The following is a 57,671-nucleotide window of genomic DNA, read 5'->3' on the forward strand; positions in this document are numbered from 1 at the left end:
GCGAGAAGGAGGACGGCACCTACGAGGGCGGCAAGGTCAACCACACCGGCCAGCTGTTCTTCGACGACACGATCGCCGAGGAGATCTTCGCGCTGGAGCCCTACTCCCGGCACTCCGGCAGCTACACCACCCTCGACAACGACATGGTCTACGACGGCGGCGGGGCCTCCAGCGGCCTGCTCACCCTCAAGGCCGTGCACAAGGCCGACCCGTCCAAGGGCTACAAGGGCTCCCTGACTCTGGCGATAGACCCCGACGCGGAGAACACGGGCGCGGGCAGCGGCGGTGGCGGCGCGGGAGGCACGCCCCCGAGCGGCGCCCCGACGGGCGCACCGCCGAGCGACGCTCCGTCCGAAAGTGCCGCTCCCTCGGCCTCCGCGGCCTCGTAGGGTACGGCCATGAGCAGCCCCGAGGACGAGGCACTGGCTCTGGCCGCCGTGGACGCGCTGACCGGTCAACTGGCCCTGGCCCCCAAGCCGGGCCTGCCCGACCCGCGCGACCTCGGGGCCCGTGCCACGCGCAAGGACCACTGCTCCCTGCGCTGGTCGGCCAAGGCGCTCGCGCCCGGCCTCGCGGCGATGGCCGCGGCGGCCCGCCGTACCGGCGAGCCCAGTCCCCAGCTGCGTGCGGAGCTGGGCGCGATCGGCCGGTGCACCGAGCACTCGGTGGGCCTGGCGGGTGGCGGCCACCGCGGTGCCCTGTGGGCCCTCGGCCTGCTCGTCGCCGCGGCCGCGCTGGACCCGGCGGCGCGGTCCGAGGACGTGACCGCGACCGCCAAGAAGATCGCCGCGCACCGCGACAGGCGGGTCCCGCGCCGGCCCTCCCGGGGCTCCTCGGTGTCCGCGAAGTACGGCGCGGCGGGCGCCCGGGGCGAGGCGCGAGCCGGATTCCCGCACGTACGGCGGGCGTTGGCCGCGCTGGCCGAGTCCCGCACGGCGGGCGCCGCCGAGGTGGAGGCCCGCCTGGACGCCCTGCTCACCGTGATGTCCACCCTGCAGGACACCGAACTCCTCTACACGGCGGGCCCCTTGGGTCTGCGGCACGTCCAGGCGGGTGCCCGGGGCGTCCTGGAGGCGGGCGGCACCGCGACCGACGCGGGCCGCGAGGCCCTGCTCGCCCTCGACGCCGACCTGCACGCACGCGCGTGGAGCCCCCGCGGCAGCGCCGGGCTGCTGGCGGGGGCCCTGTTCGTGGACGCCCTTGCGTCGTCGGTCAGTTCACGAGCGCGGGCCGCCTGACGTCCGTCTCCACCCGGCCGGCGGCCCGACGGGTCGCCGGCCCCATCGCGTACGACGCCCCCAGCGTCACCGCTCCCAGCAGCAGCCACCCGGGCGTGCCCCACTCCACCAGCAGCGTCGTGAGGACCAGCGGCCCGAGCGTCCGCGCCACGGTCACCCCGGTCCCGAAGAACCCCTGGTACTCGCCGACCCGCTCGGCCGGAGCCAGGTCGAAGGAGAGCTGCCAGGACCCGGCCGACTGCCCCATCTCGGCCACTACCTGAAGTACCGCACCGACGACCAGCGCACCCACGGCCACCCACGGCGAGGCCCCCGCCGACAGCGCGAACACCGCGCACGCGGCCAGCATGACCCACCCCGACCGCCGCACCGCGCGGGTGGCCGACGCGAGCCCGGTCACCCCGCGGGCCATCCGCACCTGGAACACCATCACGGCCCCGGTGTTGAGCACGAACAGCGCGGAGACCAGCCAGGTCGGCGCCGCGGTCCGCTCGGCGATCCACAGCGGAATCCCCAGGCTCAGCAGGGGCATCCGCAGCAGCAGGACGGTGTTCAGCAGGGTGATCACGGCGTACGGCCGGTCGCGCAGCACACCCGGGCCGTGACGTTTCGCCTCGGGCACGCGGGGCGCCACCGACGGCAGTCGCAGCAACAGCAGCGCACACCCCACGAAGCTCACCGCGTCCACCGCGAACACGCCGAGATACGCCGCCCGTGTCCCGGCGTGCAGCGCCAGCCCGCCCAGCCCCGCGCCCACGGCCAGCCCGGCGTTCAGCGTCGCCTGGAGGTGGGCCAGCAGCCCGGTCCGCTCCCCGGCGGACACCAGCCCCGCGAGCAGCGCCTGCCGGGCCGCGGCGAGCCCCGACTGCGCGGAGGCGTAGGCACAGGCCGCCAGCACGAACGGCACGAAGTCCCGCACCACCAGGAAGGACGCCACCGCCAGCCCCGTCGCCAGCGCCAGCAGCACCGCCGTGCCACGCGCCCCGCGCCGGTCCGCGAGCCGGCCGAGCGGCACCCCCACCACCGACCCGACCGCCCAGCCGACGGTGAGCCCGAGCCCCACGCGCGCGGGGTCGAGACCGACGACGTGGGTGAAGTAGAGCGCCGACGTCACGTAATAGGCGCCGTCCCCGACGGAGTTGCTCAACTGGGCGAGCGCCAGGACGCGTTGCGGCCCCGCGGGCGGGACGAGTGAGTTCGTCATGGAACCGACACTAGAAGTGCGGTGGACCGCTCGACAGACCCAATGGAGGCCGCTGGGAGTGGCCCAATTCCAGGACCCGGACCAGGACGTCCAGCGCCTCGGGATACGCCCCCTCCCGAGGAGTCCCGTATCCCACGACGAGCCCCTCGCGAGTCCCCGCCGCGTGCCAGTGCTCCCGCAGGGACCCCACCGCGAGCCCCGCGGCCGCGGCCCGCGCCAGCACCGCCGCCTCGTCCTCGACCTCCACCAGGGCGTGCAGCCCGGCCGCGATCCCCTGGACACGCCATCGCGCCCCCAGCCGCTCCACGAGCCGGTCCCTGCGTCGCCGGTATCCGAGCCGGCACGCGCGCACGTGACGGTCGTAGGCGTGACTGCGGATCAGCTCGGCGAGCGCCAGCTGCCCGATGGTCTCGGTGCTGTGGTCGCTGTGCAGCTTGGCGTCGGCGACGGGTGCGACGAGGTGCGGTGGCAGCACCATCCAGCCGAGCCGGAGCGCGGGTCCGAGCGTCTTGGACGCCGTCCCCAGGTAGACGACCCGGCCCGGCGCCATCCCCTGGAGCGCCCCGACGGGCTGGCGGTCGTAGCGGAACTCCCCGTCGTAGTCGTCCTCGACGACCAGCGCCTCACGCGCGCGTGCCCAGTCGGTCAGCGCCCGCCGCCGCGCGGGGTGCAGGGTCACGGCGGTCGGGTACTGGTGGGCGGGAGTGACGACGACGGCCGCGGGGTCCCCGAGAGCGTCGACCTCGACGCCCCGCTCGTCGACCGGCACCGGCACCACCCGTCCGCCACCGCGCCGTACGACCTCCCGGTGGAAGGGCAGGCCGGGGTCCTCCATGGCGATGTCCCCGCCCTCCAGAACCCGCGTGAGCAGCGCGAGCCCCTGCACGGCCCCGGAGGTGACGACGATCTGCTCGGGAGAGGCGACGACTCCACGGGCCCGCCCGAGATACTCCGCGAGCGCGACGCGCAGCTCGATACGGCCCAGGGGATCGCCGTAGTCGTACGCGGAGACGGGAGCGGTGGCGACGGCCCGCCGCAGGGCCTTGAGCCAGGCGGCGGCGGGGAAGGCGCCGACGTCCGGACTGCCGGGCCGCAGATCGAAGAGCGGCGCACGCGCGTGTGTACCGCTCTTGGACGGTTGGGCCTCAGCGGCGGGCAGAGGGGCGACGACCGTCCCTGATCCCTGCCGAGCGGTCAGATACCCCTCGGCGATCAACTGGTCGTAGGCCGCCTTCACGGTCCCCCGCGAAACCCCCAGCTCCTCGGCGAGCCGCCGAGTGGCGGGAAGCCGGGCGCCAGGAGCGAGTCGCCCTCCGCGAACGGCGTCGCGCAGGGCCCTCTCGAGCCCGGCACGACGCCCGTCAACGGGGTCGGCTTCCAGATGCAGGTCCACTGCGACTCCCTAGGGGCGCGGGGAACTGCGCGACCAGCCACGACTCACCCGCAGCCGAAACTCAACCCTTGAGCTGAGCCATCCAGGCCTCGACCTCGTCGGACCGCCGAGGAAGGCCGTCCGACAGGTTCCGATTCCCGCTGTCCGTCACCAGGATGTCGTCCTCGATCCGCACCCCGATGCCCCGGTACTCCTCGGGCACGGTCAGATCATCGGCCTGGAAGTACAGACCGGGCTCGACGGTCAGCACCATCCCCGCCTCGAGGACGCCGTCCACATACGACTCGACCCGCGCGGCAGCGCAGTCGTGGACGTCCATGCCCAGCATGTGCCCGGTCCCGTGCAGCGTCCAGCGCCGCTGGAGCCCCAGCTCCAGCACCCGCTCCACCGGCCCCTCGACCAGGCCCCACTCCACGATCCGCTCGGCGAGCACGCGCTGCGACGCGTCATGGAAGTCCCGGTACTTGGCACCCGGCTGCACGGCCGCGATCCCGGCCTCCTGGGCGTCGTACACGGCGTCGTAGATCTTCTTCTGGATCTCGCTGAAGCGGCCGTTGACCGGCAGCGTCCGCGTCACGTCGGCGGTGTAGTAGGTGTGCGTCTCGACGCCCGCGTCGAGGAGCAGGAGGTCACCGGAGCGCACCGGCCCGTCGTTGCGCACCCAGTGCAGCGTGCACGCGTGCGGGCCCGCCGCGGCGATCGTGCCGTAGCCGACGTCGTTGCCCTCGACACGCGCGCGGAGGAAGAAGGTGCCCTCGATGTAGCGCTCGGAGGTGGCCTCGGCCTTGTCGAGGACCTTCACCACGTCCTCGAAGCCCCGCACCGTCGAGTCGACGGCCTTCTGGAGCTCCCCGATCTCGAACTCGTCCTTGACCAGCCGCGCCTCGGACAGGAAGACCCGCAGCTCCTCGTCCCGCTCGGCGGTGACCTTGTCGGTGAGCGCGGCCTCGACGCCGGCGTCGTAGCCCCGTACGACCCGCACCGGGCCGGTGGCCTCGCGCAGCTTGTCGGCGATCTCCCGCACGTCGGAGACGGGGACGCCGTACAGCGTCTCGGCCTCGGTCAGCGAGTGCCGCCGACCGACCCACAGCTCACCCTGCCCCGACAGCCAGAACTCACCGTTCTCGCGGTCGGAACGCGGCAGCAGGTACAGCGTGGCGGTGTGGCCGCCGGAGACGGGCTCCAGGACGAGCACGCCGTCCTCGGTCTGGTTGCCCGTGAGGTACGCGTACTCGACGGAGGCCCGGAAGGGGTACTCGGTGTCGTTGGAGCGGGTCTTCAGGTTGCCCGCCGGGATCACCAGCCGCTCACCGGGGAAGCGCGCCGACAGCGCGGCACGGCGGCCCGCGGTCTCGGCGGCCTGCGCGATCGGCTCCAGGTCGTGCAGCTCGGTGTCGGCCCAGCCGGACTTCATGCTCTCGGCCAGCTCGTCGGAGACGCCCGGGTACAGGCCGTTCTTCCGCTTCTTGATCGGCTCTTCGGACTCATCTTCCGGGGTCGCCGGGGTGAGCTCTTCGGCCACGGTCATCCTCCTACGAAACGGCACTGGACCCCCTCCATCGTACGGTCGTACGGAAGGGGGCCCAGGGGCCTTGGGCCTGTTACACCCTGCTACACCGTGCTACACCGTGCTACTCGAAGTGTGCGGCGAGCAACACGACGTCCTCCTCGGAGTCCGCCTCGTCCAGGCCCTCGGGCAGCACGGTCCGCAGCACGTGGTCGGCGACCGCGCCGGGGTCACCGCGCAGCGCCTTCGGCACCCCGGCGGCCGCCGCGTGCAGACGGGCGAAGGCACGGTCGGTGGGGTCGCCGGTGCGGTGCAGCAACCCGTCGGTGTACAGCAGAACCGTCTCTCCGGGCTCGGCGCTCAGCTCCACGCTCGGCGCCTCCCAGCAGGCGAGCATCCCGAGCGGCGCGGACACGGACGTCTCCACGAACTCGGTGCGCCGCTCGCCGATCAGCAGCGGCGGACAGTGGCCGGCACCGGCCAGCGTGATCTTGCGCAGCGCGGGCTCGCAGTAGGCGAACAGAGCGGTGGCGGAGCGGGCCGGCTCGGTCAGCCGGAGCAGCAGCTCCAGGTCGGACAGGACCGCGACCGGGTCCTCGCCCTCCATCACGGCGTACGCCCTGAGGGAGGCTCTGAGGCGCCCCATCGCGGCGATCGCGCTCGGGCCGCTGCCGGTCACCGAACCGACCGCGAGGCCCAGCGCCGCGTCCGGCAGCGGCAGCGCGTCGTACCAGTCGCCGCCGCCGCGCGGACCGGTGCGGTGCCGGGCGGCGAGCCTGACGCCGGCGACCCGGGGGAGCCGGGACGGCAGCAGCTCCTCGGCCATCGTCGCCATGCAGGCGCGGGTGCGCTCGACCTCGAGGAGCCGGGCCAGGTGCTCGGTGGCGTAGCGGACGTACAGGCCGACGAGGTGCCGCTGGCGCTCGGACGGTTCGGCGGGCTCGTCGTAGAGCCACACCGCGGCACCGAGGCGGCCGGCGTCGTCGGTGGACAGGGGGAGCGCGTAGCAGGCCGCGTAACCGAGGCGGGCGGCCACCTCGCGGTGGCGCGGGTCGAGGCCGTCCTCGGCGAGCAGGTCGGGCTGGGCGATCTCGCCGTCGGCGCCCGGCAGCCCGTCGAGAATGCGGCCGTACGACATCGCGCTGCGCGGCACGGTCTCGATGTGCCCGAGGTCGGCGCGGGCGAGTCCGAGGCCGATGGTGGTGTCGGGGCCGAGGCCGTCGCCCGGTTCGAGGACGACCAGTCCGCGCCGGGCTCCCACCAGGGCGGCTCCGGCCTGCAGGAACTCCTGGAGGGCTGCGGACAGGGTGTCCGTGCGGGCGAGGCGTTCGGTGAGTTCGTGCAGGGTGGTCAGGTCGGAGACCCAGCCGGCGAGACGGTCCTGGAGCAGGGCGCCGGGTGCGTTCGGCGTGGGGACCGGAGAGGTGCCCGGGGCGGCAGGCGCGGGCGCGACAGTGTGTGCGGGTGCGGGAACCGTTGAATCGATTCCGGCCACTTTCGGAGGGTGAGGGGCGTTCATGGCGTCCGGCTTTCCGACCGGTGCGTATTGCTCAAAAGCATCGCAAACCCCCATGTCATTCTGCGCCGCTAGCAGTGTCTCCACATGTACACGCACTCGTGAGGGGATGTCCAGCATTGTCCTGCCGGGATTCCTGGTGTCCGTGGGTAACCGGTGGAGAGTGGATCGGTGGGCAAAGTTGGCTAAAAACCGCCTCGGGTTAAGGTGTATTGAGGTCGACTGGCCTTGCTCCACAGAGCGTCACAGCGGTCGTGATGGGTACGTACTCGGTAAGGACCAGGGGTGGTTGGACTGTCACCCGGAACCTGGTGACCGACCCGGGCGTCTTAGCCACCGACGATCGTGCCCCATCCTCCCGTGGCGGAGGCGGAGAGAAATAGCGGGACGGCAAAACGCCAGACTTCGCCACCCCCCGCCATGCCCGCGCTTTTGATAGACGCAGTATGGGGTTCCCCTTGTCTCGGACAAGGGTGTGATGCGCCAACAGGTACGCACAGTGAAGTGATCGACACATGGTGTGATGTGGTCCACGGTGTTGCCAGCGGTGCAACGGAAAGGAACGAGCGCTCATGCGCGAGATCCTCGGAAAGCGACGCAGGCTCCTGTCCCAGCGCAGCGACGGAAGGCCTGAATTGTTCAGCGCGGCCCTGACCTTCGCGAAGGAATGGCAGTGGCCCGTACTCCCGGGTGTGGCACCGGACCCGGAGGGCCGGGACCGGTGCGGATGCCCCGACCCGGAGTGCACGGTCCCCGGCGCCCACCCCTTCGACCCGGGTCTGCTCGCGGCCACCACGGACGAGCGCATGGTCCGCTGGTGGTGGACCAACCGCCCGGCCGCGCCGATCATCCTGGCCACCGGCGGCAGCGCCCCCTGCGCGGTCAGCCTGCCGGCCCTCCCGGCCGCCCGCGCCCTGGCCGCACTCGACCGCGCGGGCATGCGCCTGGGCCCGGTGGTCGCCTCGCCGACCCGCTGGGCGATCCTCGTGAAGCCGTACTCCCTGGAACAGCTGGGCGAACTGCTGTACGCCCAGGACCACGTCCCCGGTTCGCTGCGCTTCCACGGCGAGGGCGGCTACCTCGCCCTGCCCCCGTCCGGGACCGGGCACGGGGACATCACCTGGGAGCGCGCTCCGCTGCCCGGCTCGGCCTCCCCCTGGGTCCCCGACGTCGAGGCCGTGGTGGACGCCGTGGTCGAGGCCCTCACTCGTACGGGTGTGAGCGCACCCGAGTTGTAGGGGTGTCGGGCGCGGGTGGAACCGGGTGCCCGCGCTCGGTCGTTATCGTCCGGTTCATGAACCTTCGTCTGCTCGCCCTGTCGGGCATCGTGGTGTGCGCGATCGCGCTGCCCCTGGCCGTGGCCTCCGCGGGACAGGTGGGCGACGGAGGCCGTACGGTCGTACGCGACCTCGTGCGTCCCGCAGAGCCTCCCGCGGTCCGGCCTCCCGCGGATCCTTCCGCCGCCCGGCCTCCCGCGGATCCTTCCGCTGCACGGCCGTCCACGGGCCCTTCCGCTGTACGGCCGTCCGCGGCCGACGACTACAAGGCGCCCCTCGCCGAATCCGGCCGCTCCCCGCTGCTGCTCGGCCTGGGCCTCGCCACCGCCGCGCGCTGCGGCCCCGAACTGACCTCCCCCGACGGCATCGAGGCGCAGACCTGTGTGCTCACGCAGGGCGAGGAGACCTGGGCGCGGACCTACTACCGCAACGCGACCGGCGCCGTGCTGGACGCCGCGCTCAGCTTCATGGGGCCCGGTGTACGCACGGTGCAGCTGCACTGCGCGGTCGGCGCCGGGGACGAGCCGGACAGCTGCGAGACACCCCGCGAACGCACCCAGGGAGCGCCGGTCGACTACACGGCGGTCGCGGAGTTCGCCCGGCGGGGCAGCGGACCACTGCTGCTGCGGACCGCGAGCAACTCCGGGGAAAACACGGGCAGTTGACGCACGCAGACGTTCCGTAAAGCGGTCCGGGCACAGAAAGACCCGGTTGCTGGCGACGGGGGATGCACCAGCAACCGGGCTACTGGAACGGTAACAAGAGATCGGCCGTTCGCAAATTCGACCGCGCCGCTCCCTGGCTTATTCGGACACCGACTCGCCTCCTTGTGAAGGGAGTTGTGGACGGAGCCGGCCGTTCCGTGAAGGTTCGGTGCGACTGACCGGCCGGTCAGCCGCACCGGTTTCGTCAACTCAGCGTGACCTGGCGGTTGGTGAGGCCGCCGCGGGCGCGGCGCTCGTCGGCGGTCAGCGGTGCGTCCGTGGCCAGAGCGCCCGCGAGCCGCTCGGCGAACTCGGCGGCCGGCTTCTCGACGTCCTCCGCGGTGACCCCGCTCGGCAGGTCCCACACCGGGACGGTGAGGCCGTGGGCGCGGAAGGAACCGACGAGCCGGGTGCCCTCGCCGAGGTTCGACTTCCCGGCCGCGTGCAGCCGCGCGAGCGCGTCCAGAAGTTGCTCCTCGGGGTGCGGCATCACCCAGCGCAGGTGGTTCTTGTCCGGCGTCTCGCACCAGTAGGCGGCGTCGACACCGGTCAGCCGGACGGTCGGGATGGCCGCCGCGTTGGCCCGCTCCAGGGATGCGGTCACCTCGGGCGTGGCGTTCTCCGCGTCCGGTACCCAGAACTCGAAGCCCTCGTGGACAACTGGCTCGAACGCGCCTTCGGGATCGAGCAGGTCCTGCAGTCGCGGACCGTCGGCGGGGGCGCGCCGGCCCTCGACCGGGGTGCCGGGAGCCGCCGTGAGCGCGCGCTGGAGGGTGTCGGCGAGATCACGGCTGATGTCGCCGGACGCCGTGTCGTTCTGCAGACCGAGCAGGACCGAGCCGTCGTCGCGGCGCAGGGCGGGCCAGGCCATCGGCAGGACCGTGGCCAGCGTGACCGACGGGACGCCCTCGGGAAGGCCGCTCTTCAGGGTCAGCTCGACCGTGGCGGCGGGGACCAGCTCGCGCAGGGCCACCCAGTCGCCCTCGCCGGCGAGGCCCTCGAACGGGCGGTGCACCAGCTCGGTCGCGGCCTGCGCGGCGGCCCGGCCGTGGCAGGCCTTGTAGCGGCGGCCGCTTCCGCACGGGCAGGGTTCGCGGGCGCCGACGACCGGAATCTGACCATCAGCACCTACGGCGCGGGCGCCATCCGTGATCTGCGGGCGCTTGGCCTTGGTCTGGGGTCGCTTCTTGGCCATCGTGGCTGTCTCCCGGTTACGGCTCGTCTCGTACGGGCGCGAGCCTAGCCGCTTGCGACTTGGCCGACGGGAGCCTGTGGACAACCACCGGGGTGTCCTGCCCGGATGCCCGGTCCCGGTCGCCTCAGCCCAGATCGTCGAACGCGTCCGAGAAGTCCAGGTCGGGTATCGCCACCGACGGGGCCACGACCCGCGTGGCGAAGTCGCTCCGCCGGCAGCCGGCGTCCGGATCGTGAACGTCCGAGTGGACGATCACCCAGACCGTGACCTCGCCCCGGGCGTCGTCCCTGACACCCCAGTCGTCGGCCAGCGCGGTGATGATGTTGAGCCCGCGGCCGCCGTGCGCGGTGACCGAGGGGGTGGCCGGAGCCGGGCGGGTGGGTCCGCCGCCGTCCGTCACCTCGACCGTGAGCCTGCCGCCCGCGTCCACCCGCCAGGCGGCGCGGACATCGCCGTCCCCGGCCAGGGCGTCGCCCAGCGGCCGGCCGTGCTTGCACGCGTTGCTCAAGAGTTCGGAAAGAATCAGTACGGCGTCGTCGATGACCGATTCCGCCACGCCACCCCTGCGCAGCTGCACGCGCATACGGTGTCTCGCTTCCCCCACGCCCGCAGGGCCATGGGGTACGGCCATGCTCGACGACGTGGGCACCTCCTGTGCCACCACCAACGCCACCCCCGAGACCTCCTTCGCCCCACGCCACGGTGTGGATGCCCCATTGGCCTGTACCGGAAACCGGCCAATCACGTTCCGCTGACGCATTCGTCACGACCGAACACGCATCGAACGCGCCGGGGCACACCCTGTGACGGAGGCGACGTCAGCGGCCCAGGCGGTCGAGCACCGCGCGCGGGCGGTTGGTGATGATGGCGTCGACGCCCAGCTCCACGCAGAGGTCCACGTCCTCGGGTTCGTTCACGGTCCACACGTGCACCTGGTGGCCCGCCCCCTTCAGGCGCTCGATGTAGCCGGGGTGGTTGCGCACGATCCGGATCGAGGGTCCCGCGATCCGCACTCCCGCGGGCAGCCGGCCGTCCCGCAGCCGGGGCGAGACGAACTGCAGCAGATAGACGGTCGGCAGGGTCGGCGAGGCGGCACGCACGCGATGCAGTGACCGGGCCGAGAAGCTCATGACCCTGATCGGCGACTCGGCGGCGGAGGCGGGGGCGTCCAGGCCGAACCGCTTCAGCAGTGCCAGCAGCCGCTCCTCGACCTGTCCCGCCCAGCGCGTCGGGTGCTTGGTCTCGATGGCCAGCTCCACCCGCCGCCCCGCGTCGGCGACGAGTTCGAGCAGCCGCTCCAGGGTCAGGACGGAGGTGTCCTCCCGGTCCTCGGGCCGGAACACCCAGTCCGGCTCCTCGTCGCGGGTGCGCCAGAACTCCCGGGTCCTGCGCGAGCCGAAGTCCAGGGCGGCGAGGTCGGCGAGTTCCAGGGCCGAGACCGCTCCGCGGCCGTTGGACGTACGGTTGACCCGTCGGTCGTGGACGCACACGAGATGGCCGTCGGCCGTGAGACGTACATCGCATTCGAGGGCGTCCGCACCGTCCTCGATCGCTTTGCGGTACGCGGCGAGCGTGTGCTCGGGAGCGTCTTCCGAGGCTCCGCGGTGGGCGACGACTTGGGTCAGCTGCTGCCGTGCGTGGGTCACCGCGTCATGGTGCCACCGCTCAGGGGTACGCGTGCGAACGGAGGCATATGGATTGCGCCTCATTTGTCTTGCATGGCCTATATAAAGAGCAGCCGCAGACCCACAGGCACCGCTTATGGTGCCCTGACGGCCCGTGGGAAAAGCTGACGGCATACAAAAGGACATGCACAGCTGACGCACGCCGGACACTGAGCGGCACTGGCCGAGCGTGACCGAGTGCGACCGACAACCGACAGCCGTGGACCGAGGAGAGAAGCTGTGAGCACCGAGAACGAGGGCACTGCGGTACCCCCGGCCCCGTCTGCACCCCCCGTGCCGGTGGACGCTCCCGCGGCTTCGGCACCCCAGGCGGCCTCCGCCGCGGGCGCCGCCACCACTCCGGCCCCGCCGCACGCCTCCGGCGGCGCACAGGGGCCGGAACTCGTGCACGCGGGATCGGCTCCGGCGTACGCCTCGGCACAGGGGCAGCAGCACGGCGCCCCGGGCGGCCCCGAGGGCGCCTGGCCGCCGCCGCAGCCTCCGGGCACCCCGTCGTACGCCGACGGCGGTGCAGGCGGTGTGGGCGGTGCAGGCGGTGCGGGTGGCGCCGGTCCGACGGGTGTCTGGGGTGCGGGCTACCAGCAGCCGGCGCCGAAGCCGAAGAACGGCCGCGGTGGTCTCGTCGCCGCGATCCTGGTGGCGGCGCTGGTCGCCGGCGGCCTTGGCGGCGGTCTGGGCTACACCCTGGCCAAGAACAACGACAGCGGCTCCTCCACGACCCTGTCCGCCTCGGACAGCGGCGGCAGCGTCAAGCGTGACGCCGGCACCGTCGCGGGCGTGGCGCAGAAGGCCCTGCCCAGCACGGTCACCATCGAGGCCGAGTCGACCAACGGCGAGGGCGGCACCGGAACCGGGTTCGTCTTCGACAAGCAGGGCCACATCGTCACCAACAACCACGTGGTCGCCGACGCGGTCGACGGCGGCAAGCTGACCGCCACCTTCCCGAACGGCAAGAAGTACGACGCCGAGGTGGTCGGCCACGCGCAGGGCTACGACGTGGCGGTCATCAAGCTCAAGAACGCGCCGAGCGACCTCCAGCCGCTCACCCTGGGCAACTCCGACCAGGTGGCGGTGGGCGACTCCACGATCGCGATCGGCGCCCCCTTCGGCCTGTCGAACACCGTGACGACGGGCATCATCAGCGCGAAGAACCGCCCGGTGGCCTCCAGCGACGGCAGCGGCAGCAACGCCTCCTACATGAGCGCGCTGCAGACGGACGCGTCGATCAACCCGGGCAACTCGGGAGGCCCCCTCCTGGACGCGCAGGGCAGCGTGATCGGCATCAACTCCGCGATCCAGTCCACCAGCGGCGGCGGCCTCGGCGGCACCAGCCAGTCCGGCTCGATCGGCCTCGGCTTCGCCATCCCGATCAACCAGGCCAAGTACGTCGCCCAGCAGCTGATCAAGACCGGCAAGCCGGTCTACGCCAAGATCGGCGCGTCCGTCTCCCTGGAGGACTCCTCGGGCGGCGCGAAGATCACCACCGAGGGCGCCGGCGGCTCCGCCCCGGTCGAGTCGGGCGGCCCCGCCGCCAAGGCCGGCCTCAAGCCCGGCGACGTCATCACCAAGCTGGACGACCACGTCATCGACTCCGGCCCCACCCTGATCGGCGAGATCTGGACCCACAAGCCCGGGGACAAGGTCAAGATCACCTACGAACGCGACGGCCAGACCCACACGGTCGATCTCACCCTGGGCTCCCGCACCGGCGACAGCTGACCCGCACGCCCCCGCCCCGACCCGTTACTCTGTTCCCCGCGCCACGGTCACCCGCGGCGCGGGGTGGGTTGCCCGAGCGGCCTAAGGGAACGGTCTTGAAAACCGTCGTGGCGCGAGTCACCGTGGGTTCAAATCCCACACCCACCGCATAGCAGGTCAGAGACTTGCAGGTCAGAAGGGGTGCCACTCTCCGGAGCGGCACCCCTTCTGCGTACACCCTGTCTCACCCTGGCTCGCCCCTATCTCACCTTTGACCAGTGCGTATGGGACATCTGGGGCCAGGGCCAGGCTCATGCCTGGCATGAAGAACTGTTTCCGGTGTTCAACGACGTGACGGGCTGACGGGCTGACGGGCGTCTGTCGTGTGCCATCCTCTGGAGAGCGCCTAGCGAGACGAGCCTATTCGTAGCTTTTCCTGCAAAGACGGGAGGAGGCGGGTCGCCCATGGCTGTGCTCCGTAAGACTGGAGCCCAGGTCGGGCCTCCCCCAGAGTCCTCGTGGCCGCGTGCGGGGCCGTCGAACCCTCCGGTTTTCCCGCTCCTCAGCCACTCGGCCTTTGGCGTCGGTGATCCGATCCCATGACGCGCCCATCAGAAGTGGAACTGCGAGAGCAACGTCGTGACGCTGACGTTGCCCGTGTTGCCCTTGACCTGACCGTTGATGCAGGTCTGACCATGGGCCGGATTACCGCTGCTGCCGACGTTCACGGAGTTGCCGCAGACGTTCGTAGCGGCTTCCGCAGTCCCGCCGGTCGCGGCGAGTCCGCCGAACGCAAGCAGACCGCTCACGCCCGCGACTGCGGCTATGCGCTTGAGCTTCATGTCGCCCTCCTCCGGTACTCACCGCCACTTGGTTGGCGATGCCGCCCTTGGGGACGCAGGGCGGGAGGGTGGTTCGACCCCTACTTCGACGATACGACCCGATGAATCAGGATAAAAGGGATCTACTCGACGATCGGCTGAGGGTTGTCCCTCCGTCTGGCCGCGACGGGCTGGTCACCCCTCATCCAGCGCGCGGGCAGTCAGGCGGTTGGACTGCTGCTGGCCGCCCTTGAGGATCTTCGCGTAGAACCGGTACAGCACGGCAATGCTGTGGCCGACGCGTGCGGCGACGTCGGCGGGATCCACCCCCGATTTGATCCAGAGCGACACCCCGGCGTGCCGCAGGGAGTACGGCACCGCCGCAAGGTCGGACTTCACCTCGCTGGGCGTGAGCACCGCTTTGCGCGCCCGCTCCCAGAGATCGCAGTACTCCGTAGAGACGACGACTTGTGTCTTTCCGTTTGCGGAGCATGGTGAGGATATTGAAAACGGCCAGTGCCAGGTGTGGGCCAGGGAGTTCGATACGGCGGCGCCACGGCGCGGATATGCAAACCGTCGTGGCGCGAGTCACCGTGGGTTCAAATCCCACACCCACCGCGTGAACGGTGTGAAGGAAGGGGCGTCCTCAGGAGGGGGCGCCCCTTTCATGCGCCCAGGGGGTCGGGGCGGGGTGTGGCTTCGGTGGTGGGACTGGGTAGGGAGGAGGGCGTCCCGACCGGTTCTACCGAGGGTGGCGGCGAGCGTGGAGCGTACGACTCGGATCGGAGTCACCGGACACCGGGACCTCCCCGAGCCGGTGTTGGAGTGCGTGAGCACGGGGATCCTCGACGAGTTCTCCAGTCAGGCCGCGAGCGGGCCCGTCGAGGCGTTCAGCGCCCTGGCCGCAGGGGCCGACCAGCTCTTCGCCAACCTCGCGCTGCGCAGCGGGATCCCTCTCACGGCGGTCATCCCCGGCACGGACTACGAGCGTGGTCTGGGCGGACCGGAGACCCGTCTCGCGTATCGCCGGCTGCTGGACGCCTGCGCCGACCGGGTCGACCTGCCGGTGGAACGGACCCGGGAGGAGGCGTACGCGGCGGCCGGTCGCTGGATCGTGGACCACACGGACCGGCTGGTGGCCGTATGGGACGGTGAGCCGGCGCGGGGGGTGGGAGGCACCGGCGACATCGTGGCGTACGCGAGCCGGGTGGGCGTACCGGTGCGGGTGCTGTGGCGACCGGGGGCGCGGCGGCCCTGATGGGGCGGGGGCGGAGTCTCTCCATCGCCTTGCGGTGTTGCGGCTTCTCCATCAAATCCAGCTTCCCGGTCCCAGCTCCCAGCTCCCAGCTTCCCGCTCCCCGCTCTCCGGTTCACCCCCCGAACCGTGCCAGCCAGTCGGTGTGCTGGGGCAGCACCAAATGTTCTGTCTCGGCGACGGCCTGGGGCCAGCGGTCCTCGGACACGCTCTGGGCGAGGACGGCCCGTTGGGTCTCCAGGCCCTCTCGTACCAGGGAGTGGGCGAAGGAGAGCGGGTGGTGGCGGCGGGTCTCCAGCCAGGCGACGCCGGTGGCGGCCGAGGCGGCGAGCAGACCGCTGAGGTCCCAGCCGGAGACGAGGCCGGCGCTTCTGAGCACCGCGGCGGTCAGGGCCAGCAGGGTCAGCAGTGCGGTCAGCGCGGACCAGAGAGCGGCGGAGCGGCGGGCCTGTGCGGCCCGGCCGCCATACCAACTGAGCTGGTCGAGGACGCGATCCCGCAGGTAGATGTCCTTCCGTACGGGGAACGGCTTGTCGCGTACCGCCCGCATGGCGCGCGTGATCTGGGGGTGACGCGGATCGTCCGGCTCGTGCCGACTGGCCGGATCCCACAGGGTGTATCCGGAAGGAGCAGGAGCAGGCGTACGACCGGGAACAGGGCCAGAAGCCGATCCCGAGAGCCACCCAGGCGCCGGCTCCCGCCACCCCACGCGCCGTAACGCCCGCAGATGTTCCTCCAGTTGCTGGTTGAACAGCCCGTCGGGATCGCGCACTCCGGAGTGGAAGGGGCCGCCGTGCACCATGTACTGCCAGGCCAGCGACTTGACGGTCTCGGCGGCATCGCGGTGGGCCTGCCAGTGGGCGCGGGCCCGGCGGCGCTGGATGACGACTCCGGTGGCCACGGTGAGCCCGTACAGCAGGGCCGACACGGCGGTCAGGACATGGCTGCCGAAGTGGTCGGCCAGGGTGGCGAAGACGGTCGCCACGAGCAGAAGCGCCAGCTGGGTCATGGTGGCCCGGAACGCCTCGCTCTGACGGTTCAGCGCCCACTGGTCGTTGGAACGGAACAACGGCGGGAGATCGTCGCTGCCTATCGTCGCGCGCGGCCCCGGAACGTTTTGCCCAGGCGTGATTGCCGCCATGCGTCACCTCGCCATGAAGAGGGGAAGACTCATGGTGACTTGCAGTCGAGCGGGTGCCAACACCGCGTCGCCGGGGAGGACTTGAGGCCAGTGACGACGAGATCAAGCCGCAGAGCAGCGAACGGGCCTACGCGCGCTGGTCCTTGGTTGATCGGTGTGCTTCCCTGAGACGAGAACTGCACAGCGCCACCTCTTCCGCAACTCGGCGTCCGGGTGCCCGGTTGCGGCCCGACGCAGGTTGACATGCGCGAAGTCCGGGAACCACGGCCGGAGTTCGCGGGACTAGCGACACGGGGGGTTCATGGAGACGTCAGGGACTGACGTGGAGTTCGACTTCGACGTGGTGAACCTCAGCGGTTCCGCAGACGTAGATATGGACGAGTTGCCCAAGAACGCCCTGGGCCGGTCCATTCGAAGGGTTCGGCGGGACACATTGGAGCACCGCGCGGTGGACGTGTCCATGTTCCAGTCGGCGCTCTGACCCGGGCGCCCAGGCAGCGGGGGCCCGTGGGGCAGGAGGTGGCAAGTGCGCGGTGCGAACCCCTTCGTCGAGTGGATAGTGAAGGTCGCGCAGCCATGCAACCTTGCCTGCGACCACTGCTACGTGTACGAGCTGCTCGACCGGACCTGGCGGCACAAACCGGCGGTCATGGCGAACGGGACAGCGGATCAACTGGCCCGCCGCATAGCCGAACACGCCCGGCGGCACGCTCTCAGCCGGGTCCGGGTGACCCTGCACGGGGGCGAGCCGTTGATGGCTGGACGGTCTCGAATCGAACACCTCCTGAAAGTCCTGAGGGAGGAGCTGCGCGGCACGGCTGTTTGTGATATCTCGGTGCAGAGCAATGTGACACTTCTGAATCCCTCATGGATGGACCTGTTCCACCGACACGGGGTGTCGGTGGGCGTCAGTCTTGACGGCGGTCGTGAGGCCAACGACCGTCACAGGCGTGCCAAGAACGGGCGGAGCAGCTACGACTCCGTCCAGAGGGGATTGGAACTCTTGCGGAGGCCCGAGAACAAGGCGCTGTTCGCGGGCCTGTTGTGCACGGTCGACCTCGCCAACCCGCCGCTCGACGTCTTCGAGGACCTCCTCGCGCACGAGCCGCCGGCCATCAACTTCCTGCTGCCGCACGCCACCTGGGAACACCCGCCGCCCGGCCACGATCCGAATCGAACACCGTACGCGAACTGGCTGCTGGAAGTGTTCGAGAGGTGGTACACGGCGCCCCGCCAGGAGACCAGGATCCGTCTGTTCGAGGACCTGATGGACCTCGCGCTCGGCGGTCACGTCCGGTCGGAGAGCACGGGACTGGCCGACACGGACTTCCTCGTCGTGGAGAGCGACGGGACGATCGAGCTGGCCGACTCCCTCAAGGCGACGCGCGACGGCGGTCCCGCCACCGGGCTCGACATCTTCGCGCAGGACTTCGACTCCGTGGCGCGGCACCCGGTCGTGGCCGACGCCCGCCGCGGGGGCCTGGCCGCCCTCGCCGACGTCTGCCGGGGCTGCGAGGTCGTGCGGCTGTGCGGTGGCGGACTGCGCGCGCATCGGTTCAGCCCCCTCACAGGCTTCGCCAATCCGAGTGTCTACTGCGCTGACCTGCGCGTTCTCACCACGCACATCCGCGATCGCGTGGTGGCCGACGCCACTGCCCTGCTGGGGAGCGCCTCATGACGGCCCCGGTGACCCTGCGCATGACCGCGAAGGACTTCGCGAGCCTGGCGGCCTGCCGGCCCTCCCCGACCGCCCTGCGGGTCCTGAGGGACGGCCAGATCTCCCGGCGTCTGCTGATGCTGATGGACGTGGCCGCAGCGGCCAGGAACAGGGCGCCGGAATTCTGGGAGTCGCGGGGCGCGGCGGCCTGGGACCTGTGCGTCCAGGCCCGCAGAGCGGATGTGGGAGCCTTCGAGGACGTACTGCTTCATCCGCACGTGGGTGTGTGGCTGGGGCGCTGCATGCGCGCCCTGGACGGTCCGCGTCCCGCCGTGCGGGCGGCCACCGACCTCGCCCGGCTCGGCGGCCTGGCCGCCGCCACCGCGTTACGCGCCGGACTGCGCCCGCACCTGGTACTGCCGGCACCGGACTCGCTCCTCTGGCTGCCCACGCTCGGGGTCGTCCGGTTACCCGGGGACGCGGTCGAGGCGCGCCTGCGCGGTGACGTACTGGAGCCGGGTGGGCGGTTGCCGGCCACGGGACAGGGGGACGAGTCGGCGGCCCGCGACACGGCCTGGTGCGCGCCGCGCCGCCTCACCTTCCGCGGCCCGCAGGGCACGCCGCCGTTGTCGGTGGTCCTGGAGGACAGCGACCCGTACCGGGACGCACATGGTTATCCGGTGCTTGCCCGCCGGACGACCGGAGAACTGCGTGCCTGGCAGGCGTCGGTGGCCTCGGCCTGGGACGTGCTGAACGGGCTGGTCCCGGAGCGGGCTGCCGCCTGCGCCTCGCTGTGGACGGCACTGGTGCCCCTGCGGCCCCCGCGGAAGGGCCGGGGGGTGAGTTCCTCGGCGCGGGAGGCGTACGGGGCGATCGCCGCCTCCTTCACCGGCGATCCGGTACGGCTGGCGGAGACTTTGGTGCACGAGAGCGCACACATCGCCTTCGGAGCCCTCGCCGACCTGACCGATCTCTGGGATCCCGAGGACCGCACCCTGTACCGGGTCGGCTGGCGCGCTGATCCGAGGCCGATCGGGTCCGTTCTCACGGGCACCAACGCCCACTTGGCGCTCCTCGAGTTCTGGCGCCGACGCGAGCAGGAAACGAGCGGTGGGCAGGCCCGTGCCGCACGGGGCCGGTTGCACGATTACGGCTCACAGGTCGTCGACATCCTGCGGATCCTGCAGGCCCATCCGCTCCGGCCCAAGGGCCGGGACTTCGTTTCGTTCATGGTGGACGAGGCGGCGCGCTGTGGCTTTTTCCTGCGCCCGCCGCTCTCCGCCCGCCCCCACCGCTCCTCACTCCATCGGGTGGCGTTGCGCGAGGCGCTGGAGGGCGCGCGAAGGAGCGCGATATCCGCGTCCTCCCAGCAAGCGGGGGCCTGTGCCGTGGGTTCTGCCGGCAGCCGGACCACGACTGTCGACGAGACGACACCGGGGGCGGACTGATATATGAGGACGCGGTGGCACGGCGGAGAGGCGACGGCGCGGCGGAAGGCCGCGAACGCACAGGGAGCGGCGAGGTCGCGCGGCACGCGCACACCATCAGATTTTCGCCATGTCCGGAACAAACATCGATGTGGTGGGGCTGGTGGTGACGAGTCGCGTGGCATGTGGTCCGCTTGCGTTCGGCTCGTCGGCCCACCCCGCTCGTCCCCGGACCGCGTCGTACGGGAGCAGCCATCGTGAGCCACTTCTACTTGAGTCACGTTCGCACGGTCGACGAGGAGTGGGTCGCGGCGTTCTTCCACGACCTCTGCAGGGCTGTCGCTCAGCGGACCGGGCGCTCCCCCGAGGCCGTGGGCGTGCGCGGGAAACCGCAGTCGTCCGAGGTGTCGGTGGATCTGCTGGGCCGGTCCACCGTCCTCGTCGTCCTGCACTCATCACGGTATTTCAGCCAGTCGTACTGCCGGGCCGAGCTGTCCTACTTCCAGCGGCGGCTCAACATGCAGCGGTCCAGGACGGGCCGCAGCGCCGACGCGGTCGTTCCCGTCATGTGGGAGCCCGACTTCACGCACCCGCTGGAGTCCGTCGTTCCGTACCCGCCGCTCAGTCTGCGCTCGGAGGCCTACCGGCGTGACGGGCTGCTGCACCTGCTGCGGCTGAAGGCGCGTTACCGCTCCGAGTACGAGGAAGTGCTGAAGGCGGTCGCCGACCGGATCGTCGCGGCCGCCGAGCAACTGCCCGAGGTGCATGGGTTCGACGCCAGCGGCAGCCATTCGCCCGTCGGCGCTCCCGCGCCCGTGGGCAGCCAGGAGGTCAGCTTCGTCGTCGCGTCCTCGGCCAAGGACGACGTGCCCGGTGAACGGCACTCCCGCCAGTACTACGGAAAGACGGTCCTGGACTGGTCCCCCTACGCCCCGGGGGATCACGAGGCTCTGGTCTCGCTGGTGAAGAACACCGCCACCGCGCTGGACTTCACCGCGAACGTGCTGCCGCTGGACGAGGAGAGCGTCGACCGGATCGTCCGGGAACAGGACCCCGAGCAGCTCGTCGTGCTCCTGGTGGACGCGTGGGTGGCCCTGCGGCGGGAGGAACACCGGCTGCTGGCCGCCGTCGACGAGCGCAATCCCGAGGCGACCACGGCGCTCGAACCCAGGGCCCGGGACGACACCGAGTCGGCCGAGTGGGCCGTCACCCTCGACGAACTCCTGGACCGCACGCTCCCCCGCATGCGGGGACGGCACAGCGAGTACGAGCGCTGGAAGCTGCGGGACGCGGAGAGTTTCACCTCGTCCCTGCGCAAGGTGCTCATCCGCCTCCAGAACGAGGCGCTCAAGTCCGTGGAAGCCGTTCAGTCGCCGGCAACGCCGACCGAAGGCCACCACACGTTTCCCCTGCTCGGAAGGTACTCCTCATGACGTTCGACTCGGGTGACGCCGGCACCCGCGAGTCCGGCACGATCGTCACGTTCTACTCGTTCAAGGGTGGGACCGGCCGCACCATGGCCCTGGCGAACGTGGCCTGGATCCTGGCCAGCAACGGAAAACGTGTACTGGCCATGGACTGGGACCTGGAGGCGCCGGGGCTGCACCGCTACTTCGCCCCCTTCCTCGGCGACCCGGAGCTGCGTTCCACGCCGGGCGTCATCGACCTGATCCGGGAGTTCGACCTGGCCAGGCCGAGGCCGGCCGGGGGCGACTACAGCCGGCAGGCCCGGGTGGAGCGCTTCGCCTCCGCGCTGACGTGGAGCTTCGACAGCGGCGGCTACGTCCTTTTCGTGTCCCCCGGCCGGCGGACCCCTGAGTACTCCGAGAAGATCAACACCTACGACTGGCAGGGGTTCTACGAGCAGCGCGACGGCGCGGCCTTCCTGCGCGCCCTGCGCGAGGACATGCGCGGCAACTACGACTACGCCCTGATCGACAGCCGCACGGGCTGGAGCGACACCTCCGGCATCACCACGGTGCTGATGCCGGACGTCCTGGTCAACTGCTTCACGCTGAACACCCAGTCGGTGGACGGCAGCGCCAGCGTGGCCGCGGACGTACGGCGGGCCGCCCCGCACGTCAAGATCTTCCCCGTCCCCATGCGGGTGGAGGACGCCGAGCAGGAGAAGCTCGCCATCAGCCGGGGGCACGCCCGGCACCGCTTCCAGGAGTTCCTGAAGGACACGCCCCGGGCGGCCGACCCCGACGGCTACTGGGGTTCGGTGGAGATCCCCTACAAGCCCTTCTACGCCTACGAGGAGGTCCTGGCCACCGTCGCGGACACGCCCCGCCAGCCCGCCTCCCTGCTGGGCGCCTACGAACGGCTCACCTCGGTGATCACGGACGGTCAGGTCACGGCCCTGCGGCCGGTCGACGAGCCGGTGCGCAGGCAGCTGCTCGCCCGCTTCCAGCGGGTGCCGGTGCCTGGGGGGCGTCTGGTGCCACGGGTGCGGATCGACTACGCGCTGCGCGACGGCGCCTGGGCGGAATGGGTCGAGGCCCAGCTCCAGGTCGCGGGGGTGGCCGTCGGCCTGCGCGGAAGCAGTCCGTCCATGTCGCTGCCCAGCGATCCCGCGGACGCCGCCGACGTGGTCATCGCCCTGCTCTCACCCGACTTCGCCACCACGCCGGTCGCCGAGGAGGTGCGTGCCCTGGCGGCGGCTCCCGACGGACCCAAGATCATCGGGCTGCGCACCCGGGAGCACCAACCGGAGTCCGCCCTGCGCGGGCTGCCGGGATTCAGTCTGGTGGACACGTCGGCCGGACAGGTCGTGAGCAAACTCTTCGGCCTGTTGGAACTCGAGTCGTCGGCCTCCACGGTCAGTGAGGACCTCACCTATCCGGGCCGCGTTCCCCGTATTTTCAACGTGCCGCGCCGCAACAATGCCTTTACCGGCCGGGACGTTCAACTGGACCGATTGAGGTCCGAACTGGGTGTCGAATCACTGCGCCCGGACACGCCTGTGGGCAGGGTTTTCCTGTACGGACTGGGTGGAATCGGCAAGACCCAGATCGCGCAGGAGTATGTCCACAGGTACGGTTCCCAGTACGACCTTGTGCACTGGATTCCGGCGGAACAGCCCAACCGGATCCCCCAGCTCCTCGCGGAGCTTGGGCTGGAGTTGGGAATTCCGGGCGACACGGTCGACGAACGTGCCCAAGCAACCATGACGGCGCTGAAAAACAATGATTATGGTCGCTGGTTGCTGGTTTTCGACAACATCACCGAAAGCCAGGACACGGAGGGTGAGAACCAGCTCAGGGACGAGGGAGACACGACGGTGAAGCGGTACCTTCCCGCCGAGGGGCCGGGGCACGTCATCCTCACCGCCCGGCGTTCCCCTCATGAGGAGAACCAGATCTCGGTGGAGGTCGACGCCTTCAACAGGCCCGAGAGCATCGCCCTGCTGCGCCGCAGGGTGGACGGTCTCTCGGCGGAGGACGCCGACCGGATCGCCGAGACGCTGGGTGACTTCCCGATGGCCATGGAGATCGCGGCGGCCTGGCTGCGGCAGACGGCGATGCCCCTGGACACCTACCTCGACCGGGTCAACAGCCAGGTCAGCGCGGTTCTGAACGGGGACGGAAACACCGGGGACAGCCAGCAGGAGTCCCTCCTCGCGGTCTGGCGGCTGACCGTCGACCGGCTCGGCAGCGAACGCCCGGCGGCCGTACGGCTCCTCGAACTCTGCGCCTTCCTGTCGCCCGAGCCGATCGCCCACTCCCTCCTCTACAGCGACGCCATGCGCAACCGGCTCGCCGAGGAGACCGGGGACGAGTCGGTGCTCGACCCCATGGTGATGGGCTATCTGATCCGGGATCTCGGCCGCTACGCGCTCGCCACGGTCGATCAGCAGAGCGGTTCCATCCAGGTCCACCGGCTGGTCCAGGCCGCCGTGCGCGAATGGCTGAAGGAGGACCCCGAACGCGAGGAGCGGACCCGGCGCCAGGCGCAACTCGTGCTGGCCGGAGCGCTGCCCTCGGCCGTCTCGGCGGAGGACAGCGCGCAGGCCAGGCAGCGGTTCGCGGAGCTGCTGCCGCACCTGGAACCCTCCGGGGCGCTGTCCAACACCGACGCCCGGGTGTGCGAGTGGGTCATCCGCCAGGTCCGCAACCAGTGGCGGATCGGGGACCACCGGGCCGCCGTCGCCCTCGGGCAGAAGGCGCTCGACGTGTGGACGGGGTCGCTGGGCGCGGACCACCACCTCAGGCTGCGGCTGGCCGCCCAGGTGGCCAACCCGCTGCGGTCCCTGGGCCGTTACCGGGAAGCCCACGAACTGGACGCCGACACGCTCCAGCGTCAGCGCGAGCAGCTCGGCGAGGACGACGGCTACACGCTGATGACGGCCCGCAACTACGGCGCCGACCTCCGTGGCCTCGGCCGTTACCAGGAGGCGTACGACGAGGACCGCCGCACCTACGAGCTGTATCTGAACAGCCCGCACTTCGGCCTCGACCACGAGGACACCCTCCGGGCCGCACACAACCTGGGCGTCTCGCTCCTGCTGGCCGGCCAGCCCTCGGGATCCCTTGAGCGGGCCACCGAGACCTATCAGAGGTCCCGTCAGTCCCTGGGCCTGCAACACGTACTCACCTGGGCCTTCGCCGGCGGTGTGGCACTGGACCGGCGTGAGACGGGTGACTACCAGGGCTCCCTCGACCTGCTCTACGAGGTTCGCAAACGCTTCGTCAGCCTCCTGGGCGACAAGGCCGACGACGTGCTGCGCACCGACGCGTCCCTCGCGGTGACCCAGCGCCGCCTCGGCAACTACGCGGAGGCGGAGGCCCTGACCCGCTCCACCCTGAACGTGTACCGGCAGCGCTACGGAGAGGGCCACCCGGAAACCCTGTCGTGCACCGCCAACCTGGCCTGCGACCTGCTCGCCCTGTCGCTGATGGATCCGGCGCGCGGGGCGGAGGCGGTGCACCTCGGGAAACAGAACCTCAAGCGCTATCGCGAGCGACTCGGCCCCGAGCACCCGTTCTCCTTCGCGGCCGCGACCAACCTGGTGGCCATCTTCAGGAGCCAGGGGGAGACCGACCAGGCGATGGAACTCGCCGACGAGACGCTTCCGCTTCTCGAAGGGCGACTGGGCGACTCCCACCCCGCCACCGTGGCCTGCCGAGCCAACCGGGCCGGTGTCCTGTTCGCGCTGGGCCGGTACGAGGAGGCACTGGAGGAGGACGAGAGCGCCCGCGAGGCCTATCGCGAGCTCTACCGCAACCACCACCCACGGGTGCTCTGCGCGGAGTTCAACGTCGCCCTGGACCGCAGCGTGATGGGTCACGACGACGCCGAGCGGAACCTCACCGCGGCGACGCTGGCCGCCGAGCAGGAGTTCGGGCGGGATCACCCCACCGTCCGGGTGATGCGCGAGCGCAAGCGCATCGACTTCGACCTGGAGATGCCGCCGACCTGAGCCGGCCGTACGACCGGACCGCTCCCGGCGTCAGAACCGGGGGCGGCCGGGTCAGTTGCTCGCGGGCGTCCCGTACCGTCGCACGAACCGCCGGACGGTCCGGTTCATCTCCTCCTCCCGCCAGGCGGGCAGGCCCTCCAGACGGGTGTGCGTCCCGGTGGCGCCGAGGAGCTCGCCGTCCACCACGAACAGGAACAGCAGCCCCTCCGGGTACGCCGTGCCGAGGGCTCTGACCAGGTCGGTGTCCGGGGGGTGGGGGACGATCACGACGACCGGGCCGAAGTCGTGCTCGTGTTCGCGCAGGGTCTCCTCGTCGTGGATGTCGAACTCCTCCAGGAGCTCCTCACCGATGCGTTCGACCAGGTCCGTCAGGATGCCGGCGCCCGCGGTGAGCGGTACGACGAAGTGGTCCCACGGCAGCGGCTGTTCACTGGCCCGGTGGATGTAGCGGCGGGCCGTCTCCGTGGAGAGCGCGGGGAGCACCGCGACCTTGGGAGAGCCGGTGTCCAGCACCCCGCGCATCCGAGCCGCCTCGTCCGCCGGCACCCGCGCGTGGGTCACGCTCAGCTGGACGAGTTCCCGTGAGGCGTCCGGACCGGACAGGGGCAGCAGTTCGGTGAGGGCCGCGCGCAGCGGGTCGGACCCGGGCTCGCTCGGGCGCTCGGCCAGCAGGCCCGAGGCGAGCCGGTGACGCATCAGCGGGGACAGCGTCTCCAGCGGGACCCCCAGCGTCGCACCGGCCCGGCTCAGGCTCTCCGCGTCCACCTCCCGCAGATGGTGGACCACCCGGTGGTGCACCTTGGCTCCGCCCGACTCGGCGCGCATCAGGTCCAGTTGGGGTCGTATGTCGTGCCGTACGGCGTCAAGGTCGTCCTTGCCCGGCCACTGCACCATCTGCCGTCTGTGCGGGCTGAGCGACCCGAGTCCGCTCTTCTCCAGGGCGTCCAGGGTGACTTCCGGCAGCATCAGCAGGATCACCGGGAAACCGTCGTGCCGGTTGCGCAGTTCGGCCATGGCCAGTTCGTTCTGCACGTGCTCGGAGCGCAGGGCGTGGCTGGAGACGATCAGGAGCATGCCGTGCGCGCTGCCCATGCCGTCGGAGATGGCCGCCATCCAGTCCTGGCCCGGCACCAGGGACTCCCGGTCCACGACGACCGGCTCGCAGCCCTCCTGGTGCAGCAGTTCCTCCATGGCGCGGCGGGCCGGCCAGCAGTTGCAGCCGCAGCCCAGGGGCTCGCTGCGGCTGAGGAAGACATGGGGGCCGGGCATGGGACTCCTCGTGGGGACCGTGCGGGTCAGGGAGCGGGCGGGGCGAAGGGGTCCGCAGGCTCGTCCGGGGGCGGGTGGGCCCGCAGGTGGATCCGGAACCAGCGGGCGCGGGCGGTGTCGATCTCGACCGTGACCATGCCGTCGGCATCCGGGCGCAGGACGCGTGGCGGAGCGGTGGGCGGGTGGTCCGGGTCCTCGTGGGCGATCTCGACCAGCTCGGTCCCCGCGGTCGCCTCCGGCACGGGGACCCGGACGGTGACCGGGCCGGCGGCCGTGCTCGTCAGGCACAGCACGCTCTGTCCGGCGTGGTCCCTGCGGATCGCGGTCACCCCCGGGACACCGGCGGGCACCCGCTCGACCCGACCGTGGCGCAGCGCGAGCTGCTCGGCACGCGCCGCCAGCAGCGGCCGCAACGACGCGGCTGCCAGGTCGGTCGTGGCCAGGAGGGAAGCGGGTACCTCGTGGCAGCCCGGCAGCGCCAGCAGCAGCGCCGCCTGCGGGTAGGGGAGAGCGTCCGGGAGTGCCCAGGCGCGCAAGGACGGGGGGAGCGAGGCGGTCGCGGGGGCGGGAGGCGGGTCCACGACGGTTTCGGGACGCGGTTCCACGGAGACCGGCGGCCCCAGGGGCAGGTGTCCGGCGCCGAACGGGACTTCGGCGGGATGTGCGCCGGACGTGACGATCGCCGCCGCCGGATAGGCCTCCAGCAGATGGCGCAGGCGGGCGAGCAGAGGCTCCGGCCATCGGTCCGTGGCGCCGATCCGTAGTCCGTCGACCGGTTTCTCCAGCGCGTCGTAGGCCCGACGCAGGAGTTCGCCGTGAGGGGTGTCCTCGCCCGGCGGCGCCAGTTCCGCCAGCACACGCAGTCCCTCGTCGCGGGCCTGCGTCAGCAGCGCGGTGAACGCCTCCGAGCCCGGTGGCAGTGCCGCGGGCAGGCAGACATGGCCGATGCCCCAGCGCCGGATACCGGGTGGCAGCACGGTGGTCCTGGCCGGCAGCACCACTCCGACACTGTCCCGGATCCATCCCGGCCCCGCCACGTCCGGCACGGGGCCCGGCGTGAGCAGCCGGCTGCGGCCGTCCTCCGCGCGGATCTCCACCTCGCCGCCGTGCCCCGACACCAGCAACTGCCCGCCCGTGGCCCGCTGGACCTCACGCACCCGGAAGGGCATCGGCACCACGCCGACCGCCCCGCCCCCGGGCCAGGCCAGCCGCAGCAGCCGGTCACCCCCGTCCGCGGCCACGACCAGCCCGGCCTCGGGAAGCACCGCGAGCGACGACGCCGGCGCCGGCAGCGAACCCAGGATGCGCGGCTCGGCCACCGCACTCGCCGTCCCGCCCTCCACCGCGTGCAGCCGCCCGTCCGCCGCTCCCCACACCAGCGCGCCCGACCCCGGGTCGCCGCACAGCGTGGTGACCGCCGCCCCCGTCCGCCACCGGCCGGCGACCGTGTCCGAGGCCAGGTCGTGAAGTGTCACGGCGCCGTTCGTGTCCGCCACGGCCACCAGGCCCGCCCGGGCAGAGGACCACATCCGTTCCACCGGGGCCGGATGCGGGAGGGCGCGCAGGACCCGGTCGGGGTCGCCGTCGTCGACGAGGAGGACATCGGTGCCGGCGGCCACGCACAGGACGGCGCGGTCCGCCGTACGGGACCAGCCCACGGCCGTCGGCTGTAACGACAGCGGGTGCAGGACGGCGTCGGCGGTGCCGTCCACGGCCGTCGTCACCACGTGCAGCCCTTTGCCGCTCACCACCGCCGTGGCCGCGGGCCCGGCGTCGGCGACCGCGAGCAGCCGCGGCTGGTCGGGCAGTTCGACCGGGAGCACGGACTCGCCGTCGTCGATCCGCAGCACGGTCCTGCCGTCCGCGGTCGTCGCGGCCGCCGCCCGGTGGCCCGCCCGCGCGCACAGCACGGTGCCGCCCAGCTCCGCCTGCGCGGCCAGCAGCGTGCCGTCCGCGCGCGCCTCCGCGGCCACGCTCACGTTCAGGGCGGTGTGCTCGCCCTCGTGCAGGTCCAGTTCGTGCCACTGGGCGCCCGGCAGCGCGCCGCGCAGCCGCAGCCGGACCCGGCCCGCCCCGCTCGCCCCGCAGACCAGCGCGCCCCGCTCCGGGGGCCGGCTCAGGACCAGGCCGTCCGCGGTCGCCCGGACGCCGATCTCCACCTCGCTGTGGACCAGCGCCCGTACCGTCCGGAACTCGTCGGCGTCGGCCCGGGTGACCAGAGCGCGCGGCGGTTCCATGCCGAGGCGCTCCGCCGCCATCACCTGGAGCCGCCAGGCCGGCAGCGACTGCCGTACGGTTTCCGGCAGCCGGGGAAGGAAGCGCAGGATCCAGCGGCTGGCCTCGGCCGCGGGGTTGCCGTCGGCGAGCACCTGCCGGAAGAGCGGGGCCAGGGTCCGCTCGATCCCGGCCTCGGAGGGCGGCGGCCCGACGGTCGCCGACCACAGCAGTTCCTCGAAGCCGCGGACCAGGGGCGGCGCGCCGCGATGGGCGGCCCGGGTGAAGTCACGGACCGAGCCGAGCAGGTCCGGATCGTGGTCGTACAGCTGCCGTCGCAGTTCCGCGCTCACCTCCGGGTACAGCACCAGGGCGCGGCTGTCGGCGGCCTCCACCAGCGGGGAGAAGGACAGTCTGGCCTCCAGGCCGGTACCGCTGTCGGGGGCGAACCTGAGCCGGGCGCCGCGCAGGAAGTACGGCTCGGCCTGGGCGGCCAGGCACAGCGACCGGGCCAGCCGCACCACGTCGGGCTGGTGTCTGCGCTGTTCCGCGATCAGCCGGTGGGCGCCGCCGCGCTCGGGTGCCGCCGTCATCGTGGCCGCCCGCCCCGGCGCGGATCCCGGCGGGCGGTGGTCTGCGCGAGCCGTACCGACACCCGGCGGTCCAGCGGGACCAGCGCGACCGTCTGCCGTACGGCCGCCGGGTACTCCTCGGCGGGATAGGGGGTGAGGCAGACGACGGAGCAGCCCGACTCCCGCAGTCGTCGCAGATACGGCAGCCAGCCCGTGGGTGAGGAGTGGTGCCGGCCGGGCAGCGGCGGCTGGAGGTGTCCGAGGTCGGACAGCAGCAGCACGGGCTGTCCGGGCGGCGGCACCGGGTGGGGCTGCCAGCTGCGCCCGCGGTCGTCGCTGACCCCCTGGGCGATCCGCAGGTCCAGCACCCGCAGCCCGCCCGGCGGCAGAATGCGGGCGGCGAGCCGGGTGATCCACTCCTGGTCGTGCCGGAAGGGCCGCATCGACTCGCCCCGGTCGAGCAGCAGCAGCGCGCCGGCCCGGGTGGTGGACCGCTGCCGGTAGGGCACCCGCGGCCGGGTGACCCGGCCGCCGGCGAGACCGCGCACCACCAGCTCCACCAGCCGGGGGTGGTCGACCGCGCGTCCGGTCGTGTACGTACTGGCCACGGCGAGGAACACGGCCCGCTCGGTGCGCGGGTCCCACGGCGGGGCGGGCCGGGGCGGAGTCGTCGGCCAGGGCAGCTCGAACGCCTCGGCGCGGCCGAGGAGTTCCGCGGTGCCGTCCTCCAGGGGGTCGGAAGGGGCGAGCTCGTGCCACAGCGGAGGCTCCGCCTCCCGTCCCGCCGCCGCCCGCGCGCCACGCACCAGGAGCAGCGAACCCCCGGTGGCCGCGCGGGGGGCCGGCGTGGGGGGCTGCTCGCCGGGGCCCGGTGGGGCGGTGTGCGGTCCGGGCGGGGCGGTGTCCGAGCCGGTCAGAGCGGTGTTCGAGCCGGTGGGGGTGGTGGCCGGCTCCCGGTTGTACGGTGCCGGGTCGCCGTCCCCCGGGCCGGGCCGTCCTGCCGGGGTCTCGGAGGCGGCACGGGTCCCGGCGCCGGCCTGGTGGCCCGGTCCGGTGCCGTTGCGCGAGCGGTGCGCTCGGGCTGTCGTACGGTCGTCCCGGGACGACCGCCCCGCGCCCACGGGACGGCGGCCCGGGTCGCCGGACGGATCGCCTCCGGTGGTGTCCCGGTCGCTGGAGGGCAGGGTGAGGCCCAGGGCCACCGCGAGGGTGGTCAGGCCGTCCGGGTCGGAGACCCGCAGGGCGCGGGCCGTCCTCAGCAGGTCACCCAGCCGGGCCGGGCTCCCCCGGGTCATACCGAGGCGGCGGGGTCGGGGGAGCCCTTCACCATGGCGAGGTCGGCGACCGCCCGCCATTCCGGCGAGTCGGCCGTCAGGTTCATCTGGCGGCAGGCGCGCAGGGTGTCCAGGAACTCGGCGGTGCTCGCCGCGGGGCGGGTGGCCACCGACTCGTTCTCGAACATGTCCGCCAACTCCAGGGTGAGCGCCTCGTCGTAGTCGTCCCCCATGTGCAAGCGGGCGACCTTCAGGAGGTGTTCGCGGCCCGGCGGCCGCAAGCGCAGCAGGATGCAGCGGCGCAGGAAGGCGGCGGACAGGTCTCGTTCCTCGTTGCTCGTGATCACCACCAGGGGGGCGCCGGTGTTCTCGGCCGCTGTCACCGTGCGGCGGTCCGGGCCCACGAAACGGAGGTTGTTGAGCGGGTCGAGCAGAGCGTCCGGGACATCGGGGTCGGCCTTGTCGATCTCGTCGATGAGCACCACCGCGGGCCGGTCGCGCAGGGCCGTCGGGCCCTCCTCGTCCATGGCCGGATCGAGCGCCTTCCACAGGGGGCCCGGCCGGAAGTAGGCCCGCGAACCGGGATCCTGGAGCGTGCCCTGCGTGGCGTCGTTGAGCTGGCGGAACGCCTCCTCGCGCCACAACAGGTCATGCGGTTCGGTGCGGGCGGTGACCACCTCCGCGTAGTAGCGGAAGCGCATCAGCCGGGCCACGTTCGGCGCGAGCGCGGACTTCCCGGAGCCCGGCGGCCCGAGCACGAGCAGCGGACGGCCGGACGCCAGCGCGACGTTGACGGCCAGGACGGTCCGGTCGTCGAAGAGGTAGACCTGCTCGTCGAGGCGGGCCGTGCCGCCACCCGTGGGTGTGGCGCCACCCGTGGGCGTGGCGCCGCTGCCGCCCGTGGGCGTGCCGCCCGACCGCCCGGGCCGGTTCGTCTCCTCGGTCGGGTCGAAAAGCTTGATCAAGCCACTGTCCCCCATCGTCGGCCCACGGCGTCGGCGACCGCACCCCGTTGCACTCTTCCCCATGGCGCGTACGGTCACTACTCCGTCGGCGAATCTGTCCGGCAGCGCGGTTCTCCCGGGAAGAACGGGCGCACCTGGCAGGCCGTCAGCCGTGCAGCCGGCGCCGTATCCGGATCTCCGGGAACACCGCGCCGAGCTGGGCCGGCACGGCGCCCTGCCGGGGTCGCGGGCCGCCGGTCACCAGGTCCACGCGGCTCAGCCAGCGCGTGCGGCGCAGGTCGTCCGGTACGGGCAGGTTCGGCCACGGGTCGATGTCGAGGAACATGACCGCCGAGGACTCCAGCGCCGTCAGGTCCCGCAGGTTCGGGCAGCGCAGCAGCCGGAGCGACCTCAGTGAGCGGCATCCGGCCAGCTCGGGCAGGGCGACGAGCGAGGGGTCGTCCGAGAGGACCAGCGAGCGCAGCCCAGGCAGTCGGGGCAGTGCCTCGGCCAGCCCGTCCACCGTTCCGGAGCAGCGCAGTTCGGGTACGGCGGTACCGGCCCGGAGCAGGGCCCGCAGCTCGGCGGACGACCGTACGTCCGCGCGCCGTACGGCGGGACGCGGCGGCGGGCTGCCGGCCGACAGCCGCCGCGGCGGGCCTCCCGGCGCCGCCAGCACGCTGCGGACGGTGCCGGTGCCGGCCTCGACGGCCCGCAACTGGCGTAGCAGCTCGCCGAGTTCGGCGGACGGGTGAGCGCGGAGCAGCTCGTCGGTGTCGGTGCCGGGCGTGTGCGCCAGGTGGTGTGCCGCGAGGAAAGTCCTGACCTCGGGGTTCGGGAAGGCCACGGTGTCGGGTCCGGGTCGGAACACCACGCCCGCGCGGTCCGCGAGCGCGGCCAGCAGCCGCTCGGACGAGGCGGAGTGGGAGATGCCGGGCTCCCGCAGGGCGCTCAGCGCGGTCCGCAGCGGGATGCGGGAGCAGTCCAGTCCCAGGGCGGCGACGGCCAGCCGACCGGAGGCCGCCCGCAGCACGCTGTCGGGTACCTGGTTCGCGGCGAGGCCGGGCACGGGAGGGGCGGTTGTCTCCTCGCGGGGTCTGCGCCACACCGCGGAGACGGCGGCGCGCAACAGCCGGTGCCGGGGGACCCGTTCCGGCCGGCCGACGGAGCCGGCCGCCCGCAGCAGCGCCGCGGCGGCGGCCGGGCGGTCGGCGACACCGACGAGCAGGGGATCGGTGTCGAACCTCGGCAGCAGCACGTCGAGGGCCTGCCGATCCCCGGGGGACGCCGCGCTGGCGTTCAGGAGAGCGCGGGTGTCATCCGGGGCCAGGGGCCTGAGGCCCACGACCCGGAAGTCGTCCCCGAGCCGGGACCACGGCACGCCGGTGCCGTTCGTGGCGATGACGCAGGGCGCCCGGGGGTGGGTCTCCAGCAGATGCAGCAGCCACTCCCATACGGCGGCCCGGTTGCCCTCGGGTACCGCGTCCAGGTCGTCGACGGCCAGGAAGGCCCGCCCGGACCGCAGTTGGCGGGCGGCCCAGCCGGCTGGCTCCTGCGCGGCCGCGAGCGGAGCGAGCGTCGGCACCATCCCGTCCAGCCGGGGCAACGCCCCCGACCGCGCCGACAGCACGAACGGTATCCGGCACCCCCAGGGCGCCCACCCCGCCCCGGCCGACCCCGGCACCGCACGGCTCGGGTGACCCGGCGCCCTGTCGGCGGGCGGCTGCGCCGCGTCGGGCTGCCCGGGTGGCGCGTGGTCCGGGGTGTGCTCGGCTCCTGGTTGTGCGGGTGTCTCGTGGTCCGGGGTGTGCCCGGCCCCCGGTTGCCCGGGTGTCGCATCGTCCGACGCGTGCCCGGCCCCCGGGCGCCCCGGCGTCCAGTCGTCCAGTGCCCGGCGGACGAGGCGTGCGAGTTCGGTGGTGTGGCCGGCTCCAGGAGGGGCGACGAGGAGGATCCGTCGGCCCAGTTCCGGCAGCAGCTCGGCGGACAGTGGCACGGTCGGTGCCACGGCCACGGCCACGGCCACGGCCAGGGCCTGGTCCGGGTGCGGGTCGCCTCCGTCCGGCGCCGTACCGGGGGTGTCCCCGGAGCCGCGTAGGACGCTCACGGTGCGGGCGACCGGCAGGGCGGGCAGGACCGGGGTCACCTCCTGGCGGAACCGCTCGGTGAAGGCCGCGTCGTCGGCCGACAGCGCGTCGGGGGCCTCCGCGGCCAACCGGTCGTCCAGCTCGGGTGCCGCCGCGCCGGCCGTGGCCATCGCGGTCATGCGGGCCACGATCGCGTCGAGCACCCGGTCCCACGCCGCGCGGTGCCGCGCGGCCTGCATGGTCAGCAGCGCCAGCCCCAGCGAGCGGTACTCGGCCGGCCGGCCCGCCGAGAGGACGTCGGCCGCCGCGACCGGCTCCGGCAGCCGCCGGTCGACCGGCTCCCAGACCAGGGGCAGGGCGAGCTGTGGGGCGACGCCGGTCCGGGCCTGCCCCAGACTCCGGCGCAGCGCCAGGACCGCCCAGTCCCGCTGGGCCGGACCCTCGTTGAAGTACGCCGGACTGCACAGGGCCAGCACGATGTCCGCCGTCCCGACGCCGTACGACCCCTCGTCCCGTCCGCCGGTCGGGGCGGCCGGTGGCACGAGGCGACGGAACCGCGGCCCGTCCGCCGCGTCCAGACGCCGTCTCAGCTCGTCCAGGAATCTCGCGACCCAGGCCTCGTCCCTGCCGTGCGCATAGCTGACGGCATAGCGGTACACCGGCACCATCTCATCCCCCGGTATGTGGCTTGCGTACCTGGTTTCCAGTTTCGCACGGGCCCACGTGACCGGACGTGGCACAATCCAGGCCATCAACTCGTAACTATTCAGGCTTTATTGGCGAATTATCAGGTAGAATGCCCAACGTGTCCGACGGGGCGCAGCCCCTGGGAAAGAAGCAGGCGAATCTGCTCACTGCCATCATGCGGGGGGTGCCTGTCCTGGGACCTGGCAAGGAACCCCGACTCCTGACCGACACCGACGTCCGCGGCCTGCTGGACACCCTTCCGCCGTGCACCGACGCACAGCAGACCGGTGAGGTCAACCGGCTGCGTCCCCGCCTGCTGAGCGCGGTCATCGGCGCCGAGGCCAGACGCTCGGGTTACGTCCACGGCCTGCCCCGGCACGGTGCCGCCCCGCTGCTGCGGACCGTCGGCGAGGCCGTCCGTGCCCCGCTGGTGCTGCGGGTCGTGTACGGCGCCAGCACCACGATCCCGCTCCGGGCGCTCAGCTATGTCCTCCCGGCCGTACGCATGGCGTCCCGGCTGACCGAGGCAGGGCGTAGCGCCCCGCACCTCCAGATCGTGCTGGCCGGTTCCCTCGGCTGCCGCGTCAACGGTCTGTCCGGGCCCGCCGTGGCCGAGGAGACGGACCTGCTGGCCCGCTGTCTCGGCCGGCTCCTGTCGTCCCTGGCGCCGGGCGGCTTCGGGATCTACGACACCCTTCCGTCGCCCGGTGTCGTCACCGCGCTGGACGATCTGGTGCGGACGCTGACCCCTGCCCGCCGCGCCCACGTCCTGGAGCGGCTCGGCGGCAAGGGCGGCGCCACCGCCGACGAGCAGACCCTGCGGTACGCGGCCGCCCACGTTCTGGTGCACGACCGCGCCACGGTCCCGCTCGCTCTCCAGCAGGGCAGCCCGGTCCCGGAGCACGCCACGGTGATCGACATCGGCAGTCTCCAGGAGCGTCACTTCCACGATGTGCGACGCCTGTTCGCGTCCGGGTCCGAGGGGGACGCCGGTCCAGGGGCGCTGGTGCTGTCCCGGCACTCGGTACCGCCGTACACCATGGCCAGGGGCGGGGACATCGGACTGCGTGAGTTCCGGGACGGCAGGAGCCCGCAGGGCAGAACCCTGGCCTCCGCCGCCCGCCATGACCTGCGGCTGCTGTGGACCGCGCTGCCGCCGGAGGAACTGCGCCGGATCACCGATGTGCCGCACGAGCGGCTGCGCATGGTCACCGGCGTCTCGGGCGTCGACCCGTACAGAGCCGCCGACGCCTTTGAGGGAGCGCTGCGTTGACCGTCCGTGCCGCCCCTCCCGTCGGCCCGTCCGGCTCCCTCGGTCCCGAAGAACTGGCCTTCCAGCTGAGGGCGTTGGGCATCCGGCCCGGCGACACCGTGCTGGTGCACGCGTCCCTGAGCGCTGTCGGGTGGGTGCGCGGTGGTGCCGGGGCGGTCGTCGACGCGCTCCTGGACGCGCTCGGTGCGGACGGCACGCTCGTGGTCTATACCCAGACCCCCGACAACTCCGACCCGTCCCGCTGGGCGGTCACCCGGGGGTCCGCCGTGCCGCCGTCGCAGTGGCCGCGGCTGCGGGCCACCCTGCCCGCGTTCGATCCGGGGCGGACCCCGAGCTACGGGGTCGGCGTCCTGCCGGAGGAGGTCCGCACCCGGCCCGGCGCACTGCGCAGCGGCCATCCGCAGAGTTCGTTCGCCGCCCTGGGGCCGGGCGCCGCGCGGATCACCGCCGGACACGACCTGAACTGCCACCTCGGCGAGGAATCCCCCCTCGCCCGGCTGGAGGAAGCCGACGCCCGCGTCCTGCTGCTGGGCGTCGGCTACTCCGTCTGCACGGCCTTCCACCTGGCCGAGTACCGCGTGCCGGGCCGGCGCAGCCGGGAGTACGGCTGTGCGGTAGCCGACGGTTCGGGAAGGCGCTGGCACCGTTACCGCGACGTGGACTTCGACGCGTCGGACTTCCCGGCGCTGGGCGACGCATACGAGTCATTGCCCGAACGTCCGGTGGCCTGTGGCCCGGTGGGTGCGGCCGACTGCCGTCTGTTCGACCTGGCTCCGGCGGTGGCGTACGCGGCGAAGTGGTTGGTCGAACACCGGTCGAGGTGGAGCCCGGGCGAGTAGCGGGCGGCGTGCGACAGAGGCGCGACGCTCACGGTGACGTCTGCGGTCTCTCCAGGCCGCGGCACAGGGCTGCTACCTCGCCTTCGACGGGCCCTCGCGCGCCAACCACGCCACGGGCCGGCGCATGCCGGACGCCGTACGGGCCCCGGCCGAGGCGGGCCACGGCGACCGTCTGCTCCTGGGCGGCGGCACCACGACCGCGGCCGCCCGCCCGGTCCGGTCCGGTCCGGTCGCAGTGGCGTCGGCGGGGCTGCCAGGACCCCATGCGCGGATCCCAGCACTCGTCACGGCCGATGCCCCGTCATCCGAGCCGCCGAAGCGATCGTCGCGCGTGCCTCCCGTTCCGTGAGGCCCGCGTTGAGGGCCGCGTCCACCAAGGGTGCGACCAGCGCCGGGCCGATGCCGTTCTCGTAGGCGCGGCAGGCGGCCCAGAAGAGGCGGGTGTTGCGCTGGCCCTCGTGGGCGGCGAGGACGAACTGGACCAGACCCTGGCCCTGGTCGCCGGCCGAGGGATGGGTCGCGGGGTGGGTGGGGCGTGGCGGGGGCAGGAGCAGGCGCAGCAGGGCCGGTGGACAGGCCGCGGGGGCGAGATGGGCGGTACCGGGGGCTGTCGTGTAGGTGCCGTGGTCGGTGCGGGAGCCGGGGCCGACGAGGTAGCCGCCGGCGCCGCGGATGTCGATGCCGGGCGCGAGGCGGCCGGCCGAGTTGGGGACGGCGGCGTCGGGCGGGCCGGTCAGCCAGAGGTGGCGGCCGCCGCTCGGGGTCAGGACGACGACCGTGTCGGGGATCGTGAAGAGGTGGCGCAGGGCCAGTTCGCGCAGGGCCGCCGAGGAGTCCGTGCCCGACTTGGTGTCCAGGTCGACGCCGATCAGGTGGTGGGGCGGCAGGCCGCACGCGATGCCGTAGCCCGTGGCCCAGGGGGCCGCCGCGAAGAGCTCGCGGATGCGGACGGGGTCGGTCGAGGCGTCGTAGACCCCGTGGCCGAACGCGCCGCACTCGCCGTGGCAGGGGGTGGCCAGGGAGTCGTCGTCGCGGTGGGGGGAGCGCAGGGCGGGGAGCTTGGTGAGGGACAGGGGGATGACGGCCAGCCCGCGCTCGGCGGCTGACAGGGCGTGTGCGAGGGCCAGCGTCGTGGCCTGCCGGTCGGTGGTGGCCATGCCTCCATGTTCGTACGTGTGTTCGAAAAAGGGAAGGGGTGGCGGGTGTGACGCGCCGGGGTCCGTGGATTGGCCGGAAAAGTGCCGGAACGCTTCCCCTGTTGTCTCGCTTGACGATCAAGAGTCCGGATCGTCCCGTCATGCTGCCTGAAGTCTCGAAAGGGGTTTATCGACTTGTTCTCACACTTCAGGGGGAATAACCGCTTCCGCTCTGGTTCGCCGGGGATTCGGTGGGCAACTCTGGTCTCGCGACGTCGTGCACAGCACCGGGGCGGTCGGCCAACTGCCCTGCAAACAGCCTCACTTGACGTACTGCCGGTCACAGGCCGGGTTCTGGAGGAAACACCATGGCAAGCATCCGTACCGCTCGCGTCATCGCCGCCGTCTCCGCACTCCCGCTCGCCGCCGCACTCTTCACCGGCGTCGCGGCGGCGGACAACGGCGGCTTCGCGGACGACGGATCGAACGCGGGTGTCGCGAGCATCGTGGGCAGCGGTGTCGGACACGACAACAACGGCAACTCGTCCACCACACAACAGAGTGCCGTCGGCTCCGGGGCGTCGAACCAGAGCAACACGGCCCAGGTCAAGGGCTCCGCGTTCACGGCCGTCAACCAGGGGAACAACAACACGTCCGTCAACTTCACCCCTCTGTGGTGGTGATCAACGAGGGCTGACCGGCCCTGGACCGGGGGGTGCTTCATGGGGGGCGACCCGTCCGCGCGGCGGCGCTTCGGCGCCGCCGCGCAGGCGTGTTCGTGGGGGCGGGGGTTCGGTGGGCGGGGGGATCTTCGTGGGGGTGGTGAGGGGAGGGCGTGGTGGCGGGGGTGTTCGGGTGTGTGGCGGGGCTGCGCCGTGCCGGACGAGTCAGGGGGTTTGCGTCGACGGCGAGAGCGTGTTGGCGGATGGGGTGACGGGAGTTCGTGGGCGCAGGGCAGGGTGTTCGGGTGTGTGGCGGGGCTGTGTCGTGCTGGCTGAGTCGGCTTGTTGGGTCGACGCGAGAGTGTGCTGGCGGATGGAGTGAGGGGGCGTTCGTGGCGTGGTGGCGGGTGTTCGGGTGCGTGGCGGGGCTGTGTCGCGCTGGCCGAGTCGGTGTGTTTGCGTCGACGCGAGAGTGTGCGTGCGGATGGGGGTGAGGGGGCGTTCGTGGGCGTGGTGGTGGGTGTTCGGGCGCGTGGTGAGACTGTGTCGTGTCGGCCGAGTCGGCGTGTTTGCGTCGACGCGAGAGTGTGCGTGCGGATGGGGTGACGGAACGTCCGCGGACGCGGTGAGGGGTGCTCGCGTGCGACGCGGGTCTGTTCAGCTGTGCGGCGACACCATGTTCGCGGACGCACAACAGGGGCGCTCACAGGCGTACTGCGGGAAGATCCAGGCCAGCGGGTCAACCCCGTCCCCGCGCCGCCCACAACAGCGTGTTCGCCCACCCCGCAACAGCCTTGACACCTCACCGGATCTGACGGACAGTCAGGAAATCTTGTGGTCAAGGAGGTTGCCGTCATGGCCGACGATCCGGACACCCTGCCCGCCCCGCCGGAGGCCCGCGATCCCGACACCCCGGCGCACCCGGCACCCGACTCGCCGCCCCGCCTCAAGTCCTACGAAGGACACCCCGCCGCCGTCTCCGCCCCCGGCAAGGACCCCGTCAACCTGCCCATGATCCGCCACTGGTGCGAAGCCCTGGGCGACGCCAACCCGGCCTACACCGGCCCGGAGGCCATCGCCCCGCCCACCATGCTCCAGGCCTGGACGATGGGCGGCCTGGCCGGACACGCGGGCAGGACGTCGTCGTACGACGAACTCCTCGCCCTGCTCGACGAATCGGGCTGCACCTCGGTCGTCGCCACCGACTGCGAGCAGGAGTATCTCCAGCCGCTGCGCCCCGGCGACGAGATCACCTTCGACATGGTCATCGAGTCGGTCTCCGACCGCAAGACCACCAGGCTCGGCACCGGCCACTTCGTCACGACCCGTACCGACGTCCGCGTGGGCGAAACCCTCGTCGGCACCCATCGCTTCCGCATCCTCAAGTACGCACCCGCACAACAAAAGAAGACCCCGCCCTCACCCCGCCGCCCCCGCCCCGTCGTCAACCGCGACAACGCCGGCTTCTGGGAGGGCGTCGAGCAGCACCGACTGCTCATCCAGCGCTGCACCGCCTGCGCCGCCCTCCGCTTCCCGTGGCTGCCGGGCTGCGCGCACTGCGGAGGTCCCGACTGGGACACGGTCGAGGCGAGCGGAGAGGGCACCGTCTACTCGTACGTCGTCATGCACCACCCGCCCTTCCCGGCCTTCGACCCTCCCTACGCCGTCGTACTCGTCGAGCTCGCGGAGGGTGTGCGGATCATCAGCAACGTGGTCGGGACGCCGTACGACAAGGTGCGGATCGGGATGCCGGTGCGGCTCGTCTTCCAGGCGTACGACGGTGATCTCACCCTTCCCGTCTTCCGAGCCGCCGAGGAGGCCACCGTCACCGAGGAGGCCACCGTCACCGAGGAGGCCGCCGTCACCGAGGAGGCCGCCGTCACCGAGGAGGCCGCCGTCGCAGAGGAGGCCGCCGTATGAAAACGGGCGACGAGCTGCCACCCCTCGAGATACCGATCACCCGCACGCTGATCGTCGCGGGTGCGATCGCCTCCCGGGACTACCAGGACGTGCACCACGACCCGGAACTGGCCCGGCAGAAGGGCTCCCCGGACATCTTCATGAACATCCTCACCACGAACGGCCTGGTCGGCCGCTACATCACCGACCACTTCGGACCACGGACCGTGCTCAGAAAGGTGGCCATCAGGCTGGGGGCGCCCAACTACCCGGGGGACACCATGGTGTTGACCGGAACCGTGGAAGCTCTCGAAGGCGCCACCGCGACCGTCCGGATCGTGGGGACCAACCGCATCGGCCACCACGTGACGGGGACGGTCACCTTCTCGATCAGGGACGCCGAATGAGCACGCGCGCGCGTGACCGGCTCGGCGGCCTGGCCGCGATCGCCGGCATCGGGGCCACGGAGTTCTCCAAGGACTCCGGCCGCAGTGAACTGCGCCTGGCCGCCGAGGCGGTCCGTGCGGCGCTCGACGACGCGGGGCTGACGGCGGCCGACGTGGACGGCATGGTCACGTTCACCATGGACACCAGCCCGGAGATCACCGTCGCCCAGGCCTGCGGGATCGGCGAGCTGTCCTTCTTCTCCCGCGTCCACTACGGCGGCGGCGCGGCCTGCGCGACCGTCCAGCAGGCGGCGCTCGCGATCGCCGCGGGGGTGGCCGAGGTCGTGGTCTGCTACCGCGCCTTCAACGAACGTTCCGGCCGCCGCTTCGGCTCCGGCGTCCAGCACCGCGAGCCCTCCGCGGAGGGGGCCGCCCTCGGCTGGTCCCTCCCCTTCGGGCTGCTCACCCCGGCTTCCTGGGTGGCGATGGCCGCCCAGCGCTATCTGCACACCCACGGGCTCACCCCGGAGGCCTTCGGGCAGGTGGCGGTGACCGGCCGCGGGCACGCGGCCACCAATCCGGCCGCCTGGTTCCACGGCCGCCCCATCACCCTCGCCGACCACGCGGCCTCCCGCTGGATCGTCGAGCCGCTCAGGCTCCTGGACTGCTGCCAGGAGACCGACGGCGGCCAGGCGATCGTCGTCACCTCCCTCGCACGCGCGCGTGACCTCCCCCACCGGCCCGCCGTCGTCGCGGCGGCCGCCCAGGGTGCGGGCCGTGCCCAGGAACAGATGACCAGCTTCTACCGCGACGACCTCACCGGCCTCCCCGAGATGAACGTCGTGGCCCGCCAGCTGTGGCGGACCTCGGGCCTGACCCCCGAGGACATCGACGTGGCGATCCTGTACGACCACTTCACCCCGTTCGTCCTGATGCAGCTGGAGGAGTTCGGCTTCTGCGCCCGGGGTGAGGCCGCCGACTTCGTACGCCGGGCCGCGCTCCCGCTCAACACCCACGGCGGCCAGCTGGGCGAGGCCTACCTCCACGGGATGAACGGCATCGCGGAAGCCGTACGGCAACTGCGGGGGACGGCTGTGAACCAGGTACCGGAGGCGGGACGCGTACTGGTGACGGCGGGGACGGGGGTGCCCACGTCCGGGCTGGTGCTCACCGTGGAGGGGTAACCCTCAGGGGTGATCCCGCAGTAGACGTGCCCTCCTTGTCCACCTTCAGGAGGTGCAGTCAGCCCCACCTCTACAACCTGAGGGGGAGTCCGCTTCGGGACCTGTGGCCGATGAGCGGGAGCGGTCGCGAATCTAGCGTGGAGCCATGACCACACCCGTCTGCACCAGCGCTTCGAAGGCCGCCGTACCGGCGACGCAGACCCTCGCGTACCCCTCGTTCGCCTCGTACGTGAAGGCCCGCCAGCCGGTGCTGCTGCGTACCGCCCGGTCGCTGACCGCGAACCCGAGCGACGCGGAGGACCTGCTGCAGACCGCCCTGACCAAGACCTACGTCGCCTGGGAGCGCATCGAGGACCACCGGGCCCTCGACGGCTATGTGCGCCGAGCCCTGCTGAACACGCGCACCTCGCAGTGGCGCAAGCGCAAGGTCGACGAGTTCGCGACCGACGAGATCCCCGAGCCCGAACCGGTGCCCGGCGACGACGACCCCGCCGAGCAGCAGGCGCTGCACGACGCGATGTGGCGGGCGATCATGAAGCTGCCGGCCCGGCAGCGGGCGATGGTCGTCCTCAGGTACTACGAGGACCTCAGCGAGGTGCAGACGGCCGAGGTGCTCGGCGTCTCCGTCGGGACCGTGAAGTCGGCGGTGTCGCGGGCGCTGGGCAAACTCCGCGAGGACCCGGAGCTTGTGCTGGCCCGCTAGGAACACCGGGGAACCGTGGGTGACGGCCGGCCGTTGTGAGGGCATCGTGACGTGATCGATCGCCCGGCTCTAGTGACATACCGCGCGGTATGTGCGCAGAATCGGCGCATCCCTTACTACCGCGTAGGCAATGTCGCCCCGGGAGGACGCCGTGCTGAGCACCATGCAGGACGTACCGCTGCTGATCTCCAGGATCCTGACCCACGGGTCGTCGATCCACGGCACCTCACAGGTGACCACCTGGACCGGCGAGCCGGAGCCCCACCGCCGCTCCTTCGCCGAGGTCGGCGCCCGCGCCGCCCAGCTGGCGCACGCCCTGCGCGAGGACCTCGGGGTCGTCGAGGACGAGCGCGTGGCGACCCTCATGTGGAACAACGCCGAGCATGTCGAGGCCTACTTCGCGATCCCCTCCATGGGCGCGGTCCTGCACACCCTGAACCTCCGCCTCCCGGCCGACCAACTGGCCTTCATCGTGGGCCACGCGGCCGACCGGGTCGTCATCGCCAACGGCTCGCTGCTCCCCCTGCTCGCCCCGCTGCTCCCGCACCTCAAGACGGTCGAGCACGTGGTGGTCTCCGGCCCCGGCGACCGCACGCTCCTCGACGGCTCCCCCGCGCGCGTGCACGAGTACGAGGACCTCATCGCCGGCAAGCCCACCACCTACGACTGGCCCGAGCTGGACGAACGCCAGGCCGCCTCCATGTGCTACACCTCCGGCACCACGGGCGACCCCAAGGGCGTGGTCTACAGCCACCGGTCGATCTATCTGCACTCCATGCAGGTCAACATGGCCCAGTCGATGGGCCTGACCGACCAGGACACCTCGCTCGTGGTGGTCCCCCAGTTCCACGTCAACGCCTGGGGCCTGCCGCACGCCACCTTCATGACCGGCGTCAACATGCTGATGCCGGACCGCTTCCTGCAGCCCGCCCCCCTCGCCGAGATGATCGAGCGCGAGCGACCGACCCACGCGGCCGCGGTCCCCACCATCTGGCAGGGCCTGCTCGGCGAGCTCACCGCCAAGCCCCGTGATGTCTCCTCCCTCACCCAGGTCACCATCGGCGGCTCGGCCTGTCCGCCCTCCCTGATGGAGGCCTTCGACAAGCTGGGCATGCGGGTCTGCCACGCCTGGGGCATGACGGAGACCTCCCCGCTCGGCACCGTCGCGCGCCCGCCGGCCCATGCGGCCGGCACGCCCGAGGAGTTCGCGTACCGCCTCACCCAGGGCCGCTTCCCGAGCGGCGTCGAGGCCCGCCTCACCGGCCCCGGCGGCGAGCGCCTGCCCTGGGACGGCGAGTCCGCGGGCGAGCTGGAGGTCCGCGGCCCCTGGATCGCCGGCGCCTACTACAACGGCCCGGACGCCGAACCCCTGCGCCCCGCCGACAAGTTCAGCGAGGACGGCTGGCTGAAGACGGGCGACGTCGGCACGATCTCGGCCGACGGCTTCCTCACCCTCACCGACCGGGCCAAGGACGTCATCAAGTCCGGCGGCGAGTGGATCTCCTCGGTCGAGCTGGAGAACGCCCTGATGTCCCACCCGGACGTCACCGAGGCCGCCGTGGTCGCCGTCCCCGACGACAAGTGGGGCGAGCGCCCCCTCGCCACGGTCGTCCTCAAGGAGGGCTCCACCGCCGACTTCGAGTCCCTGCGCGCCTTCCTCGCGAGCGACGTCTGCAGGATCGCCAAGTGGCAGCTCCCGGAGCGCTGGTCGATCATCGAGGCGGTTCCGAAGACGAGCGTCGGCAAGTTCGACAAGAAGGTGCTCCGCAAGCGCTACGCGGAGGGGGAGCTGGACGTCACCCAGCTCTGAGCGGCACGAGGGGCAGGGCGCACCCGAGGAGTACGGCGCCCACCAGCGGTACGGCGAACAGGGCGCCCCGGGCCGGGACCCGGAGCCCTGATCGCCGTACGGCAGCTGTCACCGCCGTACGGCAGCCGTCACCGCCGTACCGAGGTGGCAGCCCATCCCAACGCCAGCCACACGCCCGCCACCGCGCACACCCCGCCCCAGCCCCACCAGCCGAAAGCCGAGCCGGCGAGCGCCGACGCCGTCGCGCCGCCGGCGAAACCGGCCACGACGTACGCCGTGTTGGCGGTGGCGGGGGTCGAGGTGGTCGTCAGGGCGAGGGTCTGGTTGGCGACATGGGAGGCGACCAGGGCCGCGTGGACGGCGATCGCCGCGACGAACAGCGCCCACAGCGCGTGCCCGCCGAGCCAGAACAGCGGTACCGACACGGCCGCGAGCAGATACGCCGACCGTACGACCGTGGCGGCGCCGAAGCGGTCCACGAACCCGCCGGCCAGCGGCGCCACGACGCTCGCGGCCAGCCCGAAGAGGCCGAAGAGCCCGGCGGTCGCGGTCGACAGGCCGTAGGACGGGCCGGTCAGCAGGAGGGCCAGCGAGGTCCACAGCGCGCTCCAGGCGCCGTACATCCCCGCCTGGCGCACGCACGCGCGCCACAGGTCGGGCGAGCGGCGGACGACGGACGGCAGGGTGGTCAGGCCCGAGAAGAGCGGGCCGGAGCGGCGCGTGCGTTCCGCCGGCAGGGCGTACGCCGTCGCGAGCCCGAGTACGGCCGTCAGGGCGGCCGCGCCCACGAACACCACCCGCCAGCCGAAGGCCTGTCCGATCAGCCCGCCGAGCACCCGGGCCGCGACGATCCCCGTGAACAGGCCCGCGATGACGGCCGCGACATGGCGGGCCCGGCGGTCGGCGGGGGCCCGCTGGGCGACCAGCGGGACCAGCAGCTGGGGGACGACGGTGGCCGCGGAGGCGACCAGGACGGCGGCCGCCAGGGCGGTGGTGCCGGTGGCGAGCGCGGCGGCGGTCAGGGCCGCGGTGGTCACGAGCGAGAGGACGGCGACCAGGCGCCGCCGGTTCACAGTGTCGCCCAGCGGGGCGAAGACGAGCAGGCCGAAGGCGTAGCCGAACTGCGCGACCGAGGCGACCCAGGCCACCGCGGAGGGGGTCGAGCCGTAGTCGCGGGCGATGAGGGGGAGCAACGGGGCCGCGAGGTAGATGTTGGCGGCCGTGACGGCGGTGCAGACGGCGATGAGGACGAGGAGGAGCGAGCCCGCGCGCCGGGCGGGGGCCTGCGTGGACCGTCCGGTGGTGACGCTTGCTGTCGGCATGACCGGGGGACCCTTCGAGTCAGGTCTAACAACTAACTGGTTGGTTGGTCGAATGGCTCAACAGTCTGGGAGAGCCCCTCATTCCCTGTCAACCAAATAGTTGGTTACTGGCTCGGCTGCGCCTACCCTGGCCCCATGGCAGCAACCAGGGACCCCGAGGCCACCCGAGCCCGGATCTTCGAGGCGGCGGTCGCCGAGTTCGCCCGCCACGGCATCGCGGGGGCCCGCATCGACCGCATCGCGACGCAGGCCAAGGCCAACAAGCAGCTGATCTACGCCTACTTCGGCAACAAGGCGGAGCTGTTCACGAAGGTGCTGGGCAAGGCCATGCTCGATCTCGCGGTCGCCGTCCCGGTCGACCCGGACGACATCGAGAACTGGATCGACCGTCTCATGGACTACCACGAGGCCCATCCCGAGGTGCTGCGGCTGCTCTTCTGGGAGGGCCTGGAGTACGGCGCGACCGCCGAGCTGCCGGACGAGGCCGAACGCCAGGAGCACTACCGCCACAAGGTCGCGACGCTCCGGGACGGCCAGGAGCGGGGTGTCGTCACCGACGCGATCCCGCCCCGCGACCTGCTGTTCCTGCTGATCGCGGTGGCCAACTGGGCAGCGGTGGTCCCGCAGATGAAGCGGATCCTGGTAGGCGGCGAGCCCGCGGACCGGGACCGGCTCCGGGCGTCGGTGCGGGAGGCGGCGAGGCGGCTGGTAGCGCCCCGATAGCGGCACGGACCGTATCGCTGTGCGGCCCCGCCGCACGGGCGCGGCTGGTGACCTCGGTCCTGCGGGTGCGGCTGGTGACCTCGGACCTGCGGGCGTGGCCGGTCACCACGCAGCCGCGGGCGCGACCGGTCACCGCGGACCCGCAGGCGCGATCAGCCACCACGCACCCGCGGACGGGGCCGGTGACCACGGTCCTGTGGGCGCGGCCGGTGACCACGCAGCTGCGGGCGCGGCCAGCCACCACGCAGCTGCGGGCGCGGCCGGTCACCGCGGACCCGCGGGCGCGATCAGCCACCGGGGACCCGCGGGCGGCGGCCAGTGACCACGGACCCGAAGGCACGGCCAGCCACCACGCAGCCGCGGACGCGAGCAGTCACCACGGCCCCGTGGACGCGGCCGGTGACCGCGGACCCGCAGGCGCGATCAGTCACCACGCAGCCGCGGACGCGAGCAGTCACCACGGTCCCGTGGACGACGTCGGCGCCCGCCCCTAGTTCGTTCCGATCCGGGCCAGTAGATCCACGATCCGCGCCTGGACCTCCGCACTCGTCGACCGCTCGGCCAGGAACAGCACCGTCTCCCCGGACGCCAGCCGCGGCAGATCCGCCTGATCCACGGCCGCCGTGTACACCACCAACGGCGTCCGGTTGAGCTGACCGTTCGCCCGCAGCCAGTCCACGATCCCGGCCCGCCGCCGGTGCACCTGCATGAGGTCCATCACGACGAGGTTCGGCCTGAGCTGTCCCGCCAGCGTCACCGCGTCGGCGTCACTCGCGGCCCGTGCGACCTGCATCCCCCGCCGCTCCAGCGTCGCGGTCAGCGCCAGCGCGATCTCCGCGTGCTCCTCGATCAGCAGCACACGCGGCGGGTGCTGCTCGCTGTCCCGCGGCGCCAGCGCCTTCAGCAGTACGGCGGGATCGGCGCCGTACGCCGCCTCCCGTGAGGCCTGCCCGAGCCCGGCGGTCACCATGATCGGCACCTCGGACGCCACCGCCGCCTGCCTGAGCGACTGGAGCGCGGTCCGCGTGATCGGCCCGGTCAGCGGGTCCACGAACAGCGCGGCGGGGAAGGCCGCGATCTGCGCGTCGACCTCCTCGCGGGACTGCACGATGACCGGACGGTACCCACGGTCGCTGAGCGCCTGCTGGGTCGTCACGTCCGGCGCGGGCCACACCAGCAGCCGCCGCGGGTTGTCCAGCGGCTCCGGGGGCAGTTCGTCGTCCATCGGCTGCGGTCGCGGGGTGTCCGGGATCTCGACGGCCCCACCGGGACCGTCCAACGGCTCGGGCCCCTCGGCGGCGTTCTCGTCCGGTGCCCCTATGGCGTACGACCGCCCGGCCGCCTCGGTGGCGTGCGCGAGCCGCGACTGCCCGGCCGACGACGGCTGCGGTGCCTGCGCCGGTACGGACACGGCCTGCTCGGCCGCCGGATGCGTCCCCGGCTCCGGGACCGCGGCGGCAGCGGGGTCGGGCCGGGTGCCGAGCTTGCGCCGCCGCCCCGACCCACTGGACTGGTGCGGGGGAGGCGTGGCCGTCCCCGGCTGCTGCACCTGGGCCGCCTGCCGGGTGAACGGAACCCCTTGACCGAGGGTCCGCACGCTGAACGCCCGGCCCTGCGTGGAGTTCGGGTCGACGGGCGCGGCGGGTGCCACCGCGGCCTCGGCGGGCAGCGGCTGCGCCGCCTGCGGCGTGCCGGGCGGCGGAGTGGGCTGACCGGCTGCGGGGACCTGCGCGGGCTGGGGCGCGAGCTGGTTCGGGGGTACGGCCGCGGCGGCGCCGTTCGCCGGTACGGGGGTGTCGGCGCCGGGGGCGTCGTGGCTGCCGGGCCAGGGCTGGGAAGCGGGCGCGGCCGGTCCCGGCGCCGGTACCTGTGCCGCTGCCTGCGGCTGGGGTGCCTCGGCGGGGAGGGGCAGGCCGGGGGCCGGTACGGGCTGGGCCGGGGCCGCGGGGAGCGGCGAGGCCGGGGCGGGTGCGGTCTGCGGGATCAGGCCGGCCTGTCCGGTCCCGTTCTGCACGGGCACACCCGGGAACCGGGCCGCCGGCACCGCGCCGGGGACCTGCTGGGCAGGGGCCGTAGGAACTCCCACGGGCACGGGCCGGTCGGGGACGGCTGCCTGGACACCCTGTCCGGCCTGGGCCGGGACTCCCTGCGCGGGCGTACCGACGGTCGCCTCCGCGGGCTGCGCCACGGCCCGTCGACGGCGGCCCGTCGGCGCGTTGGTGGGGTGCGGCTGCGGCGGGGTGTGGTCGTCGGCCTGGTCGTGAGGCACGGCGTCGTGCCGACCCTCGTCGCCGTGGACGTCGGCGGGGTGGGGCTGTGCGAGGCCGTTGGCGGGAACGGGGGCGGCCGGGACCTGCCCCGGAGCCTGGATCGGACCGGGCACCTGCGCGTCGGCAGGGAGCTGGGCGTGACCCGGGGCCGGAAGCTGGTTAGGAATCTGGCCCGGCAGCTGTCCTTGAGCGGGCACCTGGCCCTGACCGGGCACGTGTCCTTGAGCGGGTACCGGTACCTGACCGGGCACCGGCACCTGTCCAGGAAGGTGCCCCTGTCCCGCGACCTGCCCCTGAGCCTGGCCCGGGATCTGCCTCGGCACCGCAGCCGGCCCCTGCCCCTGTCCTTGCCCCTGCCCCAGTCCGGGGACCTGGCCCGGAGCCGGTGCCTGGGCCAGCCCTGCCGGGGCCGTGCCGTCGGCCGGTCGGTCCGCATCGGCGGGCGGGAGGGCGAACACCGAGCGGGGGGCGGCCTCCTGCGCCGCCGCGCGCTCCGAAGCGGCCGCGAGGGCACGCCGCCGGCGCCCGTCCTGCTGCGGTGTGCCCTCGCCGGACGGACCCTGCCCGGCGATCTCGAGCTGCCCCTGCGGCCGTCCCGCTTCGGCGGAGCCGCCCGCGGGCAACGCCGCGGGCAGCGCGTGCTGTTCGCCGCCGTCGTGCCGGGCCCGACCTCCGGCCGGCACGGGCACGCCCTGCGGCGGCACGGTCCCGCCCAGACCGGTGCCCACGGCCGCGGAACCGGCGCCGTGCTCGGAGGCCATCACCACGGCACCCTCGGCCACACCGGCTTCGGCGGCCTCGGCACCTTCGGCGGGCCGCCCGCGGCGGCGTCCCGTACCTCCGGAGCCGTCCCCGTCGTCGCCGGAGGCCTGCGCCGGTACGGACACGGCCTGTTCCTGCTCGGCGGCCGCCCGCCGCCTGCGTCGCCCGGTGGGCGGGACGGACTCGTCGGTCCCGGAGGGGACGTCGGCGTCGAGGAAGGAGTCGGTGGAGGAGCGCCGGGCCCGCCGCCGTCCGCCGCCCTCGGCGGGGGCGGTCTCCCCGGGGGCGCCCTCCTGGGGGGCCGCCTCCAGCGCGGCCGGACCGGGAACCGCGACGGCCCCCGCCCCACCGCCGATGGGCACTTCGAGAACGTACGCGCTGCCGCTCATGCCCGGCACCTCGTGCGTCTGCAGCACACCGCCGTGGGCGCGCACGATCCCGCGCACGATCGGCTCGTGCACCGGGTCTCCCCCGGCGTACGGCCCGCGCACCTCGATCCGCACGCTCTCGCCGCGCAGCGCGGCCGCGACCACGACCGTGTTGTCCATGTAACCGCCCGCGGACACGGGAGAGTTCCCGGTCGCGTCGACCCCGGCCACGTCCGCGATGAGGTGCGCGAGCGCGGTCGCGAGGCGCTGGGCGTCGACCTCGGCCTCGATGGGCGGGGCGTGCACGGCGAACTGGACGCGCCCCGGCCCGATGAGCTCGACCGCGCCGTCCACGCCGGCGGCGACGACCGCGTCGAGCATGACGTTCGTACGGACGATGTCGTCGGCGCCCGCGTCGAGGCGCTGGTAGCCGAGGACGTTGTCGATGAGGTTGGTGATGCGGGAGTAGCCGGCCGAGAGGTGGTGCAGGACCTGGTTGGCCTCGGGCCAGAGCTGTCCGGCGTCGTCGGCGGCGAGCGCGGACAGTTCGCGGCGCAGTTCGTCGAGGGGCCCGCGCAGCGAGCGCCCGAGCAGCGTCAGCAGCTGGTCGTGCCGGCCGGCGAGGGCCTCGTAGCGGTCCTTCTCACGCTCCCCGAGCGCGGCGTACCGCTCCTCGCCGGCGGCGAGTTCCTCGTCGTGCCGCTCCTGGAGCTCCTCCAGCTCGGTGATGTGCTTCTGGCGCAGCGCGGTGAGTTCGGAGGCGTGCTCCTCCTCGAGCCGGTCCAGTTCCTCCGCGTGGGCCTTCTCGGCGGTGGACTTCTCGTCGGCGAGCGCGTCGTAGGGCCGCCGGTCGGTGAAGGTGAGGACGGCGCCGACGAGCTGGTCGCCGTCGCGCACGGGCGCGGTCGTCAGGTCGACCGGGACCTTCTCGCCCTTCTTGGACCACAGCACCTGCCCGCGCACCCGGTGCTTGCGCCCGGAGCGCAGGGTGTCGGCGAGCGGGGACTCCTCGTACGCGAAGGGGGTGCCGTCGGCGCGGGAGTGCAGGATGAGGTCGTGGAGCTCGCGGCCGCCGAGGTCGCTGGCCCGGTAACCCAGTATCTGAGCGGCGGCCGGGTTGACGAGCACGATCCGCCCGTCGGTGTCGGTGCCCACGACACCCTCGGACGCGGCCCGCAGGATCATCTCGGTCTGCCGCTGCGAACGGGCCAGCTCGGCCTCGGTGTCGACGGTCCCCGTCAGATCCCGTACGACGAGCATGAGCAGCTCGTCACTGCTGTAGCCGTAACCGTCGTAGGCCTGCTGGCCGTTCTCCAGGTTGGCGCTGGTGACCTCGACGGGAAACTCACTGCCGTCGGTCCGCCGCGCCATCATCCGGGCCGGCTTGGTCCGCCCGCGCGGGTCCATGTGATCGGGCCGACGCATGGAGCCCGGGATGAGCCGAGAGTCGAACTGCGGCAGCAGATCGAGCAGGCCCCGCCCCACGAGAGCCGTCCCCGGCGCCTCGAACGCCTCCAGGGCGATGGTGTTGGCGTTGACGACGGTCCCATTGGCGTTGACCAGCACCAACGCGTCGGGAAGCGCGTCGAGTATGGCTGCGAGGCGAGCAGCGCCTCGGGATGGCCTGCTGCTCACGAGACGCTTCCTCCCTGTTACCGCACCTTGCCGACCGCTCGGGCCATCTTGCCAAGGGGCCCGCGACGTGTCACGCGAGGGAGTCTAAGCGCAGCGCCTGCGCGGGGGTGCCGGATGAGAGGGAGGTCGCACGACGAAGTGAAGTAGAACGTGTGACCGCCTCTCGGGGGGCTAGGTGCCCATGCTGGGCAGGAGCGGCACGAACCGGTCCCAGCGGGCGGTCTCACACCCGTTGCTCCGGTCGAACCGGGCATCCACGGGGCGCCCGGCCCAGGTGCCCGTGACATGGGCGGTGGCGGGACCGCCGTAGAGCATCGTGCAGACGCTGCCCTCGGGGACCGGGGCGAAGGTGTCGCGCCCCCAGCGGGTCATCCGGTCCAGACCGGCGCACGAGCCCGCGGGATCGGGGTGGGTACCGCGCGCGGGATGACAGTCGACCTCGTAGATCCTTTCGGCCCGGTCGGCGCCGCTGCCGGTGTCCCGGACGGTGACGGTGAGGTGGTCGCCGGTCTCGGTGTACGCCGACGCGGGGACGGGCGCCAGGGCGGCGAGGAACAGGGGGAGAGGGCTCAGCCGGGCGAGCCGGCCGGTCCGGGTGACGTATGACATGCCCTGACTAACGGCGAACGCGTCCGTACGTTGCGCGGAAGCACTTTGCCCTGCGCCCCACCCGCCTAGTACCGTGGGAGCCGATTGGTGGCGCGACCTTCGGCTGTGTCATCATCTGCACGCACCACTCGCGCTCGCGCGGGCGGCTGTGCTGGAGGCGTCGCCTAGTCCGGTCTATGGCGCCGCACTGCTAATGCGGTTTGGGACTTAAATCCCATCGAGGGTTCAAATCCCTCCGCCTCCGCGCAAGATCACCGAAGCCCCGGTCCAAGCGACCGGGGCTTCGTCGTTCCCGGGTAGTTCTCGATCTCGCTCAGATGTACGTTTCCGCAGGTCACAACGGGTATGGCAAACGGATTTCACATGCGAGCGGCAGTCATGTAATGTTCTTCCTGTCGCCGCGAGCGGCCCGGAAGGGCAAGAAACGGCGAGAAAACAGAACAAGCACTCGTAGCTTAACGGATAGAGCATCTGACTACGGATCAGAAGGTTGCAGGTTCGAATCCTGCCGAGTGCACAGCAGACCAGAGGCCCTGTGGAGAGATCCACAGGGCCTCTGGCTTATGCGTTGACGGCAGTCATTGACGGCGACCGTCTTTCGAGGTCGATCAGACGGCCACCAGGACCCCGGCCGCGCCGTCGTCATCTTCCCCGTCGTTGCCGTCACTCCTCAGGGCATCCCCGACGCGATCGGACGCGGAGCGCTGCGCGTCGAGCCGGACGAAGGTGTAGATGTCCATGGTCACTCGGATCGAGCTGGGGCCGAGGACTTCCATGATCATGCGAGCGTCGGCGCCCTGCTCGTGGAGGAGCGACGCGCAGGTGTGGCGCAGGTCGTGAAAGCGGACCTTGCGGATGCCGGCCCGTATGGACAGCGTCTCGAAGGAGCGGTTCAGGTTGCGCGGCTCGATCGGGGTGCCGTTCTTCGTCGTGAAGACCAGACCGTGTCCCGTCCCCTTCCAGTTGTCGCCCGCGCTCTTCCGATCGGCGACCTGCTGGGCGCGCTGAGCACGGAGCGCCGTCACGCACTCGGACGACAGCCAGGGCAGGAAGCGGCTCGCCCAGCCCGAGGACCAGGTCGAGCCCGAGCAGGCACGACCCCGCCGCCCTGATGACCCTCGTTTCGAAATCTGGAAACGTGGCTGATGCCGGAACGGGGTCGCTGGAGACATACGTGACGGGTGCTTGTTCGGCGGACTCGCCACCGTGGCTGACTTCCGGTGGGCCAGGTCAGAACTGTGCGCCCAATGACCGTCGTTCATTCGCCCTCCTCCCCAACGCAACGCCAGCTGAAAGGGGTTGCAGCCGCACCCGAATCCGAGCACGCCGACTGCCCCGGTACCGTCGGCACCGGGGTCCTGATCAGGGCTTCCATGACCGGACCGCCCGGAATGCTGTCCAGGCTGAGGGTGATCCGGTCTCTTGTTGTCGGTCACCCGCGCGAGCAGGCTCGGCGAAACGGGCCGTGGGATCAGCTCAGGGCTTTACCCACCTCGTAGATCGTTGGCCGATCTTCGGGAGCTTGGCTGAGCATCGCGTCGACCAGGTCGCCCAGCTCACCGGGCGCCTTCACAGGACGGCGCCTTCCGTTCGCCACTGCTTTTCTCTGGACGGCGCGCGGAGCGTCGTCCGGGTACTCGACCGCTCGCCACCCGGTGGCTGAGATCAGGAGGGACGCCCCGAGGGCGTAAATGTCGGCCTCCTGCGTCGGCTCGGCTTCTCCGATGTCGAGCACGCTGCGAGCGATCTCTGGTGCCTCGTAGTGGACGAGGCAGCCGCGGAACGGGAAGTCGTAACTCTCAGGTACCTGCCCGCCGCGAGCTAGCGCGAGGTCGATGAGATGGGTTCGTACCGGCCCGATGATGAAGTGGGCAGGCTGCACGTCGCCGTGTGCCCAGCCCCGTACATGGAGTTCTGCCAGCGCTTCGACGCAGCCCAGTGCCACGCTGTAGTGCGGCGCGATGGATGAGCCCCGCCTGCGGCAGGGCTCCCAGATCCGGTACAGGTCTGGCCCCTCGTGCCACGGCTGGAAGTTCCAGGTTCCGCGCTCCCACTCGCCGTACGCGACCTCACCCGAGCCGATACGGTGCAGCACAGCGCCTTCGCGTGCGGGCGCAAGCGCGGTCCAGGGTTGGGCCGGCCACTCCCCAGTGGCCTCGATCGGATAGCCGAGTTTCACGGCGTGGTGACCACGTGGGCCGGCCACTTCCCAGACCGTGGAGCCCCTACGGCTCAGGATCAGCCGCTGTTCCGTGGGCATGAGCGCGTCGAGCACTACAATCGGCATTTCAGGGGTTGAGTCGGACAACGTCCTCTCTCTCCTTCCGGCAACGCGGTCGACCACCAACCCGGGCCGACCGCACCTCTGTTGTCGGGTGCTACGCGTCACCGTAGGGACGGCCGCAGTCCGAGTCGCACTGTGCGAGGTTCGTGCCGTCGACGGTCCACAAGTCGTCGAAGACCGCGAATCCGGCGGCCTTCATGGCACGGGCCGAGGCCGCGACCTTCTCCGGGTCACGGGCCCCACCGCCCGGCTTCGGGTTGTGATGCAGGAAGCGGCCCGCGTACCGCTCACACAGCTGGCCGTACTCCTTGGTGTGCAGGATGAGGGCGTGAAGGCCGAGGTCGACATCGTCCGAAGGGGCCATGGAAACGGTGGCAGTTGCCGCCGTGACCACGAAGGCCACCGCCTGGTCGGCGATCCGCTCGGCACGCTCGGCCGACTCGCTGTGGTGGGTTACCACGAAGTGGGCCAGGCTCTCGAACAACTCCTCACCTGCGACCGCGCGACCGGTCTTGTGTACGTTCGCCGTTGCTTTCATGTGCCGTCTCCTCGTGTGAAGTGGTGCAGGGCACTTACCTGCCGCCTCGATCGCCGAGTTCGAATCGGAGGTGATCGCCAGCGGGTCGGAGGCCGGCCCCGGGCGGGGACGGGGAGCCGTAAGCGGCACCCGCTCGGGGCGGCCGGTCTAGTACTGGCCGGTACCGAGGGCCATGCCGATCACCAAGCCGCACGAGCCGCTGATGCAGATGATGAACAGGACCCCGGCATACCGGCCGACGGCGCGCATCACAGCCCAACCCGACTGTTGCCGTTCCTCGTTGCCAGACGGGCGCTCAGTTCTTCCCGAGCGCTGAGCGCGACGACGTTGTCCGGCATGGCATCCCACTCCCTGCCCCCAGGGATTGGCCGCATCTGCACACGACCGCCGATCTCACCCATGACGACGCCGATACGTCTGCTGGCACTGTCCTTCGCCAGTTCGCCGATGTTTGGCCTGGTCTGCTGGTTGCTCGCCATGCACACGAGCTTCCTGCCGACCATCAGGACGTCGGAACCACCGACAACCCCCACTTCAGGACGTCCCGCGTCGGGTAGAACGTCCCTAGTGCCGTCCCCGGATGTTAGGAGAGATTGAAGTGGCAAACGAGAGACTACGTGCGGCCATGGCGGCCGGTGGCTGGACGTACAACGCCCTCGCGGGCAAGGTCGAAGTCGATCCCAAGTCCGTCGAACGATGGGTCAACCTGGGGCGTACGCCGCGTCGTGCCACAGCCATGTTGGCAGCAGAAACGCTAGGAGAAGACGTGCACGCTCTATGGCCATCGCTCAGGCAGGCACGCCCCGCCCGCGCCGTCAGCCCAGAACTTGTGGCTCTCTACGACCAGCGGGCGGACATCCCCGTATCCACCTTCGTGGACCTCCTGACCCAGGCCCGCGAGCAGATCGACGTGTTGGTGTACGCCGCTGTCTTCCTGCACGAGGCGTACCCGAGACTCAACGAGCTCTTGAAGGAGCGAGCGGCCGAGGGCTGCACGGTCCGCATCGCGCTCGGCGATGCGGAGAGCTCGAACGTCCAACAGCGAGGCGAGGAGGAGAAGTTCGGCCACGGCATCCAGTCACGTTGCCGTCTCGCGCTGATGCACTATCGCCCGCTTATCGGGACGCAGGGCATCGAGGTACGGACCCATGCCACGACGCTCTACAACTCGATTTATCGGGCCGATGACCAGGCACTGGTCAACGCTCACGTCTGGGGCGTGAACGCCTACCGGGCCCCTGTGTGGCACCTGCGCCGAAATGGGGAAGGCGGCATGTTCGAGACCTACGCTGACAGCTTCGATGCAGTGTGGGCGACCGCGAAGCCAGTACGAGAGAAGTGATCATGGCACGCACTGAGTACTACGACGACCCGGACGCTCCCAAGCCCAACAGTCTGGTCGTCGCCGCGTCCGCGGTGGTCACTGACGACGAGGGACGCGTCCTCCTACAGCGCCGACGGGACAACGACCTCTGGGCGCTGCCTGGCGGCGGTATGGAGATGACGGACTCCCTGCCGGGCACTGCCGTCCGTGAGGTGAAGGAGGAGACGGGCCTGGACGTGGAGATCACCGGTCTCGTCGGGACGTACACCGATCCGCGCCACGTCATCGCTTACACGGATGGTGAGGTGCGTCGACAGTTCAACGTCTGCTTCACCGCGCGTGTGATCGGGGGCCAGCTCGCGATCTCGGACGAGTCCACGGAGCTGAAGTTCGTCCAGTCCGAGGAGATTGATCAACTGCCCATGCATCACACGCAGCGGCTACGAATCCGGCACTTCCTGGAGCAGCGTGAGCGGCCCTATCTGGGTTGATTTGACGGCGTTACACCAGGCCGACCGGTCGGGAGACGTCGCGTTGTGCGCTGCCCGGGAGTGCCAGTCGTCGTTCCTTGCTTGACGTCAGAAAGCACAAGGCTTTCAAGCCGCGCATTTGGGGGGAGACTCGGCCGATGAACTGGGCGAACGGCTGGCCCGGGATCGTTTCGAAGCCGGTCGCTTTCACCGTGGTTCCTGCTTGTTCCCCGCTCGATATGGTGCGCTTGTGGCCCAGCAGCGATGCTGTCGCATCCGGAGCAGATTGATTGGTCGCCAGGTTGAGCCTGTACGGCTGCTCTGGAGAGGGTTGGACTCCGATGGGATCGAGCTCCGCGTTCGGCGCCGACCAATCCGCCAGCTCCAGGCGGTCGCACTGAACAGAGCCAGCGAATCGTGAAGCCCGTGCCTCAGCCGACGACAGTCAGCCGCGATGGCGGGTCCGTGGAACCATCAGGTGCGCGTGTGCCTCGATGCGCCCCCTCCGGCCAGTTACATGTTGCCTATAAGGACAGCACACTGCGTAGGCCATGCTGTACGACGCGCGCTTGGGGGGCCGCCGGCGGACGGAGGATGAGCTCTGGCGGCAGCACAGGTTCGGCATGCACCAGTTGGATACCAGCTGAAAGGCCAGAGCCAGAGAGTGGCCCTCTGGGTGTGTCAGATTGCAGTGCCATTCGAGCGGCTCTCCCCTAAGATGGTGTGTTGACAGCGCATGCGATCAAATGGGGGAAGAAGCATGGTTGGCTGGGAACAGCTCGCGTACAAGGTAGCTACGGGCGCACTGCGCTCTGCTGTATCTGCTGTTGTCAGATCGGCATTGGCTCCGAAGGCTGGCGCACTGATCGTCACAGGCGGATCGACAGGTCGCCTCAAAAACAAGCTGCTTCCAGCCGTAGAGGTTACGGATCGCGATATTAAAGAGTTTGCAAAACATGTAACCTCGATCATGGAACCGCTTATGCGGAATGAATACGCCGACCTGCCCAAGTCGGAAGCTAACGCATCACTACAGTCGGCAGTTGATTCCTTCGCAGCGGTTTCCGTCGATGTTTTTGATACCGACTTCGATCCGCATGTTTACAGTGAGAAGATTATAACTGGGGCACGAGATAGCGTTGCAAAGGTTGAGTTGAGTGAGGGAGGATATAATCTCTACACCCGCATAGTGACTGAGGTTTCTGCTCAACTCCTCAACTTTGTAACCACCTGGCCTTCATTCCTGGCCAGAGCGAATATTGAGCAGCTCAAACGCGCAACCAAGGC

47 protein-coding genes, 3 tRNA genes and 1 pseudogene (2 of these 51 only partly in view) are annotated in these 57,671 nt (G+C 71.7%); 28 read left to right on the forward strand and 23 right to left on the reverse strand.

Features of this window, described 5'->3' with window-relative positions:
- Together D1369_RS20870 and D1369_RS20875 are read left to right on the forward strand one after the other, a co-directional pair.
- Positions 1-389, forward strand: partial view of an intradiol ring-cleavage dioxygenase gene (locus tag D1369_RS20870; RefSeq protein WP_007383198.1) — the 3' portion only. Its footprint begins 553 nt before the window's first position; 389 of the gene's 942 nt are visible here — the last part of the coding sequence; its start codon lies off the left edge, out of view; it ends in the stop codon at positions 387-389.
- Positions 390-398: 9 nt separating this feature from the next.
- Positions 399-1,238 (forward strand): triphosphoribosyl-dephospho-CoA synthase, encoded by an 840-nt coding sequence (locus tag D1369_RS20875; RefSeq protein ID WP_007383197.1) that lies wholly within the window; start codon positions 399-401, stop codon positions 1,236-1,238.
- Here the strand turns inward: D1369_RS20875 and D1369_RS20880 are convergent.
- The 4 genes from D1369_RS20880 to D1369_RS20895 all read right to left on the reverse strand — a co-directional run bounded on the left by D1369_RS20880 (position 1,213) and on the right by D1369_RS20895 (position 6,978).
- Entirely contained in the window at positions 1,213-2,442 is a 1,230-nt protein-coding gene (locus tag D1369_RS20880; RefSeq protein WP_037900728.1) for an MFS transporter, read from the reverse strand. The genes D1369_RS20875 and D1369_RS20880 overlap by 26 nt on opposite strands.
- Before the next feature lie 10 nt (positions 2,443-2,452).
- Positions 2,453-3,835 (reverse strand): PLP-dependent aminotransferase family protein, encoded by a 1,383-nt coding sequence (locus tag D1369_RS20885; protein WP_118082561.1) that lies wholly within the window; start codon positions 3,833-3,835, stop codon positions 2,453-2,455.
- A 61-nt stretch (positions 3,836-3,896) separates the two neighbouring features.
- Positions 3,897-5,363: an aminopeptidase P family protein gene (locus D1369_RS20890; RefSeq protein WP_007383194.1), complete on the reverse strand. Its 1,467-nt coding sequence runs from the start codon at positions 5,361-5,363 to the stop codon at positions 3,897-3,899.
- Positions 5,364-5,466: 103 nt separating this feature from the next.
- A complete protein-coding gene (locus D1369_RS20895) occupies positions 5,467-6,978 on the reverse strand; it encodes a PP2C family protein-serine/threonine phosphatase (protein ID WP_205574484.1) in 1,512 nt (503 codons plus the stop codon).
- Between the two features lie 452 nt (positions 6,979-7,430).
- Here D1369_RS20895 and D1369_RS20900 point away from each other — a divergent pair, with 452 nt between their 5' ends.
- Positions 7,431-8,096 (forward strand): bifunctional DNA primase/polymerase, encoded by a 666-nt coding sequence (locus D1369_RS20900; RefSeq protein ID WP_007383193.1) that lies wholly within the window; start codon positions 7,431-7,433, stop codon positions 8,094-8,096.
- 56 nt (positions 8,097-8,152) lie between these two features.
- A complete protein-coding gene (locus tag D1369_RS20905; protein ID WP_007383192.1) occupies positions 8,153-8,800 on the forward strand; it encodes a hypothetical protein in 648 nt (215 codons plus the stop codon).
- A 244-nt stretch (positions 8,801-9,044) separates the two neighbouring features.
- On the opposite strand, the gene D1369_RS20910 is transcribed toward D1369_RS20905, so the two are convergent.
- From D1369_RS20910 to D1369_RS20920, 3 genes are all read right to left on the reverse strand, one after another.
- Positions 9,045-10,034: a DUF5926 family protein gene (locus D1369_RS20910; protein WP_007383191.1), complete on the reverse strand. Its 990-nt coding sequence runs from the start codon at positions 10,032-10,034 to the stop codon at positions 9,045-9,047.
- A gap of 124 nt (positions 10,035-10,158) precedes the next feature.
- Positions 10,159-10,794, reverse strand: coding sequence for an ATP-binding protein (locus D1369_RS20915; RefSeq protein WP_007383190.1), 636 nt, complete (start codon positions 10,792-10,794; stop codon positions 10,159-10,161).
- A gap of 58 nt (positions 10,795-10,852) precedes the next feature.
- Complete coding sequence (locus tag D1369_RS20920) at positions 10,853-11,680, reverse strand: glycerophosphodiester phosphodiesterase (RefSeq protein WP_007383189.1); 828 nt, start codon at positions 11,678-11,680, stop codon at positions 10,853-10,855.
- 258 nt (positions 11,681-11,938) lie between these two features.
- On the opposite strand from D1369_RS20920, the gene D1369_RS20930 reads away from it, so the two are divergent.
- A complete protein-coding gene (locus tag D1369_RS20930) occupies positions 11,939-13,438 on the forward strand; it encodes a trypsin-like peptidase domain-containing protein (protein ID WP_007383188.1) in 1,500 nt (499 codons plus the stop codon).
- A 62-nt stretch (positions 13,439-13,500) separates the two neighbouring features.
- A tRNA-Ser gene (locus tag D1369_RS20935) sits at positions 13,501-13,585 on the forward strand.
- A gap of 443 nt (positions 13,586-14,028) precedes the next feature.
- Here the strand turns inward: D1369_RS20935 and D1369_RS20940 are convergent.
- Together D1369_RS20940 and D1369_RS20945 are read right to left on the reverse strand one after the other, a co-directional pair.
- Positions 14,029-14,259, reverse strand: coding sequence for a chaplin family protein (locus tag D1369_RS20940; protein ID WP_007383187.1), 231 nt, complete (start codon positions 14,257-14,259; stop codon positions 14,029-14,031).
- 174 nt (positions 14,260-14,433) lie between these two features.
- Entirely contained in the window at positions 14,434-14,637 is a 204-nt protein-coding gene (locus D1369_RS20945) for an integrase (protein ID WP_202477030.1), read from the reverse strand.
- Between the two features lie 352 nt (positions 14,638-14,989).
- Here D1369_RS20945 and D1369_RS20950 point away from each other — a divergent pair, with 352 nt between their 5' ends.
- Positions 14,990-15,496, forward strand: a complete 507-nt coding sequence (locus tag D1369_RS20950; RefSeq protein ID WP_082319421.1) for a hypothetical protein — start codon at positions 14,990-14,992, stop codon at positions 15,494-15,496.
- A 112-nt stretch (positions 15,497-15,608) separates the two neighbouring features.
- Here D1369_RS20950 and D1369_RS20955 read toward each other — a convergent pair whose 3' ends face one another.
- Positions 15,609-16,562: a DUF4231 domain-containing protein gene (locus tag D1369_RS20955; protein ID WP_007383184.1), complete on the reverse strand. Its 954-nt coding sequence runs from the start codon at positions 16,560-16,562 to the stop codon at positions 15,609-15,611.
- A gap of 373 nt (positions 16,563-16,935) precedes the next feature.
- Between D1369_RS20955 and fxsA the strand changes: the two genes are divergently transcribed.
- The 5 genes from fxsA to fxsT all read left to right on the forward strand — a co-directional run bounded on the left by fxsA (position 16,936) and on the right by fxsT (position 25,140).
- Positions 16,936-17,115, forward strand: coding sequence for an FxSxx-COOH cyclophane-containing RiPP peptide (gene fxsA / locus D1369_RS20960; protein ID WP_007383183.1), 180 nt, complete (start codon positions 16,936-16,938; stop codon positions 17,113-17,115).
- 78 nt (positions 17,116-17,193) lie between these two features.
- Positions 17,194-18,312 (forward strand): FxsB family cyclophane-forming radical SAM/SPASM peptide maturase, encoded by a 1,119-nt coding sequence (locus D1369_RS20965; RefSeq protein WP_276147341.1) that lies wholly within the window; start codon positions 17,194-17,196, stop codon positions 18,310-18,312.
- A complete protein-coding gene (locus D1369_RS20970) occupies positions 18,309-19,739 on the forward strand; it encodes an HEXXH motif domain-containing protein (protein WP_118082563.1) in 1,431 nt (476 codons plus the stop codon). Before D1369_RS20965 ends, D1369_RS20970 begins: the two co-directional genes overlap by 4 nt.
- Positions 19,740-19,975: 236 nt before the next feature.
- The gene (gene fsxC, locus D1369_RS20975; protein ID WP_037900726.1) at positions 19,976-21,151 is read left to right on the forward strand and encodes an FxsC protein; all 1,176 of its coding nucleotides are present in this window, start codon (positions 19,976-19,978) and stop codon (positions 21,149-21,151) included.
- Positions 21,148-25,140, forward strand: a complete 3,993-nt coding sequence (gene fxsT / locus D1369_RS20980; RefSeq protein WP_007383178.1) for an FxSxx-COOH system tetratricopeptide repeat protein — start codon at positions 21,148-21,150, stop codon at positions 25,138-25,140. Before fsxC ends, fxsT begins: the two co-directional genes overlap by 4 nt.
- A 51-nt stretch (positions 25,141-25,191) precedes the next feature.
- Here fxsT and D1369_RS20985 read toward each other — a convergent pair whose 3' ends face one another.
- The 5 genes from D1369_RS20985 to D1369_RS21005 form a co-directional block, all read right to left on the reverse strand.
- Positions 25,192-26,409 (reverse strand): toll/interleukin-1 receptor domain-containing protein, encoded by a 1,218-nt coding sequence (locus D1369_RS20985; RefSeq protein WP_007383177.1) that lies wholly within the window; start codon positions 26,407-26,409, stop codon positions 25,192-25,194.
- Positions 26,410-26,435: 26 nt separating this feature from the next.
- The gene (locus tag D1369_RS20990) at positions 26,436-29,216 is read right to left on the reverse strand and encodes a hypothetical protein (protein ID WP_118082564.1); all 2,781 of its coding nucleotides are present in this window, start codon (positions 29,214-29,216) and stop codon (positions 26,436-26,438) included.
- Positions 29,213-30,490 (reverse strand): hypothetical protein, encoded by a 1,278-nt coding sequence (locus D1369_RS20995; protein WP_118082565.1) that lies wholly within the window; start codon positions 30,488-30,490, stop codon positions 29,213-29,215. The genes D1369_RS20990 and D1369_RS20995 overlap by 4 nt, the downstream gene beginning before the upstream one ends.
- Positions 30,487-31,434, reverse strand: a complete 948-nt coding sequence (locus D1369_RS21000; protein ID WP_007383175.1) for a MoxR family ATPase — start codon at positions 31,432-31,434, stop codon at positions 30,487-30,489. The genes D1369_RS20995 and D1369_RS21000 overlap by 4 nt, the downstream gene beginning before the upstream one ends.
- Positions 31,435-31,579: 145 nt before the next feature.
- A complete protein-coding gene (locus D1369_RS21005; RefSeq protein WP_118082566.1) occupies positions 31,580-34,168 on the reverse strand; it encodes a large ATP-binding protein in 2,589 nt (862 codons plus the stop codon).
- Positions 34,169-34,296: 128 nt separating this feature from the next.
- On the opposite strand from D1369_RS21005, the gene D1369_RS21010 reads away from it, so the two are divergent.
- From D1369_RS21010 to D1369_RS43930, 3 genes and pseudogenes are all read left to right on the forward strand, one after another.
- The gene (locus D1369_RS21010) at positions 34,297-35,460 is read left to right on the forward strand and encodes a hypothetical protein (RefSeq protein ID WP_037900720.1); all 1,164 of its coding nucleotides are present in this window, start codon (positions 34,297-34,299) and stop codon (positions 35,458-35,460) included.
- Complete coding sequence (locus D1369_RS21015; RefSeq protein ID WP_118082567.1) at positions 35,457-36,299, forward strand: AAC(3) family N-acetyltransferase; 843 nt, start codon at positions 35,457-35,459, stop codon at positions 36,297-36,299. Before D1369_RS21010 ends, D1369_RS21015 begins: the two co-directional genes overlap by 4 nt.
- 52 nt (positions 36,300-36,351) lie before the next feature.
- Positions 36,352-36,528 (forward strand): annotated as a pseudogene (locus tag D1369_RS43930) (phosphotriesterase); the annotation flags it as partial.
- Between the two features lie 55 nt (positions 36,529-36,583).
- On the opposite strand, the gene D1369_RS21025 reads toward D1369_RS43930, so the two are convergent.
- Positions 36,584-37,456, reverse strand: a complete 873-nt coding sequence (locus D1369_RS21025; RefSeq protein ID WP_118082568.1) for a bifunctional DNA primase/polymerase — start codon at positions 37,454-37,456, stop codon at positions 36,584-36,586.
- A 347-nt stretch (positions 37,457-37,803) separates the two neighbouring features.
- Between D1369_RS21025 and D1369_RS21030 the strand changes: the two genes are divergently transcribed.
- The 6 genes from D1369_RS21030 (at position 37,804) to D1369_RS21055 (ending at position 44,079) form a co-directional block, all read left to right on the forward strand.
- Positions 37,804-38,118 carry a hypothetical protein gene (locus D1369_RS21030; protein WP_007383169.1) on the forward strand — a complete coding sequence of 105 codons (315 nt, stop codon included), beginning with the start codon at positions 37,804-37,806 and terminating at the stop codon, positions 38,116-38,118.
- 834 nt (positions 38,119-38,952) lie between these two features.
- Positions 38,953-40,017, forward strand: a complete 1,065-nt coding sequence (locus tag D1369_RS21035; protein ID WP_037903450.1) for a bifunctional MaoC family dehydratase N-terminal/OB-fold nucleic acid binding domain-containing protein — start codon at positions 38,953-38,955, stop codon at positions 40,015-40,017.
- On the forward strand, positions 40,014-40,403 hold the full coding sequence (locus D1369_RS21040) for a MaoC family dehydratase (RefSeq protein WP_007383167.1): 390 nt from the start codon (positions 40,014-40,016) through the stop codon (positions 40,401-40,403). The genes D1369_RS21035 and D1369_RS21040 overlap by 4 nt, the downstream gene beginning before the upstream one ends.
- Complete coding sequence (locus D1369_RS21045; protein WP_007383166.1) at positions 40,400-41,566, forward strand: lipid-transfer protein; 1,167 nt, start codon at positions 40,400-40,402, stop codon at positions 41,564-41,566. The genes D1369_RS21040 and D1369_RS21045 overlap by 4 nt, the downstream gene beginning before the upstream one ends.
- Before the next feature lie 145 nt (positions 41,567-41,711).
- On the forward strand, positions 41,712-42,269 hold the full coding sequence (locus tag D1369_RS21050) for a SigE family RNA polymerase sigma factor (protein WP_007383165.1): 558 nt from the start codon (positions 41,712-41,714) through the stop codon (positions 42,267-42,269).
- Between the two features lie 130 nt (positions 42,270-42,399).
- Positions 42,400-44,079 carry a long-chain fatty acid--CoA ligase gene (locus tag D1369_RS21055; RefSeq protein WP_007383164.1) on the forward strand — a complete coding sequence of 560 codons (1,680 nt, stop codon included), beginning with the start codon at positions 42,400-42,402 and terminating at the stop codon, positions 44,077-44,079.
- A 128-nt stretch (positions 44,080-44,207) separates the two neighbouring features.
- Here the strand turns inward: D1369_RS21055 and D1369_RS21060 are convergent, their stop codons facing one another.
- Positions 44,208-45,401, reverse strand: a complete 1,194-nt coding sequence (locus D1369_RS21060) for an MFS transporter (RefSeq protein ID WP_007383163.1) — start codon at positions 45,399-45,401, stop codon at positions 44,208-44,210.
- 135 nt (positions 45,402-45,536) lie between these two features.
- On the opposite strand from D1369_RS21060, the gene D1369_RS21065 reads away from it, so the two are divergent.
- Both D1369_RS21065 and D1369_RS43020 read left to right on the forward strand, forming a co-directional pair.
- Entirely contained in the window at positions 45,537-46,124 is a 588-nt protein-coding gene (locus D1369_RS21065; protein ID WP_007383162.1) for a TetR family transcriptional regulator, read from the forward strand.
- Positions 46,125-46,171: 47 nt separating this feature from the next.
- A complete protein-coding gene (locus D1369_RS43020) occupies positions 46,172-46,618 on the forward strand; it encodes a hypothetical protein (protein WP_007383161.1) in 447 nt (148 codons plus the stop codon).
- On the opposite strand, the gene D1369_RS21075 is transcribed toward D1369_RS43020, so the two are convergent.
- Both D1369_RS21075 and D1369_RS21080 read right to left on the reverse strand, forming a co-directional pair.
- Positions 46,615-51,159, reverse strand: coding sequence for a PAS domain-containing protein (locus tag D1369_RS21075; RefSeq protein ID WP_118082570.1), 4,545 nt, complete (start codon positions 51,157-51,159; stop codon positions 46,615-46,617). The two genes, D1369_RS43020 and D1369_RS21075, sit on opposite strands and share 4 nt — an antisense overlap.
- Positions 51,160-51,330: 171 nt before the next feature.
- Positions 51,331-51,768 (reverse strand): SSI family serine proteinase inhibitor, encoded by a 438-nt coding sequence (locus D1369_RS21080; RefSeq protein WP_007383158.1) that lies wholly within the window; start codon positions 51,766-51,768, stop codon positions 51,331-51,333.
- A gap of 153 nt (positions 51,769-51,921) precedes the next feature.
- On the opposite strand from D1369_RS21080, the gene D1369_RS21085 reads away from it, so the two are divergent.
- Positions 51,922-52,012: transfer RNA gene (locus D1369_RS21085), tRNA-Ser, on the forward strand.
- A gap of 200 nt (positions 52,013-52,212) precedes the next feature.
- Positions 52,213-52,285: transfer RNA gene (locus D1369_RS21090), tRNA-Arg, on the forward strand.
- Positions 52,286-52,376: 91 nt separating this feature from the next.
- Here D1369_RS21090 and D1369_RS21095 read toward each other — a convergent pair.
- From D1369_RS21095 to D1369_RS21110, 4 genes are all read right to left on the reverse strand, one after another.
- Positions 52,377-52,793, reverse strand: a complete 417-nt coding sequence (locus D1369_RS21095) for a site-specific integrase (protein WP_050789721.1) — start codon at positions 52,791-52,793, stop codon at positions 52,377-52,379.
- A 446-nt stretch (positions 52,794-53,239) separates the two neighbouring features.
- Positions 53,240-54,076, reverse strand: coding sequence for a protein kinase (locus D1369_RS21100; RefSeq protein ID WP_037900714.1), 837 nt, complete (start codon positions 54,074-54,076; stop codon positions 53,240-53,242).
- 70 nt (positions 54,077-54,146) lie between these two features.
- Positions 54,147-54,590: a hypothetical protein gene (locus D1369_RS21105; RefSeq protein WP_037900711.1), complete on the reverse strand. Its 444-nt coding sequence runs from the start codon at positions 54,588-54,590 to the stop codon at positions 54,147-54,149.
- Positions 54,591-54,838: 248 nt separating this feature from the next.
- Positions 54,839-55,069 (reverse strand): hypothetical protein, encoded by a 231-nt coding sequence (locus D1369_RS21110; protein WP_050789894.1) that lies wholly within the window; start codon positions 55,067-55,069, stop codon positions 54,839-54,841.
- 146 nt (positions 55,070-55,215) lie between these two features.
- Between D1369_RS21110 and D1369_RS21115 the strand changes: the two genes are divergently transcribed.
- The 3 genes from D1369_RS21115 to D1369_RS21125 form a co-directional block, all read left to right on the forward strand.
- On the forward strand, positions 55,216-55,932 hold the full coding sequence (locus D1369_RS21115) for a hypothetical protein (protein WP_007383153.1): 717 nt from the start codon (positions 55,216-55,218) through the stop codon (positions 55,930-55,932).
- Positions 55,933-55,934: 2 nt separating this feature from the next.
- Positions 55,935-56,405 (forward strand): NUDIX domain-containing protein, encoded by a 471-nt coding sequence (locus tag D1369_RS21120; RefSeq protein ID WP_007383152.1) that lies wholly within the window; start codon positions 55,935-55,937, stop codon positions 56,403-56,405.
- Positions 56,406-57,144: 739 nt separating this feature from the next.
- Positions 57,145-57,671: the start of an NACHT domain-containing protein gene (locus D1369_RS21125; RefSeq protein WP_158680138.1), read on the forward strand. It continues 2,653 nt past the right edge of the window; the window shows 527 of its 3,180 coding nt (coding positions 1-527); the start codon lies at positions 57,145-57,147; its stop codon lies off the right edge, out of view.

Origin of the sequence: Streptomyces sp. CC0208, assembly GCF_003443735.1 — a bacterium.
Taxonomy (GTDB): domain Bacteria; phylum Actinomycetota; class Actinomycetes; order Streptomycetales; family Streptomycetaceae; genus Streptomyces; species Streptomyces sviceus.

Coding starts and splice junctions, on each gene's coding strand:
- D1369_RS20875 (WP_007383197.1), top strand. CDS start 399: ATGAGCAGCCCCGAGGACGAGGCACTGGCTCTGGCCGCCGTGGACGCG.
- D1369_RS20880 (WP_037900728.1), bottom strand. CDS start 2,442: ATGACGAACTCACTCGTCCCGCCCGCGGGGCCGCAACGCGTCCTGGCG.
- D1369_RS20890 (WP_007383194.1), bottom strand. CDS start 5,363: ATGACCGTGGCCGAAGAGCTCACCCCGGCGACCCCGGAAGATGAGTCC.
- D1369_RS20895 (WP_205574484.1), bottom strand. CDS start 6,978: ATGCTGGACATCCCCTCACGAGTGCGTGTACATGTGGAGACACTGCTA.
- D1369_RS20900 (WP_007383193.1), top strand. CDS start 7,431: ATGCGCGAGATCCTCGGAAAGCGACGCAGGCTCCTGTCCCAGCGCAGC.
- D1369_RS20905 (WP_007383192.1), top strand. CDS start 8,153: ATGAACCTTCGTCTGCTCGCCCTGTCGGGCATCGTGGTGTGCGCGATC.
- D1369_RS20910 (WP_007383191.1), bottom strand. CDS start 10,034: ATGGCCAAGAAGCGACCCCAGACCAAGGCCAAGCGCCCGCAGATCACG.
- D1369_RS20915 (WP_007383190.1), bottom strand. CDS start 10,794: ATGCGTCAGCGGAACGTGATTGGCCGGTTTCCGGTACAGGCCAATGGG.
- D1369_RS20940 (WP_007383187.1), bottom strand. CDS start 14,259: ATGAAGCTCAAGCGCATAGCCGCAGTCGCGGGCGTGAGCGGTCTGCTT.
- fxsA (WP_007383183.1), top strand. CDS start 16,936: ATGGAGACGTCAGGGACTGACGTGGAGTTCGACTTCGACGTGGTGAAC.
- D1369_RS20970 (WP_118082563.1), top strand. CDS start 18,309: ATGACGGCCCCGGTGACCCTGCGCATGACCGCGAAGGACTTCGCGAGC.
- fxsT (WP_007383178.1), top strand. CDS start 21,148: ATGACGTTCGACTCGGGTGACGCCGGCACCCGCGAGTCCGGCACGATC.
- D1369_RS20985 (WP_007383177.1), bottom strand. CDS start 26,409: ATGCCCGGCCCCCATGTCTTCCTCAGCCGCAGCGAGCCCCTGGGCTGC.
- D1369_RS20990 (WP_118082564.1), bottom strand. CDS start 29,216: ATGACGGCGGCACCCGAGCGCGGCGGCGCCCACCGGCTGATCGCGGAA.
- D1369_RS20995 (WP_118082565.1), bottom strand. CDS start 30,490: ATGACCCGGGGGAGCCCGGCCCGGCTGGGTGACCTGCTGAGGACGGCC.
- D1369_RS21005 (WP_118082566.1), bottom strand. CDS start 34,168: ATGGTGCCGGTGTACCGCTATGCCGTCAGCTATGCGCACGGCAGGGAC.
- D1369_RS21010 (WP_037900720.1), top strand. CDS start 34,297: ATGCCCAACGTGTCCGACGGGGCGCAGCCCCTGGGAAAGAAGCAGGCG.
- D1369_RS21025 (WP_118082568.1), bottom strand. CDS start 37,456: ATGGCCACCACCGACCGGCAGGCCACGACGCTGGCCCTCGCACACGCC.
- D1369_RS21030 (WP_007383169.1), top strand. CDS start 37,804: ATGGCAAGCATCCGTACCGCTCGCGTCATCGCCGCCGTCTCCGCACTC.
- D1369_RS21035 (WP_037903450.1), top strand. CDS start 38,953: ATGGCCGACGATCCGGACACCCTGCCCGCCCCGCCGGAGGCCCGCGAT.
- D1369_RS21040 (WP_007383167.1), top strand. CDS start 40,014: ATGAAAACGGGCGACGAGCTGCCACCCCTCGAGATACCGATCACCCGC.
- D1369_RS21045 (WP_007383166.1), top strand. CDS start 40,400: ATGAGCACGCGCGCGCGTGACCGGCTCGGCGGCCTGGCCGCGATCGCC.
- D1369_RS21050 (WP_007383165.1), top strand. CDS start 41,712: ATGACCACACCCGTCTGCACCAGCGCTTCGAAGGCCGCCGTACCGGCG.
- D1369_RS21055 (WP_007383164.1), top strand. CDS start 42,400: ATGTCGCCCCGGGAGGACGCCGTGCTGAGCACCATGCAGGACGTACCG.
- D1369_RS21060 (WP_007383163.1), bottom strand. CDS start 45,401: ATGCCGACAGCAAGCGTCACCACCGGACGGTCCACGCAGGCCCCCGCC.
- D1369_RS21065 (WP_007383162.1), top strand. CDS start 45,537: ATGGCAGCAACCAGGGACCCCGAGGCCACCCGAGCCCGGATCTTCGAG.
- D1369_RS21080 (WP_007383158.1), bottom strand. CDS start 51,768: ATGTCATACGTCACCCGGACCGGCCGGCTCGCCCGGCTGAGCCCTCTC.
- D1369_RS21105 (WP_037900711.1), bottom strand. CDS start 54,590: ATGAAAGCAACGGCGAACGTACACAAGACCGGTCGCGCGGTCGCAGGT.
- D1369_RS21110 (WP_050789894.1), bottom strand. CDS start 55,069: ATGGCGAGCAACCAGCAGACCAGGCCAAACATCGGCGAACTGGCGAAG.
- D1369_RS21115 (WP_007383153.1), top strand. CDS start 55,216: ATGGCGGCCGGTGGCTGGACGTACAACGCCCTCGCGGGCAAGGTCGAA.
- D1369_RS21120 (WP_007383152.1), top strand. CDS start 55,935: ATGGCACGCACTGAGTACTACGACGACCCGGACGCTCCCAAGCCCAAC.